The sequence below is a fragment of the Streptosporangiales bacterium genome (assembly GCA_009379955.1).
Classification (GTDB): domain Bacteria; phylum Actinomycetota; class Actinomycetes; order Streptosporangiales; family WHST01; genus WHST01.
In genome coordinates this window covers 1-56,779 of record WHST01000032.1, presented here as the reverse complement: position 1 = coordinate 56,779, position 56,779 = coordinate 1, and the positions used below count along the sequence as shown (strand labels likewise).

At 70.9% G+C, this 56,779-nt stretch carries 50 protein-coding genes; 24 read left to right on the top strand and 26 right to left on the bottom strand.

The annotated features are described in order from the left end of the window. Window positions 1–275 precede the first annotated feature (275 nt). Genes GEV10_12260 through GEV10_12245 form a run of 4 tightly spaced genes read left to right on the top strand, consistent with a single transcriptional unit; the run spans window position 276 to window position 5,583 of the window. Entirely contained in the window at window positions 276–1,835 is a 1,560-nt protein-coding gene (locus GEV10_12260) for an aminotransferase class V-fold PLP-dependent enzyme (protein MQA79229.1), read from the top strand. Window positions 1,836–1,865: 30 nt separating this feature from the next. Beyond that, on the top strand, window positions 1,866–3,188 hold the full coding sequence (locus GEV10_12255) for a SidA/IucD/PvdA family monooxygenase (GenBank protein ID MQA79228.1): 1,323 nt from the start codon (window positions 1,866–1,868) through the stop codon (window positions 3,186–3,188). Beyond that, complete coding sequence (locus tag GEV10_12250) at window positions 3,185–3,754, top strand: GNAT family N-acetyltransferase (GenBank protein ID MQA79227.1); 570 nt, start codon at window positions 3,185–3,187, stop codon at window positions 3,752–3,754. Before GEV10_12255 ends, GEV10_12250 begins: the two co-directional genes overlap by 4 nt. Next, window positions 3,751–5,583 (top strand): IucA/IucC family siderophore biosynthesis protein, encoded by a 1,833-nt coding sequence (locus tag GEV10_12245; GenBank protein ID MQA79226.1) that lies wholly within the window; start codon window positions 3,751–3,753, stop codon window positions 5,581–5,583. The genes GEV10_12250 and GEV10_12245 overlap by 4 nt, the downstream gene beginning before the upstream one ends. Before the next feature lie 577 nt (window positions 5,584–6,160). On the opposite strand, the gene GEV10_12240 is transcribed toward GEV10_12245, so the two are convergent. Genes GEV10_12240 through GEV10_12230 form a run of 3 tightly spaced genes read right to left on the bottom strand, consistent with a single transcriptional unit; the run spans window position 6,161 to window position 8,060 of the window. Then, a complete protein-coding gene (locus GEV10_12240) occupies window positions 6,161–6,760 on the bottom strand; it encodes a hypothetical protein (GenBank protein ID MQA79225.1) in 600 nt (199 codons plus the stop codon). 42 nt (window positions 6,761–6,802) lie between these two features. Further along, window positions 6,803–7,273 (bottom strand): GNAT family N-acetyltransferase, encoded by a 471-nt coding sequence (locus tag GEV10_12235; GenBank protein MQA79224.1) that lies wholly within the window; start codon window positions 7,271–7,273, stop codon window positions 6,803–6,805. 46 nt (window positions 7,274–7,319) lie between these two features. Continuing rightward, window positions 7,320–8,060, bottom strand: coding sequence for a DUF2087 domain-containing protein (locus GEV10_12230; protein MQA79223.1), 741 nt, complete (start codon window positions 8,058–8,060; stop codon window positions 7,320–7,322). Here GEV10_12230 and GEV10_12225 point away from each other — a divergent pair. Next, entirely contained in the window at window positions 8,054–8,599 is a 546-nt protein-coding gene (locus GEV10_12225; protein MQA79222.1) for a pyridoxamine 5'-phosphate oxidase family protein, read from the top strand. The genes GEV10_12230 and GEV10_12225 overlap by 7 nt on opposite strands. 10 nt (window positions 8,600–8,609) lie before the next feature. Here the strand turns inward: GEV10_12225 and GEV10_12220 are convergent, their stop codons facing one another. Then, the gene (locus GEV10_12220) at window positions 8,610–10,025 is read right to left on the bottom strand and encodes a DHA2 family efflux MFS transporter permease subunit (GenBank protein MQA79221.1); all 1,416 of its coding nucleotides are present in this window, start codon (window positions 10,023–10,025) and stop codon (window positions 8,610–8,612) included. A 279-nt stretch (window positions 10,026–10,304) separates the two neighbouring features. Further along, window positions 10,305–11,477: an alpha/beta hydrolase fold domain-containing protein gene (locus tag GEV10_12215; protein ID MQA79220.1), complete on the bottom strand. Its 1,173-nt coding sequence runs from the start codon at window positions 11,475–11,477 to the stop codon at window positions 10,305–10,307. Window positions 11,478–11,543: 66 nt separating this feature from the next. Between GEV10_12215 and GEV10_12210 the strand changes: the two genes are divergently transcribed. From GEV10_12210 to GEV10_12200, 3 genes are read left to right on the top strand one after another with little or no spacing between them, the layout of a single operon-like run. Beyond that, window positions 11,544–12,137: an alpha/beta hydrolase fold domain-containing protein gene (locus GEV10_12210; GenBank protein ID MQA79219.1), complete on the top strand. Its 594-nt coding sequence runs from the start codon at window positions 11,544–11,546 to the stop codon at window positions 12,135–12,137. Between the two features lie 33 nt (window positions 12,138–12,170). Further along, the gene (locus GEV10_12205; protein ID MQA79218.1) at window positions 12,171–13,649 is read left to right on the top strand and encodes an MFS transporter; all 1,479 of its coding nucleotides are present in this window, start codon (window positions 12,171–12,173) and stop codon (window positions 13,647–13,649) included. Between the two features lie 39 nt (window positions 13,650–13,688). Continuing rightward, window positions 13,689–14,246, top strand: a complete 558-nt coding sequence (locus GEV10_12200; GenBank protein ID MQA79217.1) for a hypothetical protein — start codon at window positions 13,689–13,691, stop codon at window positions 14,244–14,246. A gap of 52 nt (window positions 14,247–14,298) precedes the next feature. Here GEV10_12200 and GEV10_12195 read toward each other — a convergent pair whose 3' ends face one another. The 3 genes from GEV10_12195 to GEV10_12185 form a co-directional block, all read right to left on the bottom strand. Further along, a complete protein-coding gene (locus tag GEV10_12195) occupies window positions 14,299–14,547 on the bottom strand; it encodes a hydroxyurea phosphotransferase (GenBank protein MQA79216.1) in 249 nt (82 codons plus the stop codon). Window positions 14,548–14,574: 27 nt separating this feature from the next. Beyond that, window positions 14,575–14,931 (bottom strand): hypothetical protein, encoded by a 357-nt coding sequence (locus tag GEV10_12190; protein MQA79215.1) that lies wholly within the window; start codon window positions 14,929–14,931, stop codon window positions 14,575–14,577. A gap of 299 nt (window positions 14,932–15,230) precedes the next feature. Then, the gene (locus GEV10_12185; protein ID MQA79214.1) at window positions 15,231–16,397 is read right to left on the bottom strand and encodes an MFS transporter; all 1,167 of its coding nucleotides are present in this window, start codon (window positions 16,395–16,397) and stop codon (window positions 15,231–15,233) included. 193 nt (window positions 16,398–16,590) lie between these two features. On the opposite strand from GEV10_12185, the gene GEV10_12180 reads away from it, so the two are divergent. Further along, a complete protein-coding gene (locus GEV10_12180) occupies window positions 16,591–17,079 on the top strand; it encodes a DUF1059 domain-containing protein (GenBank protein MQA79213.1) in 489 nt (162 codons plus the stop codon). A gap of 3 nt (window positions 17,080–17,082) precedes the next feature. On the opposite strand, the gene GEV10_12175 is transcribed toward GEV10_12180, so the two are convergent. Beyond that, on the bottom strand, window positions 17,083–18,237 hold the full coding sequence (locus tag GEV10_12175; protein ID MQA79212.1) for a PucR family transcriptional regulator: 1,155 nt from the start codon (window positions 18,235–18,237) through the stop codon (window positions 17,083–17,085). 98 nt (window positions 18,238–18,335) lie between these two features. Between GEV10_12175 and GEV10_12170 the strand changes: the two genes are divergently transcribed. Genes GEV10_12170 through GEV10_12155 form a run of 4 tightly spaced genes read left to right on the top strand, consistent with a single transcriptional unit; the run spans window position 18,336 to window position 22,970 of the window. Then, window positions 18,336–19,628, top strand: a complete 1,293-nt coding sequence (locus tag GEV10_12170) for an MFS transporter (GenBank protein MQA79211.1) — start codon at window positions 18,336–18,338, stop codon at window positions 19,626–19,628. Further along, window positions 19,628–20,650 (top strand): amidinotransferase, encoded by a 1,023-nt coding sequence (locus tag GEV10_12165; GenBank protein MQA79210.1) that lies wholly within the window; start codon window positions 19,628–19,630, stop codon window positions 20,648–20,650. The genes GEV10_12170 and GEV10_12165 overlap by 1 nt, the downstream gene beginning before the upstream one ends. Window positions 20,651–20,659: 9 nt before the next feature. Continuing rightward, window positions 20,660–21,271 (top strand): urease subunit gamma, encoded by a 612-nt coding sequence (ureA, locus tag GEV10_12160; GenBank protein ID MQA79209.1) that lies wholly within the window; start codon window positions 20,660–20,662, stop codon window positions 21,269–21,271. 10 nt (window positions 21,272–21,281) lie between these two features. Next, on the top strand, window positions 21,282–22,970 hold the full coding sequence (locus GEV10_12155; GenBank protein MQA79208.1) for an urease subunit alpha: 1,689 nt from the start codon (window positions 21,282–21,284) through the stop codon (window positions 22,968–22,970). Between the two features lie 9 nt (window positions 22,971–22,979). Here GEV10_12155 and GEV10_12150 read toward each other — a convergent pair whose 3' ends face one another. Together GEV10_12150 and GEV10_12145 are read right to left on the bottom strand one after the other, a co-directional pair. Further along, window positions 22,980–23,918 carry a hypothetical protein gene (locus tag GEV10_12150; GenBank protein MQA79207.1) on the bottom strand — a complete coding sequence of 313 codons (939 nt, stop codon included), beginning with the start codon at window positions 23,916–23,918 and terminating at the stop codon, window positions 22,980–22,982. A 24-nt stretch (window positions 23,919–23,942) separates the two neighbouring features. Next, window positions 23,943–24,911 carry an SIS domain-containing protein gene (locus GEV10_12145; protein ID MQA79206.1) on the bottom strand — a complete coding sequence of 323 codons (969 nt, stop codon included), beginning with the start codon at window positions 24,909–24,911 and terminating at the stop codon, window positions 23,943–23,945. A 78-nt stretch (window positions 24,912–24,989) separates the two neighbouring features. Between GEV10_12145 and ehuB the strand changes: the two genes are divergently transcribed. The 7 genes from ehuB to GEV10_12110 are packed head-to-tail and all read left to right on the top strand — an operon-like array spanning window position 24,990 to window position 31,264. After that, the gene (gene ehuB, locus GEV10_12140; protein ID MQA79205.1) at window positions 24,990–25,883 is read left to right on the top strand and encodes an ectoine/hydroxyectoine ABC transporter substrate-binding protein EhuB; all 894 of its coding nucleotides are present in this window, start codon (window positions 24,990–24,992) and stop codon (window positions 25,881–25,883) included. A 22-nt stretch (window positions 25,884–25,905) separates the two neighbouring features. Further along, window positions 25,906–26,559 (top strand): ectoine/hydroxyectoine ABC transporter permease subunit EhuC, encoded by a 654-nt coding sequence (ehuC, locus tag GEV10_12135; GenBank protein MQA79204.1) that lies wholly within the window; start codon window positions 25,906–25,908, stop codon window positions 26,557–26,559. 1 nt (window position 26,560) lies between these two features. Then, entirely contained in the window at window positions 26,561–27,214 is a 654-nt protein-coding gene (gene ehuD / locus GEV10_12130) for an ectoine/hydroxyectoine ABC transporter permease subunit EhuD (protein ID MQA79203.1), read from the top strand. After that, complete coding sequence (locus GEV10_12125; GenBank protein MQA79202.1) at window positions 27,201–27,992, top strand: ATP-binding cassette domain-containing protein; 792 nt, start codon at window positions 27,201–27,203, stop codon at window positions 27,990–27,992. The genes ehuD and GEV10_12125 overlap by 14 nt, the downstream gene beginning before the upstream one ends. Next, window positions 27,962–29,299: an ArgE/DapE family deacylase gene (locus GEV10_12120; protein ID MQA79201.1), complete on the top strand. Its 1,338-nt coding sequence runs from the start codon at window positions 27,962–27,964 to the stop codon at window positions 29,297–29,299. Before GEV10_12125 ends, GEV10_12120 begins: the two co-directional genes overlap by 31 nt. Further along, entirely contained in the window at window positions 29,208–30,572 is a 1,365-nt protein-coding gene (locus tag GEV10_12115; protein MQA79200.1) for a cysteine desulfurase-like protein, read from the top strand. The genes GEV10_12120 and GEV10_12115 overlap by 92 nt, the downstream gene beginning before the upstream one ends. After that, the gene (locus GEV10_12110; GenBank protein ID MQA79199.1) at window positions 30,569–31,264 is read left to right on the top strand and encodes an SDR family NAD(P)-dependent oxidoreductase; all 696 of its coding nucleotides are present in this window, start codon (window positions 30,569–30,571) and stop codon (window positions 31,262–31,264) included. Before GEV10_12115 ends, GEV10_12110 begins: the two co-directional genes overlap by 4 nt. 235 nt (window positions 31,265–31,499) lie before the next feature. Here the strand turns inward: GEV10_12110 and GEV10_12105 are convergent, their stop codons facing one another. The 8 genes from GEV10_12105 to GEV10_12070 form a co-directional block, all read right to left on the bottom strand. Beyond that, window positions 31,500–33,128 (bottom strand): PTS sugar transporter, encoded by a 1,629-nt coding sequence (locus tag GEV10_12105; GenBank protein MQA79198.1) that lies wholly within the window; start codon window positions 33,126–33,128, stop codon window positions 31,500–31,502. 45 nt (window positions 33,129–33,173) lie between these two features. Next, window positions 33,174–36,257, bottom strand: a complete 3,084-nt coding sequence (locus GEV10_12100) for a glycosyl hydrolase (protein MQA79197.1) — start codon at window positions 36,255–36,257, stop codon at window positions 33,174–33,176. Between the two features lie 9 nt (window positions 36,258–36,266). Next, window positions 36,267–37,370, bottom strand: coding sequence for a 1,4-beta-xylanase (locus GEV10_12095; protein MQA79196.1), 1,104 nt, complete (start codon window positions 37,368–37,370; stop codon window positions 36,267–36,269). Then, entirely contained in the window at window positions 37,367–38,821 is a 1,455-nt protein-coding gene (locus tag GEV10_12090; GenBank protein ID MQA79195.1) for a cellulase family glycosylhydrolase, read from the bottom strand. The genes GEV10_12095 and GEV10_12090 overlap by 4 nt, the downstream gene beginning before the upstream one ends. Continuing rightward, window positions 38,818–39,717 (bottom strand): ABC transporter permease subunit, encoded by a 900-nt coding sequence (locus tag GEV10_12085; protein ID MQA79194.1) that lies wholly within the window; start codon window positions 39,715–39,717, stop codon window positions 38,818–38,820. The genes GEV10_12090 and GEV10_12085 overlap by 4 nt, the downstream gene beginning before the upstream one ends. After that, window positions 39,717–40,610, bottom strand: a complete 894-nt coding sequence (locus GEV10_12080) for an ABC transporter permease subunit (GenBank protein ID MQA79193.1) — start codon at window positions 40,608–40,610, stop codon at window positions 39,717–39,719. The genes GEV10_12085 and GEV10_12080 overlap by 1 nt, the downstream gene beginning before the upstream one ends. Next, complete coding sequence (locus GEV10_12075; GenBank protein ID MQA79192.1) at window positions 40,607–41,923, bottom strand: extracellular solute-binding protein; 1,317 nt, start codon at window positions 41,921–41,923, stop codon at window positions 40,607–40,609. Before GEV10_12075 ends, GEV10_12080 begins: the two co-directional genes overlap by 4 nt. A gap of 67 nt (window positions 41,924–41,990) precedes the next feature. Then, a complete protein-coding gene (locus tag GEV10_12070; GenBank protein ID MQA79191.1) occupies window positions 41,991–43,145 on the bottom strand; it encodes a xylose isomerase in 1,155 nt (384 codons plus the stop codon). A gap of 145 nt (window positions 43,146–43,290) precedes the next feature. Between GEV10_12070 and GEV10_12065 the strand changes: the two genes are divergently transcribed. Beyond that, entirely contained in the window at window positions 43,291–44,553 is a 1,263-nt protein-coding gene (locus GEV10_12065) for an ROK family protein (GenBank protein ID MQA79190.1), read from the top strand. A 103-nt stretch (window positions 44,554–44,656) separates the two neighbouring features. Here the strand turns inward: GEV10_12065 and GEV10_12060 are convergent, their stop codons facing one another. Further along, the gene (locus tag GEV10_12060; GenBank protein MQA79189.1) at window positions 44,657–45,751 is read right to left on the bottom strand and encodes an Ldh family oxidoreductase; all 1,095 of its coding nucleotides are present in this window, start codon (window positions 45,749–45,751) and stop codon (window positions 44,657–44,659) included. A gap of 95 nt (window positions 45,752–45,846) precedes the next feature. Here GEV10_12060 and GEV10_12055 point away from each other — a divergent pair, with 95 nt between their 5' ends. Continuing rightward, on the top strand, window positions 45,847–46,518 hold the full coding sequence (locus GEV10_12055) for an FCD domain-containing protein (protein MQA79188.1): 672 nt from the start codon (window positions 45,847–45,849) through the stop codon (window positions 46,516–46,518). 14 nt (window positions 46,519–46,532) lie between these two features. Here the strand turns inward: GEV10_12055 and GEV10_12050 are convergent, their stop codons facing one another. Genes GEV10_12050 through GEV10_12025 form a run of 6 tightly spaced genes read right to left on the bottom strand, consistent with a single transcriptional unit; the run spans window position 46,533 to window position 53,652 of the window. Next, a complete protein-coding gene (locus tag GEV10_12050; GenBank protein MQA79187.1) occupies window positions 46,533–47,414 on the bottom strand; it encodes a succinate--CoA ligase subunit alpha in 882 nt (293 codons plus the stop codon). Then, complete coding sequence (locus GEV10_12045) at window positions 47,411–48,532, bottom strand: hypothetical protein (protein ID MQA79186.1); 1,122 nt, start codon at window positions 48,530–48,532, stop codon at window positions 47,411–47,413. Before GEV10_12045 ends, GEV10_12050 begins: the two co-directional genes overlap by 4 nt. A 3-nt stretch (window positions 48,533–48,535) precedes the next feature. Then, window positions 48,536–49,669, bottom strand: coding sequence for an acyl-CoA dehydrogenase (locus tag GEV10_12040; protein MQA79185.1), 1,134 nt, complete (start codon window positions 49,667–49,669; stop codon window positions 48,536–48,538). A gap of 39 nt (window positions 49,670–49,708) precedes the next feature. Beyond that, the gene (locus GEV10_12035) at window positions 49,709–50,812 is read right to left on the bottom strand and encodes an extracellular solute-binding protein (protein ID MQA79184.1); all 1,104 of its coding nucleotides are present in this window, start codon (window positions 50,810–50,812) and stop codon (window positions 49,709–49,711) included. Between the two features lie 56 nt (window positions 50,813–50,868). Further along, the gene (locus GEV10_12030) at window positions 50,869–52,560 is read right to left on the bottom strand and encodes an ABC transporter permease subunit (protein MQA79183.1); all 1,692 of its coding nucleotides are present in this window, start codon (window positions 52,558–52,560) and stop codon (window positions 50,869–50,871) included. A 3-nt stretch (window positions 52,561–52,563) separates the two neighbouring features. Next, window positions 52,564–53,652: an ATP-binding cassette domain-containing protein gene (locus GEV10_12025; GenBank protein ID MQA79182.1), complete on the bottom strand. Its 1,089-nt coding sequence runs from the start codon at window positions 53,650–53,652 to the stop codon at window positions 52,564–52,566. A 175-nt stretch (window positions 53,653–53,827) separates the two neighbouring features. Here GEV10_12025 and GEV10_12020 point away from each other — a divergent pair, with 175 nt between their 5' ends. Both GEV10_12020 and GEV10_12015 read left to right on the top strand, forming a co-directional pair. Next, window positions 53,828–55,477, top strand: coding sequence for a hypothetical protein (locus tag GEV10_12020; protein ID MQA79181.1), 1,650 nt, complete (start codon window positions 53,828–53,830; stop codon window positions 55,475–55,477). Further along, complete coding sequence (locus tag GEV10_12015) at window positions 55,474–56,466, top strand: dehydrogenase (protein MQA79180.1); 993 nt, start codon at window positions 55,474–55,476, stop codon at window positions 56,464–56,466. The genes GEV10_12020 and GEV10_12015 overlap by 4 nt, the downstream gene beginning before the upstream one ends. Window positions 56,467–56,779 lie beyond the last annotated feature (313 nt).

Genomic DNA, 56,779 nt, shown 5'->3' with positions numbered 1-56,779 from the left:
GACTTCGCCCGCCGAGACCAGCCGATCAGTTGCTCCCGCTCGGCACCGGTCAACACCAACTCCGCCTTCGGACGCCCAGTTCTCGGCATGCCACCACCATACCGACTTAACCTACGAATTAACGACGGGACACACTAGTCGGAACCTTCCTTCCTCCACGCAGCGGCGACGCTCCGTGATCAAGGGCTTCCGTCTCGCGAGGTGGTTAGGTTAGCCTTACCTCATTCCTCCACTCTCTCGTCAGTCATGCACGTGTTGGAAGGGACGGGTTCTTGGTGAGCTTCCATTCCCCTCGCGGCGGGGCGGCGCCGGAAGAGGATGACGAGCCAGGTGAAACGGACGGGAGGGCGCACTGGTCGCACCTGCTGGATGGCGAGACGGTCGACCGCTACCGACGCTTGTTGGCCGCCGGCGTGGAACGCGTGGCCGAGAGGCTCGCGTGGACAGATCAGCCGTTCAGCGGCATCACCCCCGCCCAGCTCGCACCGGAGATCGAGGCGATCGACCTGGATCGGCCGTTGCGCGACTCGCACGCCGCGCTCGACGAGCTGGAAGACGTCTATCTCCGCGATGCGTTCTACTTCCACCACCCGCGGTACCTGGCGCACCTCAACTGTCCGGTGGCGATCCCGGCCGTGCTGGGTGAGGCCATCCTGTCGGCCGTCAACTCCTCACTCGACACCTGGGACCAGAGCGCCGGAGGGACGCTGATCGAGCGCCGCCTCATCGACTGGACGGCCGAGCGCGTGGGCCTCGGTGACGCGGCGGACGGCATCTTCACCAGCGGCGGCAGTCAGTCGAACCTGCAGGCCATGCTCCTCGCTCGCGACGAGGCCTGCCGGACCGCGCAGACGGCGGGCAGGGCCGCGGTCGTTCCGCGGCTGCGCATCCTCGCCTCCGCGGTCAGCCACTTCAGCATCGTCAAGGCCGCCGCGCTCCTGGGACTCGATACGGAGGCGGTCGTCGCGATCCCGTGCGACGACGACATGAGGATGCGGGCGAGTGCGCTGGCGGTCGAGCTCGAACGCTGCGAGCGGGAGGGGCTGGTGGTGATGGCCGTCGTCGCCACCGCCGGCACGACCGACTTCGGCAGCATCGACCCGCTGCCCGAGGTGGCCGACCTGTGTCGGCGACAGGGGGCATGGCTGCACGTCGATGCGGCGTACGGATGTGGCCTCCTCGTGTCGCGGCGGCGACGGCACCTGCTCGACGGCATCGAGCGCGCCGACTCCGTCACCGTCGACTATCACAAGTCGTTCTTCCAGCCGGTCAGCTCCAGCGCCCTCCTGGTGCGCGACCGTGCGGTCCTGCACCACGTCACCCACCATGCCGACTACCTCAATCCGGCGCGGATGGCCGAGGAACGCATCCCGAACCAGGTGGACAAGTCGATCCAGACCACGCGCCGCTTCGACGCCCTGAAGCTGTGGATGACACTGCGCATCATGGGAGCGGACGCGGTCGGTCAGCTCTTCGACGACGTGATCGACAGGGCCGCGGACGTGTGGAGGCTGCTCGACGGCGACGCCCGGTTCGAGGTCGTCACCCGGTCGCAGTTCAGCACCCTGGTGTTCCGCTACGTACCGCCGGGCGAGGTACCTCCCGCTGTCGTCGACCGGGTCAACCTGCACGCACGCGACGCGCTACGCGCGTCCGGTGCCGCCGTCGTGGGCGGGACGGTCGTCGGCGGCAGCCACTACCTGAAGTTCACGATGCTCAATCCCAAGGCCGGCATGCGGGACATCACCGACGTCCTCGACCTCATCGCCGAGCATGCCGGCCGGTACCTGTCCGAGTGTGCCGGCCCGGCGCTCAGCGCCGTGCGCGCCGGCTGAACGAACCCCGCGATCCCCTCGGGAGTCTCCTTGTCCACGTCCCGCGAACACGACTTCATCGCCGTCGGACTCGGCCCCTTCAACCTGGGGCTCGCGTGCCTCACCGAGCCGATCGACGAGCTCGACGGCGTCTTCCTCGAGAGCGACCCCGACTTCGAGTGGCACCCTGGCATGCTGCTCGAGAGCAGCACCCTGCAGACGCCGTTCATGTCCGACCTCGTCACCCTGGCCGACCCGACGTCTCCGTACTCGTTCCTGAACTTCCTCAAGGAGTCGCGGCGCCTGTACTCCTTCTACATCAGGGAGAGCTTCTATCCACTGCGCACCGAGTACGAGGAGTACTGCCGCTGGGCCGCGGGGAAGCTGAGCAGCGTCCGCTTCGGACATCGCGTCACCGCGGTGGAGTACGACGCGGGCGCTCAGGTCTACGTGGTCACCGCTGTGCACGTACCCACCGGTGACCTGCGGACGTACCGCGGTCGCACGCTCGTGCTCGGCACCGGTACGGTCCCGTACGTTCCCGAGGCGTGCCGGCATCTCGGTGGTGACCTGGTCCACAGCTCGGGGTATCTCGGTGCCAGGTCCTCGCTGCAGTCGAAGGAGAGCATCACCGTCCTGGGCAGCGGCCAGAGCGCCGCCGAGATCTACTACGACCTGCTGCAGGACATCGACAGGCACGCGTACGAGCTGAGCTGGGTGACCCGTTCGCCGCGCTTCTTCCCGCTCGAGTACACCAAGCTGACGCTGGAGATGACATCGCCCGAGTACGTGGACTACTTCCATGCGCTTCCCGAGGAAAGCCGCAATCGGCTGGTGAGCGAGCAGAAGCCGCTCTACAAGGGCATCGACTCCGATCTCATCAACGAGATCTTCGACCTGCTCTACGTCAAGCATCGCCGCGGACCGTGCCCGACCCGGCTGCTGACCAACACGGCGCTCACGACGGCGTCGTACGACTCGGCGCGTGGCGCCTACGTGCTGGGGTTGCGGCAGGAGGAGCTGGGTCGGGACTTCGGCCTCACGACACACGGGCTGATCCTCGCTACCGGCTACCGTGACCACGTTCCGGACTTCCTCGCCCCCATCGCCGACCGGATCTCCTGGGATGGGCAGGGCAGGTTCGCGGTGGGCCGCGACTACGGCATCGGCGCGGCGGCGAACGACATCTTCCTGCAGAACTCCGGCGTGCACGCGCACAGCGTCACCTCGCCCGACCTGGGCATGGGCGCGTACCGCAACTCGTGCATCATCCGCGAGATGCTCGGCCGCGAGGTCTACCCCGTCGAGAAGAGCATCGCGTTCCAGGAGTTCGGAGTTCCGTCCGGCGCACAGGTCACAGTGGAGGCGGTATGACGAACGTGGTCTTCTCCCACGCCGACGAGAAGCTCGGTGAGCTCTCCGTACGGCCGGTCGACCCCGCCGGCGATGCCGAGCTGCTGCACCGCTGGCTCACGCATCCCAAGAGCGCCTTCTGGCTCATGCAGCACCACGACCTCGCCGGCGTGGAGCGGGAGTTCGGTGCGATCGCGGACAGTCCGCACCATGACGCGTTCGTCGGCCTGCACGACGGCGCACCCACGTTCGTGATCGAGCGTTACGACCCGGCCCACGTCGAGCTGGTGGGCATGTACCCGCATCGGGACGGCGACGTCGGCATGCACTTCCTGTGCGCGCCGACGGACTCACCGGTCCACGGCTTCACGCTCGCCGTCATCACCACCGCCATGGAGCTGTGCTTCGCAGACCCGACGGTCCACCGTGTCGTCGTCGACCCCGACGTCCGCAACACGGCCGTCCACGTCCTCAACGAGGCGGTCGGCTTCGAGGTCGTCGGCACGGTCGCGAAGCCCGAGAAGGACGCCCTGCTCAGCACCTGCACCCGTGACCGGTTCCTGGCTGCCCGAGGAGGGAGCGCATGACCCCCGCCGACGCCGTATCGCACCTGACACCGGAGACCTGGGCGCACGCCGAGCGACTCCTCGTCCGCAAGGGTCTCGCGGAGTTCGCCCACGAGCGCCTGCTGGAGCCCGAGCCGCTCGCCGACGGTCGCTATGTCGTGCGGAGTGACGACGACAGCGTCGAGTACCGCTTCTCGGCGCGGGTGCTGAGCCTGGACCACTGGCACATCGACACGGCCAGCATCACCCGTCACCGGGACGGCGCGCACCTTCCGCTGGACGCCCTGGAGTTCTTCATCGAGCTGCGCCGCACCCTGGGCCTGAGCGACGAGGTGCTGCCGGTCTACCTGGAGGAGATCAGCTCCACGCTGGCGAGTGCCGCGTACAAGCTGGCGGCGAAGCCGGTCACCGCGGCCGAGCTGACTCGCTCCGGTTTCCAGGAGATCGAGACCGGCATGACCGAGGGTCATCCGTGCTTCGTCGCCAACAACGGACGACTCGGATACGACATCGCCGAGTTCCACTCCTACGCTCCCGAGGCGGCGGCTCCGGTCCGCCTGATCTGGCTGGCCGCCAGCCGCGACCGCTCGGTCTTCAGCGCCGGCGCCGGCGTCGACTACGACGGGCTGATGCGGTCCGAGCTGGGCGAGAAGACGCTGCGACGGTTCGGCGAGACCCTGAGCGGGCTCGGCCTGTCGCTCGACGACTACCACCTGTTCCCCGTCCATCCGTGGCAGTGGTGGAACACGCTGTCGGTCACGTTCGCGGCCGAGGTCGCGCGCCGCAACCTCGTGTGCCTGGGCTACGGCGACGACGCCTACCTGACCCAGCAGTCGATTCGCACGTTCTTCAACACGAGCGACCCGTCCAGGCACTACGTGAAGACGGCGTTGTCCGTGCTGAACATGGGATTCCTGCGCGGCCTCTCCGCCGCCTACATGGAGGGCACCCCCGCGATCAACGACTGGCTCGCCGAGCTCATCGCCGAGGACGAGGTGCTGACCGGCGTGGGCTTCTCGATCCTCCGTGAGCGCGCCACCATCGGCTACCGGCACGAGCAGTACGAGGCGGCGGCGTCCAAGGGCTCGCCATACCTCAAGATGCTCGCCGCACTGTGGCGGGAGAGCCCGGTGCCTCGGGTCGAGCCCGGGCACCGCCTGGCGACGATGGCGTCGCTGCTGCACATTGACCGCGACGGTGGCTCGTTCGCGGCGGCTCTCATCGCGGAGTCCGGCCTGACGCCGGTGGCATGGCTGCAGCGCTACCTCGACGCCTACCTGACGCCGGTGCTGCATTGCTTCTACGCGTACCAGATCGTCTACATGCCGCACGGCGAGAACGTGATCCTCGTGCTCGACGAGAGCGGCGCGCCGCAACGCGCCGTCTTCAAGGACATCGCCGAGGAGATCGGCGTCATGGATCCGGACGCGGTGCTCCCGCCCGAGGTCGAGCGGATCCGCCTGGACGTGACGGACGACCTGAAGCTGCTGTGCCTGTTCACGGACGTCTTCGACTGCTTCCTGCGCTTCCTCAACGGGATCCTGAGCACGGCCGGAGTCCTGGACGAGGACGCGTTCTGGTCGACCGTCGCCGCGTGTGTCGCCGACTACCAGCGATCTCGCCCCGACCTGGCGGCGCGGTTCGCGAGGTTCGACATCTTCACCGATGAGTTCGGATTGTCGTGCCTGAACCGGCTGCAGCTGCGCAACAACCGGCAGATGGTCGACCTGCAGGACCCGGTCGGCGCGCTGCAGATCGTCGGCACCCTGCAGAACCCGATCGCCCGCTTCCGCCCTGCGTCCGAGGACCACGGGAGCCGCTCGCGGCCCGCCGGCGGCGGTGCCCTCTAGGCCGATCGCGGTGATCGGCAGCGCAACGCTTCGAAGCGCGGCATGATCGGTCCTTATGCGATGGTCACGGCTGAGGGTGCTGGGCTGGGTCGCCGTCGTCGTGGCCTGGGTGGCGGTGGCCACTGCCCTGGTGGTCATGGTGGTGCGACTGGTGCGGCTCGGGAGCGCGGGGGCGGACATCGCCCAGGCCGCCGGACTGGCGGTGGCCGTGGCCGCGGTCCTGCTCCCGGCGACGGTCTGGTTGGTGCGATGGATGCGGTCTCGGACGGCACCCGACGTGCCGTCGATCGGCCCCGCGGTACCAGCGGACGCCGACTGGCGCGACGCGCTGGTCCCCATGGGCGATACGGACGGGGAGGCGCTCAGGTCCAGCGTCCACCGGGCTCCCGACCCGGTGGACGAGGACGGCCGCTCGGTCCGTCGGGTCGCGGGGTTCGTCGATCGCGACGTGAGCCCGCGGTTGCGGTCCTGGATGCGGGAGGCCCGCTCGACCGGCGGCTTCCTGCTGGTGGTGGGGAACTCATGTGTCGGAAAGACCCGGCTCCTCTACGAGACCGCTCGCAGCGAGCTAGGCGACCTAGAGGTACTGGCGCCCGAGGTCGGCAACGCCGCGCTGGTCAACAGGATCGGCCACGACGCCGACTCGCTGCCGACGTTCGTCGTGTGGCTCGACGAGCTGCAGCGCTTCCTCGCCGGCCCGTACCAGCGTGCCTCCGACACCCCGCTCGACCCGACGGTGGTCACCCGGCTGCTCCGGCCGCCGCACAAGGTGATCGTCGTCGCCGCGATCTGGCGGGAGAACCTCGCGCAACTGCGCTCCACTGAGCGCGACCCGGCCACCGGCCAGCACCGCCACCGGTTCCCCGAGGCCTTCGACGCCTTGGCGAACGTGTCCTGCGAGCTGCCTCTGGACTCCTTCTCCACGTCCGAGACGACCGCCGCGCGGGAGCTCGCCGAGGCCGATCCGGTACTGGCGGAGGCGCTCGGCGACCCCGACTACGGCGTCACCGAGCACCTCGCCGGTGCGCGCGAGCTCCTCGGCCGCTACGAGCGGGCCACCGACGACCAGCGTGCCGTCATCCACGCCGCCGCCGACGCCCGCCGGCTCGGCCTGCAGGCACCGCTGACCGCCGACCTGCTCAGGGAGGCGGCGCGCGGGCACCTCGCCGGCGCCCATCCAGACGACACCCCGCGGGCAACCCTTCCTGAGGGGTGCGGGTCAGTGCACCGGCTTGCTCAGCCGGACGCCTTCGGCCTCGTAGCCGAGGGCGGCGTAGAACTCGCGGGCAGTCGCGTTGTCCCACCCTGTATCGAGGGTGACGCGCCCGTGTCCCCGTTGCCTTGCCGAGTCCTCAGCCGCACCCATGAGCGCGCGTCCGACGCCCTGCCGCGCCGACGTCGACGAGACGACCAGCTCGCCGACGTAGCCCTCGGTCTCACCGGTGAAGTGGCGGCGCTCCGAGACTCCGATGAGGCCGATCACGGCGCCGGCGTCCTCGGGGAGGAACACCGCCACGGAGTCGCGGGCGGCGGTCTCCGGGTACGCACCGACCCAGCCGGTCACCGCGTCGAGGACCCGCTGCGGCTCGTGCCAGGCGGCGACTCCCTCGGTCAGTCGCGGGGCGATGCCCAGGACGGCCGTCAGGTCCGTGGGCCGGTACCGGCGGATCTCCATGTCGGCACGGTCCATGACCTCACCATCGCACGCCGCTGCGCGATCGAGAAGTGCACCGACGTCAGCCCGCGCGAACCCTGCGGTAGCCCGCGCTCGCGTGCCTGGTCACCAGTCGCTCGTCGACCAGGAGGCGGCGGAGCAGCGCGTGGTCGGGGTGCACCTGGCCCAGCAGGTCGTTGACCTCGGCCTCCGACATCTCCACGTCGAGCGGCAGCAGGCGGACGAGGACCTTCGCGATGCGCCGCTGCAGGTCCGCGTCGAACGGCACGGTCACGAGACGGCCGTGGCTGAAGAAGCGCGCAAGGTCGGGATCGATGGCCAGGTGCGGCGTGATCGGCAGGGTCTCGCCGACGGCGTCCGCGGCCGACCGCAGCACCGACAGGTCTGCGGAGACACCGCCGCTCTCGATCGTCAGCAGGCCGCATTCCTGCAGCCGCACCAGGTCCTTGGCCAGTGCCTGCTGGCTCGAGTCCATCGCCGTCGCGACGGCTCCCAGCGAGCAGTCCGCGCCGGACGCCTGCCGCCTGACGATCGTGGCCAACAGGTCGAGGCGCCGCGGCGTGCTGAGGACGCCGAGCAGCGCCGCGGCATGACCGAGGTCGTTGCTTCGCTGCGTCATGGTCCTCCTGTCGGCGCCGTACGGGCGAGCGCTCATCGTGGCAAGTGGTAGGTGCGCCGTCCACGCGATATGTACGGTGTCGACGCGGGGATCGTCGCTGTGGTCGCCACCGCCGCGTGGTGGATCGCGTCCCGACACGCTCCGGCGCTGCCGGCCCGATCGAGAGGAGTCGCACAATGACATCCGAGAGTCCCGCAGGTGAGGCCATGTCGCGGGAGGGCAAGGGCACCGCCGCGGAGAGCGAGCAGGGCAACTCGCGACCCGTGCCGTGGGCCGATGTCCAGGCACGGCTGGCGCAGGGTGGGTGGTACTGGCTCGCCACCGTCCGACCCGACGGCGCACCGCACGTCATGCCGGTGTTCGCCGCCTGGTCGGAGTCGGTGTTCTACGTCGCGTCGAAGGACACGGCGAGGAAGAGTCGCAACCTGGCGGCCGACGGGCGGTGCGTCGTGTCCTCCGACAAGGACGACGTGCATCTCGTCGTCGAGGGCGAGGCCCGGCAGGTGACCGACCAGGCCGGACTGCAGCGCGCGTCCGGGGCTTTCGACACGGTCTACGGCTGGCCGACGGTGGTCGTGGCCGGGAAGCTCGACTCCGAGTACGGCGCGCCCACCTCCGGCGGACCGCCCTACGACGTGTACAAGATCACCCCGACGAAGGCGTTCGCCTTCCCCACCGACGGCGAGTCGATCACGCCCACCCGCTGGCGCTTCACCGGCTGACCGCGCCGGCTCAGTGGGTGGCCGGGACGTCTTCGGCCGGTGGTGTGCGGACGAGGAACGCTCCCACGATCCCTACCAGCGACATGACCGCGGCGACGAGGAACGCGGCGTGCACACCCTTCGAGGTCTGCTCCATCACGGTCGCGCCCGCCGCGGCGAGGTCGGCCGAGCGCAGGCTCATCACCGTCACCAGCAGGGCCACGCCGGCCGCGCCGGCGAGTTGCTGGGTCGTGCCGATGATCGCGCTGCCGTAGGAGTAGAACCGCGGCTCGACGGCGCCGAGGCCCGCGGTGAACAGCGGCGTGAACACGAACGCCAGGCCGACGCTGAGCAGCAGATGGAAGCCCAGGATCTGCCAGATCGCGCTCGACTCGGTGAACAGCGTGGTCGACCAGAGCGCGAGGCTCACGAGGGCCATGCCGGGCACCAGCAGCGCGCGGGCGCCGAGGCGGTCGTACAGCCGCCCGACCACCGGACCGAGCAGACCCATGAGCAGGCCGCCGGGCAGCAGGATGAGCCCGGTGGTGAGCGGTTCGAGCCGTAGGACGTTCTGCAGGTAGATCGGCAGCAGGATGACCGTGCCGAGCAAGGTCATCATCATCAACGCCATCAGGCCCGCGGCCGCGGTGAAGTTGCGCGACCGGAACGTGCGCAGGTCGAGCAGCGCGCGGTCGGAGCGCTGCAGCACCACCTGGCGGACGATGAACAGCACCAGCCCCGCGCCGCCCACGACGAACGGCAGCCAGCTCGGGATGTACGCCTGGGCCGCCGACGCGTGACCGATGCTGCTGAGCCCGTACACCAGGCCGCCGAAGCCGAGCAAGGAGAGGACGACCGACAGCATGTCGATCGGGGCGTGGCTCGACTCGCCGATGTCGACCATGCGGCGCAGCCCGAGCAGCAGGGTGACCAGGGCGATCGGCAGGACGAGCCAGAACATCCACCGCCAACCGAGCAGGTCGAGCACGATGCCGGAGACCGTCGGGCCGATGGCGGGCGCCACCGAGATGACGATCGAGATGTTGCCCATCACGGCGCCCCGACGCGTCGGCGGCACGAGGGTCATCACCGTGGTCATGAGCAGCGGCAGCATGATCGCGGTGCCGCTCGCCTGGACGATGCGCGCGCCGAGCAGAACCGGGAAGCCGGGTGCGAGCGCCGCGGCGAGCGTGCCGGCGCTGAACAGGATCATGGCGGCGCCGTACAGCGCTCGGGTCGGCACCCGGCGGATGAGGAAGCCGGTGATCGGGATGATCACGGCCATCGTCAGCAGGAACCCCGAGGTCAGCCACTGCCCGACTCCCGCGTCGACCCGCAGGTCGGTCATGAGCACGGGCAGCGCGACGCTCATGATGGTCTCGTTGAGGATGACGACGAACGTCGACACCAGCAGCACCGCGATCACCGTGCGGTCGCGGGCGCTCATCTTCTCGGGCTGCGGGTCGAGGGGAGTCGGCTCGAGCTCACGCAGGCCAGTCTGGTCGGTCACACGGCTCCCAAGGGTTCGCAGCGTCGAAGAGAAATCACCCAGGGGTCGTGTGCCCCCGAACTGATCATCAGCGTACGAGGTGTAACCGACAGCCTGTCGACCGAATTTCCTCCGTCCCGCGTTCCTCACGCGCGGTTCATCGAGCTGTCGTCACACCGTCGCCCACCGTGGTGTGACCGCTGGGTCCCCGGATCCGCTCGTGGTCAACGTGAGCTGTCACCGACCTGCTCGCCCGAGGGTGCCGGGGGCAGTGGCCCTGGCCGTCCCGGCCTGGAGGAACCGCCCGGCACGCTGGACGGCGTCGGCGGCCTCGGGTAGGAACGGCCAGAAGATCTGGAAGATGTGCGTCTCGACCGGGTAGAGCTCGAGCTTCACCTCGACGCCGCAGTCCGTCGCGCGTTCGACGAGGCGGTGCGCGTCGTCGACGCTGGGGTCGCGGGTCGCCGCCTGCACGAGCAGCGGCGGCAGACCGGCGAGGTCGGCGGTCAGCGGGTTGACCAGCGGGTCGTCGGGGGAATGGCCGTCGAGGTAGAGCTCGGTGACCTTGCGTGCCTTCGCGAGATCCTCGCCGCTCAGGGTCTTCGCCAGCGCGGTCAGCCGCGGGTCTAGGCCGGGGCACAGGAACAGGGCGCCGCCGGGTAGCGGCAGATCACGTCGTCGCAGCGAGAGCAGCAGCCCGAGCGCCATGCTCCCGCCGAAGGAGTCGCCCGCGACGGTCACCTGCTCGGGCGCGACGCCCCGGTCGAGCAGCCACAGGTACGCACTCAGCGCGTCCTCGAGCGCTGCCGGGAACGGGTGCTCTGGCGCCAGCCGGTACTCGGCCGCCATGACGCCGGTGTCGGCCGCGGCGGCGAGAGCGCCCACGAGTGGCTGGTAGCCGAATGCTGAGCCCATCACGCCGCCACCACCGTGCAGGAAGAGCGTCGTCGCCCGGTGGTCCTCGCCAGGACCGAGCAGCAGGGAGGGCACCCCGCCGGCGTTGACCGAACGGACGCGGACCTCGGGCGGGGGCGCGAACTGCTGCTGCACGGACTCGTACGCGTCGCGCATCTGCTGCAGGTCCGCATCCGCGATGACGGACGCCTCCTGGACGGCTCCCCACAGCACGGCGGCGCGGCGCGTGTGCTCGCCGCCGACGGTCCGCGTCGCGGAGACGGCGTCGTCGAGGTCGCTCAGCAGGTCGCGGGTGCGGGCGAGCAGCGACTCGCCGGCGAGCGTGAGCTCCACCCGGTGGGTGGAACGGCGGAGCAGGTCGCAGCCGAGGAGGCGTTCCAGCGCCCGGATCTGGCGGCTCAGCGCGGGCTGCGACACGTACAGCCTGGTGGCCGCCCGGCCGAAGTTGAGCTCCTCCGCGACCGCCACGAACGCGCGCAGGTGCCGGAGCTCGATGGCGTCCGGCGCCGCTGGAATTGGCGACACGGTGCCGCCCGTCGCGTCCTCGGTCATGCGGTCATTATGCGTGCGGATGCGCTCGTGCGGTCATGTCACGTGCGCATGAGTGCCATACGCAGCCGGCATTTCCGTTCCCCGCTCGCCGACCCGACGCTGTGGGACATGACCGACGCCATCCACACCACCCCCGACGAGCTGCGGCTGCGCGGACGTGCGGGCGTCCTGCGGACCGATGTGTACCGCCCGGACCGCGGGAACCCCGGCGGGCCGACGGAGGTGGTGATCCTCTTCGCCGATCCCGGGACCGCGGATGCGTACGCCCGGTACCTCTGCCCGCGCGTGCGGTGCGTCGTCGTGGTCCCGGCGCTAGCGCTGTCCGCCGACGACGCGATGGCGGTCACCGGATGGGTCGCCGACCATGCCGCCGAGCTCGACGCCGACCCGCGTCGTCTCGTCGTGGTGGGCACCGGTACGGGCACGCGCCCGGCGGCTGCCGTCGTGCGCCGGGCCGGCGAGGACGGGTGGCCGCCGCTCGCAGCGCACGTGCTCGTCGACGCCGCGCTCGGCGAAGCCGACCTCGTGGCGCGCCTGCGCGAAGCGCTCGCCGCCGGTCTCGGCCGTTCGAAGCCAGTCGCATGGCACGGACGCACACGTTGACCTCACCCACCCACACGACGAAGGAGTGCCGAGATGTCCGAACCGACGACCACGACCGCGCGAGCGGGCCGCCGCGCCTGGGGCGGCCTCGCCGTCCTGGCGCTGACCAGCCTGCTGCTCTCCCTCGACGTGAGCGTGCTGTACCTGGCGCTCCCGCACCTGAGCGCCGACCTCGGCGCCGACGGCACCCAGCAGCTCTGGATCCTCGACATCTACTCGTTCCTGCTCGCCGGCTTCCTCGTCACGATGGGGTCGCTCGGCGACCGGATCGGCCGCCGGCGGCTGCTGCTGATCGGCGCGGCGGTGTTCGGTGTCTGCTCGGTCGTCGCGGCGTACGCGACGACGCCCGCGATGCTGATCGCCGCACGCGCCGCGCTCGGCGTCGCCGGCGCGACGCTCATGCCGTCGAGCATGGCGCTGATCCGCGCGATGTTCCCCGACCCGAAGCAGATGGGCACCGCGATCGGTGCGTGGTACGCGTGCTTCATGGGCGGCATGGCGCTCGGCCCGCTCGTCGGTGGCGCGCTGCTCCAGCACTTCTGGTGGGGCTCGGCGTTCCTGCTCGGCGTGCCGTTCATGGTCCTGCTCCTCGTGGCCGGCCGCGCGCTCCTGCCCGAGTCGCGCATCCCGTCGGGCGGACGGCTCGACGTCGCCAGCGTCGTCCTGTCGCTCGCCGCGATCCTGCCCGTCGTCCACGGGCTGAAGGGCCTCTCCCGGGGCGGTGACCCGGTGACGTCCGTTGTCACCGTCCTCGTGGGCGTGGCGCTCGCGGTCGTGTTCGTCCGGCGCCAGCGCCGGCTCGCCGACCCGCTGCTCGACCTGTCGCTGTTCGCCAACCGGACGGCGGGCACCGCGCTCGCGGTCAGCGTGCTGGGCGGCGTCGTCATGGCGGGAATCAGCCTGGTCACGAGCCAGTACCTGCAGATCGTCGCCGGGCTGACGCCGTTGCACGCCGGGCTGTGGCTGATCCCCCAGAACCTCGGCCTGCTCGCCGGGGCGCTCCTCGGACCGGCGCTCGCCCGCAGGATCTCGACGGTGCGGGTGGTCGTGACCGGCCTGGTGGTCTGCGGGATCGGCCTGCTGCTGCAGGCCCGCGTCGGCGCCGTGGACGGCCTGCCGTTGCTCGCGACCGGCATGGTCCTCGCCTCGTTCGGCGTCATGCTGGCGTGCACGCTGGTCGTCACCGTCCTGTTCGGCGCCACGCCACCGGAGAAGGCCGGCGCCGCCGCGTCGGTGTCGGAGACCAGCGGCGAGTTCGGCGTGGCGATGGGCATCGCGACCCTCGGCACGCTCAGCGGCTGGATCTATCGCGCGCAGCTCGCCGACGGCCTCACGTCCGACGCCGCGTACACCGCCGGCCTCAACGTCGTCGGTGGCGTGGGCGCCGCGATCCTGCTCGCCCTCGCGGTCGTCACGGCGCTCGCGATGCGGTCCTCGGGTCCGCCGGCACAGCCCGTCGCCGCCGACGACGCCTCGGTGTCCGAGGCCCCACCCGTGCCCGCCGGCCGATAGCCGGTGGACGAGACCCTCCACACGGAAAGAGAGAAAGCGATGCGTCGCATCATCACCTCCGCCAACCTCAGCCTCGACGGCGCGATCGACGAGATGGAGCGCTGGCACTTCATGTACTTCGACGACGAGGCCGGCGCTGTCGCCGACGAGCAGCTGTTCGCCAGCGACGCGCTGCTGATGGGCCGGGCCACGTACGAGGGCTTCTCGACCGCCTGGCCGGACCAGACCGGGGAGTTCGCCGACCACTTCAACGCCATGCCGAAGTACGTCGTCTCGGACAGCCTCCAGGAGGCGGGCTGGAACAACGTGACGATCATCAGGCGCGCCCACCTGGTCGACGAGATAGCCCGGCTGAAGAAGCAGGACGGCAAGGACATCCTGATGTACGGCTTCGGTCCGGTCGCACGCACGCTCGTCGAGCATGGACTGCTCGACGAGGCGAGGTTCTGGCTGCACCCGGCGTTCGCCGGCACCACGAAGTCCGAGCACCTGCTGGCGTCCGAGGGCTTCGAGCCGCACCTCACGCTCGCCGGAAGCCAGGTGCTCACATCGGGGATCGTCGTCCTCCGCTACCGGGCCACCCCGCGGGAGGCTTGAGCGCGGCAGGCCGCACGGCGTGGGCCGGACCCGGATACGGGTCCGGCCCGCATCACGCCGGGGCGAGCGCGACCGCCGCGTCGCGCAGCGCCGGCCGTGCAGGTGACTCCTGGACGCACCGGGCGAACAGCCACAGCCGCAGCCGCTCGGGGTCGAGGTCGAGGAGGCCGGCCATCCGCTCGGCGAACCCCGCCGGGTCGGCGGTGAGCCGGTCGTCGTGGTTGAGCATGTGTTGCAGCGCGTCGTACGTCGGGTCGCCGACGTACGGCTTCGGGTCGATCACTAGCCTGGGCGTCGGCAGGGGGGCACGTACTTCTGACTCAGGACACTAGCCCTCGTCGTCCTTGCGCGGGCTGAAGTAGCCGCGGGAGGAGCGCGCGCGCTCACCGCGCTTTGCGCCGATCTGGATCCAGTGCTCGAGCCGCGAGACGTCGGCACCGGCGTCGATGACGAGCTGCGCGGCGATGCGGTGGTGCTCGTACGCGATGTGGTCGGATGGGTAGAAGCCGAGCAGGAGGCCGGCGGCCTGTGCCATCAGATCGCCGCGGTCACCGCCGACCTGCCGCAGCTCGGTCAGTGCGTCCGCCCGTCTGTCGCCCTGCGGCTCCGTCCATCCGGCGTGCCTCTTCGCGATCCCCTGCAACCGGGCGACGACGATGCCGTCGAGGTGTTCCTGCCGTGCCATGACTCGAACATACATTCGAATGGATGCCCGCGAAACCCCTGGGACGGACAGCCCGCACCGGATCACCCTGCGCGCCGGTGCGACCGCGTCACCGACGGTTCGACATGTCTTGACAATTCGGCGGGGAGGGATCGGGGGCGTCGGTCGAGCCGGGCGCGTGGGACGCGGTGCGGCCTGCCCTCGCGCGAATGATCATGTTCAGTTGGTCAAGCCGTACCGAACATGGCGCATGCGCCGTGGGAAGTGCGTACTCACCCACTTAACATGATCACTCGTCCGGGGCTTCGCGCTGGTGCGGGTCAGCCGACCTGGCGGGCGCCGGCGGACCAGGGGGACGTCGCGGCCATCACCGCGACGGCGAGGCCGAGCGCGACGAACGGGGCGGTCCAGCCGCCGGTGACGTCGCGAAGGGCGCCGACGACGAGCGGGCCGGTGGCCGCCATGAGGTAGCCGATGCCCTGCACCGTGCCGGAGAGACTGCGTGCGACCTCGGGTGTCCTGGCCCGCAGCACGATGAGCGTCAGGGCGAGGCTGATGCCCGCTCCCTGCGCGACTCCGGAGACGACCGACCACACCAGGTACAGGGAGGGGGCGACGTACAGGCCGGCGTACGCGACCGCCCACGTGACGCAGAGCGCGAGCACCGCGGGCACCTGGCTGGGCCGGCGCGAGACCAGGCTGGGGACGACCAGCGAGCTCCCGACGCCGACCAGGTTGAAGACGGCGAGCGCGATGCCGGCCTTGGCGACCGAGACGCCCGCGTCGTGCAGCAGTGTCGGCAGCCAGGTCAGGGTGGCGAAGAACATCAGTGACTGCATGCCCATGAACGCCGCGAGCGCCCAGGTGATCTTGTCGCGGAGCACGCGGACGGCGCCGACGGTGGGCGGCAGGTGCCGCCGCCGCAGCTGCGGCGCCCAGACCAGCGCGGCGAGCAGCGCGGGCACGCCCATGACCAGGAGCACGCCCTGCCACCCGAGCGCCGTGTCGTGCGCGAGCGGCGCGCTGATGCCGGACGTCAGTGCCGCGCCGCCGACGAGCGCGGCGGTGTAGAGACCGGTGACCACCGACGCGTCCCGCGGGAAGTACTGCTTGACGACGACGGGCACGAGCACGTTGCCCGCGGTGATCGCGGCACCGATGACCACCGTGCCGAGCAGCAGCCACAGTGCCGCAGGGACGGCACGGAGGGCGCTGCCGGCCGCCACACCGACCATGGCGAGGAGGAGGACGCGTTCGCTGCCGAGGTGGAGCCCGGCCGCGACCGCCGCGGTGGCGAGGACGCCGAAGCAGAGCAGTGGCAGGGTAGTGAGCAGGCTCGCGACGCTGGCGCTGAGTCCGAGGTCGTCGCGGATGTCCGGGAGCAGCGGACTCGACGCGGCGAGCGAGGCCCGCATGTTGAGCGCGATGACGACGATTCCGGCGACGCTGAGCCACGCGCGCGGCTCGCGGCGTGGAGTCGTGGTCACCGTTCGGACGTTACGGGTCGGCGACCGTGTGTCGTCGCTCGGGCCCCCGCCGCTATCCGCCGCGCGCGCCGGGAACGTGCTGCGACCGGCGGGAACGCCGCGCCGGTACCCGACCGCTCCGCCCTCGACTCACCGCGGGTGTGCGCGTTCGATGGAGCTTCGCCGGGGGACGCGATCGACGGTGGGGGACCACATGACGCGGATGAGATTGGACTGCCGGATCATGCCGAGCGAGTCGAACTGCTCGCTCACCATCACGGGGACGGCCGACGAGGTGGTCGACACCGCCGCGATGCACACGGCGACCGTGCACGGGCACGAGGACACCCCGCAGCTCCGTGAGGAGCTCAGGAAGAACCTGACCAGCGACGAGGCGCCGACGGAGGAGGGGGCGTTCGTCCAGCTGATCGAGCTCCGCACGGACCGCATCGACGACTTCACCGGGCTCGTGGACAAGTGGCAGGCAGAGATCGGTTCGGCACGCACGGCGAGGTGGGCGGTCACCGGCGCGGACAGGGACCGCCCGGGTACGTACGTGCAGATCGTCGAGTTCCCGAACTACGAGCAGGCGATGGCCAACTCCGAGCACGCGGCCACCAAGGCGCTGGCCGAGCAGATGGCCAAGCTGGCCGACGGGGAGGCGACCTTCCGCAACCTCGACGTCTCAGCCACCAGCGCCTGATCGCTACGGTCGCGGTCGGGCGTGCAGCGCCAGGGTGACCACGGCGGCGTCGGTCGACGACGTGACGTCGCGGCCCGTCGCGCCGGCGAAGCGGTGCAGCCGGTTGAGCACGGTGTTGCGGTGACAGTAGAGGTCGCGTGCCGTGCGTGCGACCGATCCCGTGCGCAGGTACGTCCGCACCGCCTCCAGCACCCGGGGCACGTCGCCATCCGGTAGGTCGGCGAGACCGCCGAGGATGTCGCGCTCGAGGTCGGCCCGGTACTCGCCCAGCTCGCCGGCCGCGATCGCCAGCCACAGGTCGCGCGCGTGGGTCGGTCCCTTCGCGTCCTCGTGCAGGGCGTACAGGGCGAGCTCGGCGAGGCGGACCGCGCGCGGCAGGTCGGCGAGACCCTCGACGACCGGGCTCACCGCGCAGCGGATGCCACGGAACCACTGTTCGGGATGTCCCCGGCCGCGCGCTGGCAGCTGCAGGGCGACGGCGCTGCTCGCCGACCGCTCGTGCATGTGCAGCGGCACACCTCGGGTGGTGAGCCGGTCCGCGGCGGTACGCAGGGCCGTGAGCTGGTCGGGTGGGAACGCCACCACCGTGAACGAGGCGTGTTCGTCGAAGCCCAGCACGGTGGCCACCTGGCGGCGGATGTCGGAGTGCCGGCCGTCGCACTCCAGCAGCCGCGCGAACCACCGAACGCGTTCGTCCTGCTCGGCCCTGGCCATCTCGAGCACGCGCTGCTGGTACGCGGCGAGCACGCCCATGGAGTGCTGCTCCACCGCCTCCCAGACGCGGGGACCCTCGACGACGAGGCTCGCCAGGTCGGCCTCGTCGGCGGCGGCGTGCAACGCCTGCCACACCACGCGGAAGTCGAGGCGGACGGCATGGAGCAGAGCCTCCAGGGGCACGCCGTCCTCGGCACGCGCCCGACCGACGTCGGCGGACACGCTCGCGATCCGGTCCGGCACCGGCAGGCGTGCGACGAGCCGCAGGACCAGCTCGAGGCTGCGCCTGGCGTCGGCGCGCACGGTGTCCGCGGCGACGGCGCCGTGCGCGTAGGGCTCGACGGACCGCAGCTCGGCGAGGAACGAGTCGGTGAGCCCGGTGACGTCGCGCAGCAGCGTGCGGGCCAGGCGCACCAGGGTGTCGCCGGCCGTGGACGATGGCATCGCGCCTCCCTTCGGTTGTGCAGCTGCACATCCTAGGCCCGCGAGACGAGTGTCGACAGGTGCTTGTCCGCCGCGGTCGCGGCGGCCACAGTGGCGTGATGTCATCGACGGCTCGGAACACGCGGCGCGAGACCTCGAACCCTCGTACCGTCGCTGCCGGCGCGTTCGCCGGCACTGCTCTGGAGTGGTACGACTACTACGTCTACGGAGCGGCGGCGGCGCTGGTCTTCGACAGCCAGTTCTTCCCCTCGCTCAGCCCGGTGGCCGGCACGATGGCGTCGTTCGCCACCTTCGCGGTCGGCTTCGTCGCCCGCCCCGTCGGTGCGCTCATCTTCGGTCACCTCGGCGACAGGTACGGCAGGCGGCGGATGCTGCTGATCACCGTCGTGCTCATCGGACTCGTCACCGGGTGCATCGGGCTGCTCCCGACGTATGCGCAGATCGGCGTGGCCGCACCGATCCTGCTGGCCGTACTGCGCGTGCTCCAGGGAATCTCCGTCGGTGGTGAGTGGAGCGGTGCGGCGACGCTGGCCGTCGAGCACGCGCCGCCGGACAAGCGCGGCAGGTACGGCGTCATGCCGCAGCTCGGCTCGCCCGTGGGCTCGCTGACGGCGACGGGGGTCTTCGCGGTCGTGAGCCTGCTGCCCGACCCGCAGTTCGAGTCGTGGGGCTGGCGGCTGCCGTTCCTCCTCGCTTTCCCGCTGTTGCTGCTCGCGCTGTGGGTGCGCAGCAAGGTGGACGAGTCGCCGGTGTTCCGCGAGCTCCTCGCCGAGCAGGGCGCGCACAAGCTGCCCGTGGTCGAGCTGCTCAGGTCGAGTGGGCCGCGGCTGGTCGTCGGCATCGCGGTGTCGCTGCTCGGCATCGGCGGGTACTACCTGTGCGGCACGTTCCTCATCAGCTACGGCTCCGAGACCGCGGGCATCGACCGCACGCTGCTGCTGAACGCGGCGATCGTGGCGTCGGTGATCAACCTGCTCGCATACCCGGTGTTCGGGCGGATCGCGGACCGTACGGGCGCCGCGCCGATCGCGATCGGCGGCGCCATCGCGTCGGCGGTCGCGGCGTACCCGATCTTCCTGCTCGTCGGGCTCGAGAGCCCGTACGGCGTCGCGGCCGGGATCGTGGCGGGCGTCGTGCTCGTGTCGGTGAGCTACGCGGCCTGCGGTCAGCTGCTCAGCGAGACGTTCACCGGAGCGGTGCGGTACTCCGGGGTCGGCCTCTCGTACAACGTGTCTGGCACGATCAGCGGCTTCGCCCCGCTGGCGGCGACGGCGCTCATCGCGGCGACCGGCGGGAGCCTGTGGGCCGTCGCCAGCCTGCTGTTCGTGCTCTCGCTCGTGACGCTCGCCGCCGCGGTGGCCGCACGCCGGCTGAAGGTCGTGGAACTCTGATGGAAGGACCTGAGGGGGAGACCGTGACCGCATCGCCCACCGACGACGGTGCGCAGCCCGAGCACTACTACCACCGTCTCGTCGGACCCGAGCCGACGCCGGAGTTCCACGATGAGGTCGAACGCTACTGGGGTCGCCGGTGGGGCGCGGCCGACGAGGTGAGCCCGCTGCGCACCGTGCTCGTCCGTCGGCCGAGCCGCGGCCTGGCCGCGATCACGGCGGACGCGTGGGACCCTCGCGCCGGCGCACTCGTCGACCCGGGTCGGCGCTGGTACTGGCGCAGCGACACGGCACCGGATCTCGACCTCGTCGACGAGCAGCACGCCGGGCTGCTCGACGCGTTGCGCGCCGAAGGCGTCGAGGTGATCGAGGCGCCCGACCTTCCGGACTCGTACACCAAGGCGGTGTTCACCCGCGACCCGTTGGTGACCGTTCCCGGTGGCGCCGTGATCACCAGGCTCGCCCCGCGGATGCGTCGCGGCGAGGAGGCGTCGGTCACCGCGACGGTCGCGGGCCTCGGGATGCCGATCCTCGGCACCGTGACGGGCCACGGTCTCGCGGAGGGTGGGACGTTCGTGAAGCTGCGCCGCGATCTCGCGGTGTACGGCCTGTCGATCCGCTGTAACCGCGAGGGGGCGCGGCAGCTCGCCGGGTTCCTCGAACCGCTCGGCATCGACCTGGTCACCCTGCCGCTGCCCGGCTACACGATCCACACCGACGGGCAGTTCCACATGATCGCGGACGACCTCGCGCTCGCCAACACCCACCGGCTGCCGTACGAGTTCCTCGACCGGCTGGAGGCCATGGGCATCACGGTGGTCTCGCCGCACCCCGACGAGCAGTACGCCTGCAACTCGCTCACCGTACGGCCGCGGCGCCTGCTGTTCCCCGCGCACTGCGTGCGGACCGCCGACCGGCTCGCCGCCGAGGGCGTCGAGATCGTGCCGGTGCCGTACGACGAGGTGCTGAAGAACGGCGGCGGTATCCACTGTTCCACCATGGAGCTGGTGCGTGACTGGTAAGGGTGGTCCATGCACCTGACACCGGCCGAGCAGGACAGGCTCACCGTCTTCACCGTGGCGGAGTTGGCGCGCAGGCGTCGTGACCGCGGCGCGCTGCTGTCCGCACCCGAGGTCGTCGCGTTGGTCACCGACGCGGTCCACGAGGCAGCGTGGGACGGCCTCGACCTCGACGCGGTGGTCGAGGCGGGACGAGGTGCCGTCGCGGCCGACCAGGCCCTGCCGGGTGTCGCGGCGCTCGTCCGGCACGTCGAGGTCGACGCCCTCTTCCCCAGCGGCACCTCGCTCGTCGCCGTCGACGAGCCTCTCGGTGGCGCGTACGGCGACGACCAGCCGGGTGCGGTGGTGGCACGCGACGCCGAGCTGCGGCTGAGTCCCGGCCGCGACAGGCGCGAGCTCGACGTCACCAACACTGCCGACGTCGATGTGCACGTGTCGTCGCACTATCCCTTCTGGCAGACCAACCCCGTGCTGTCGTTCGACCGGGACGCCGCGCGCGGATACCACCTCGACGTGCCGGCGGGGAGCAGCCTGTGCCTGCCGGCGGGCGCGACCGTGCGGGTGCGGCTGGTGGCGCTCGGCGGCGACGCGACCGCGCCAGACCTCGGTCTCGGTGAGCGGTGAGGAGCCCGACATGACGTTCGATCGCACGACCTACGCGCAGGTCTACGGCCCGACGACCGGTGACCGCGTACGCCTCGCCGACACGGGGCTCGTCGTCGAGGTCGAGCGTGACGACACCGAGGCGGGCGACGAGCTGCTCGGCGGATGTGGCAAGACGGTGCGTGAGGGACTGCTGTCGACGAGCGGCGGCCGGGCGTCCGAGCTCGACCTGATCGTGACCAACGCGCTGATCCTCGACCCGCTGCTCGGCGTGCGGAAGTCGAACATCGGCGTCAAGGACGGCCGCATCGTCGGCGTCGGACGGGCTGGGTCACCCGATGCCGTCGACGACGTCGTGCTCGCGGTGGGTCCGCACACGGCGATCGTGCCGGCGGAGGGCATGATCGTCACGCCCGGCGTCGTCGACTCGCACGTCCACCTGTCGAGCCCCGCGCTGCTCGACGTGGCGCTCTCGTCCGGCGTGACCACGGTCGTGGGCATGGGCATCGGCGGCGTGTGGGACGTCGGCGTGAATCCGAAGCGCAACCTCGACCTGATGATCGAGGCGTGGCGGCAGGTGCCGGTCAACGTCGCGTTCCTCGCGCGTGGCTCGTCCGTCCGCCGCGGCCCGCTGGAGGCGGCGGTGCTCGCGGGCGCCGGCGGGTTCAAGGTGCACGAGGACTTCGGCGCGCAGCCGGCCGTCGTCGACACCTGCCTGTCAGTCGCCGACGCCGCCGACCTCCCCGTCGCGCTGCACACCGACTCGCTCAACGAGTCCGGCCTGCTGCACGACACCCTCGACGCGACCCGCGGCCGCACGGTGCACGCGTACCACGTCGAGGGCGGCGGCGGCCATCCCGACCTGCTGGAGATCCTCGCGCACCCGCACGTGCTCGCGTCGTCGACGACGCCGACGCTGCCGTACACGGTGAACACCGCGGCCGAGCTGTTCCCGATGACGATGACGGTGCACCGGCAGAACGCCCTGCTGCCCGGCGACGTCGAGGTGACCAGGTCCCGCGTACGCGCGCACGCGATCGCGGCGGAGAACGCGTTGCAGGACCTCGGCGCCGTGAGCATCGTCAACTCCGACTCGATGGGCATGGGACGCGTCGGCGAGACCGTACGGCGCACGTGGCAGGTCGCGTCCCACGCGAAGGCGACCGAGGTCGTTAACGGCGCCGGCGCGGACGGCCACGACAACGCACGCGTGCTGCGCTACCTGGCGAAGATCACGCTCAACCCGGCGATCGCGCACGGCATGGCGCACGAGATCGGCAGCATCGCGCCGGGCAAGGTCGCCGACCTCGTGCTCTGGCAGCCCGGATGGTTCGGCGCGAAACCGGAGCTGGTGCTGAAGTCGGGGTCCGTCGCGTGGGGCGTGAGCGCGCCGGGCTCGGCGTCGACGAGGTTCGGCCAGCCGCGCACCTACCGCCCGTACTTCGGTGCGATGGGTGGCGCGCCGCGACAGCTGGCGCACGTGTTCGTCGCGCGCGAGGCGCTCGACGACGCGGCCGCGCTGCGGCGGCTGCCGGCCGGTGTGAGCTACCTGCCCGTCACGGCGTCACGCGACCTGACCCGCGCCGACATGCTCCACAACGACTACGTGCCGCGGGTGACGGTGCCGAGGGACGGCAGTGCCGTGCTCGTCGACGACCGCCCGACCGGACTGCCGCCCGCGACGGTGCTGCCGCTGACGCGCCTACACCACCTCGCGTGACGGCTAGGGTCAGACCTCCAGCACGCCGCCACGCATGACGACGACGCCGTCGAGGGTCAGCGTGGGGTGCCAGTACACGAGGTCGAGGTGGATCGGCGCCCGCGTGTGCCCGCCGAACGACTCGTTGCTGCCGAACGCCACGTGTCCGGTGCCGTACGTCGCCTCGTCCTCGATGATCTTGCCGATGACCTTGGCGCACGGGTTGAGGCCGAAGCCGAACTCGGCGAACGTCCGCGCGTCCGGCCCGTTGGCGTCGAGGAAGTCGCGCAGCAGGTCGGCATGCTCGCCACCCTTGACGTCGGTCGCGCGCCCACCGGCGACCGTGATCGTCACCGGCTCGTCGAGGAGCCCGTACGGCGTGCTGCTGCCGTCGACGACGACGGTGCCCTCGACCGAGTCCTCGACCGCGGCGATGTACGCCTCGATGTCGGGGCAGCCCGACCGCGACCCCGGCGTGGTGGCACGACCCGTGCACGAGTAGCCCTCACGTCCGGAGATGTCGGCGGTGAGGTGGAAGCCGCGGGGTGTCGTGACCTCGATCGCGTCGGCGCGGCCGAGGCGGTCGGACAGGTCGAGCGCGCGTGGCTCGAGCGCCGCGAAGTCGGCCTCGATGGCGCCCCCGCTGAACGTGCCCTCGTCGCACGCCGTCAGGGCGAGCACCCTGGTGCCCCGCGCGGCGGCGGCGCGGCCGAGATCGCTGTGGTACAGGCTCGAACCGGTCAGCCCCAGCATGACGTCGTGGCCGAGCAGGTCGTCGTCGTACGCCTCCGCCAGGTCGATCCGGTGCAGGACCGGCTGCGCGCCGACCGCGCTGACCGCGTCGGCCAGCGCGCCGGCCACACCCTCGCGCACGTCGTCGTCGAGCAGCACCGCCACGCGCTCGCCCGGCTGCACGCCGGCGCAGACCGTGACGATGCGCCGCGCACCGTCGGCCACCGTCATCGCCATGAGCGGTTCCTCGTGTCCATGCCGTCAGCTCCTTCTCCTCGGCCGCGGGTCCACCCGCGGAGATGCGGTTCCCTCGTCCTCCTCGGTCGTCACGCCCCACCTCGGGTCGAGCCGATCGGCCACCGCGTTGAACCGCTCGAACCGGGACGTGACCCGGTCGCCGCCGCTGTTGATGATCCCGACCGCGAGGACCTCGACGATCGCTATCGCGGGCGTCAGCGTGACGAACGGCGAGTAGGTCTCGCCCGCCGTGGGGAGGACCACGTCGGCTATGTCGGAGATGGGGGAGAGCCAGCGGTCCGTGAGCAGGACGAGGGTCGCGCCGGCGTCGTGCTGGGCGTGGGCGAACTCGACCGTCACCTCGTCGTACCTGCGGTAGTCGAAGACGACGGCGACATCCTTGGCCCTGGCCTCCATGATCGCCACCGTGCGCTCGCGGGAGGTGTGGCCGACATAGCGCACGCCGGACCGCATCTCCTGGAGCATCGCCGCGAGGTACTGGCCGAGGATGCTGCTGAACCATCCCCCGAAGACGGTGACCGTACGGCGCTGGTCACCGAGCAGGGACACCGCGCGACGCAGCTCGTCGGGAGGCAGGTCACGCAGCGAGTCCGCGACGACCGTGCTCAGCGTGTCGCCGACCGACGGTGACGTCCCCTGCTCCGCCGGCCGCGACCTGCCGGACTGCTCCGCGTAGCGCGCGACCGGGGAGAGTAGGCGCGCGCCGAGCTCGCCGCGCAGGGCGTCCTGGAAATCCCCGTACCTGGCGAAGCCGAGCCGGTTCGCGAAGCGGATCACGGTGGGACCGCTGACGCCGGCCTGGCTCGCCAGTCGCGCGGACGGTTCGAGCCCGATCGTCGGCGGCCCGGCCAGGAGTGCCCTGGCCACCTTCCGCTCGCCGGGCGAGAAGCCGGCCATCTCCGCCCTGATCGTCTCCAGGACCTCGCGGGCCGCGACTGAATCCTTCGATTCAGTCTGCTCGATTGACCGCATTCATGAACCGTGTCATTCTCGGGTGGTCGAGTCAAGGCCCGCCGGGCTCCCGGCGGTTGCAGCGGAAGGTCGTGCCCCATGACCGAGATGTCGAGACGGCGGTTCCTCGGAACGGCGGTCGTCCTCGCGGGCGGTGTCGGTGCGTTCGCGACCGGCTGCGGATCGGGCTCCGGCGGCGGCAGCGACGCGCTGGCGAAGATCAAGAAGAGCAAGAGCATCCGCATCGGCACGGCGAACTTCAAGCCGTACTCGTACTCGACGACGGACGGCAAGCTCGAGGGCTTCGTCATCGACATGATCTCCGCGGCGATGAAGCCGCTGGGCGTCGACAAGGTGGTGCCGACGTGGGTCGGCGACACGAGCGCCTACATCCCCGGCCTCAACGCGGACAAGTACGACGTCATCGCGAACGGCATGTACATCAAGCCGGAGCGGTGCGCGCAGGTCGGCTTCACGAACCCGTTCTACCGCGCCGGCATGGCGATGGTCGTGCACAAGGGCAACCCCAAGGGCATCGGGAGCGTCGCCGGCATCGCGAAGGACGACAAGGTCAAGGTGGCGACCCTCGTCGGCACGACGCAGGTGACGGACCTGAAGACCGCGAAGGTGCCCGAGAACAGGACCGTCCTGTTCCCCGCTCCTGAGACGGCCGTCCGTGCGTTGGAGAGCAAGCGCGTCGACGCTGTCTACCTGCCGCAGCCCGAGGCCGCCGGTGTGGTCAAGGGCCGGCCGGAGCTCGCGATCGCCACCCCGTACGAGCAGATCCACGACGACGCGGGCAAGCCGATGTTCAACCACGGCGCGCTCGCCATCAGGTCGAAGGACACCTCGCTGCGGGAGGCGCTCGACGAGCGCCTCGCGGCGATGCGCGAGGACGGCACGGTGCTGAAGATCCTCGAACGCTACGGCCTCACGGAGGAGAACCTCTCCGAGGACGGGCTGACCAGCAAGAGTCTCCGCCAGGCGAAGTGACGGCGCGAGACGTCTGATCACGATGTCCTCGTGGATCGAGCTCCTGCCCGCGCTGCTCCGCGGTGCGTGGGTCACCGTCCAGATCACGGTGGTGTCCGGCGCGTGCTCGCTCGTGGCGTCGTTCCTCGTCGGCTTCGCGCGGGTGGCGCCGTGGTGGCCCGTGCGCGCGGTCGCCCGCGTCTACTGCGACCTGTTCCGCGGCACCTCGTTGCTCGTGCAGCTCTTCTACTTCTACTACGTCCTGCCCCTGGTCGTCCCCGGCCTCGGGCCGTTCACCACGGCGGTCCTCGCGCTGACCGCGAACACCGCGGCGTACGGCGCCGAGATCGTGCGCTCGCGGATCCTCGCGGTCGACCCCGGCCTGCGGGAGGCGGCCACCGCGCTCAACATGTCGCCGGCGCTGACGTTCCGCCGCATCGTCGTGCCGACGGCGCTGCTGCCGATGGTGCCGCTGTTCGGCAACCGGGCGATCATCCTCGTCAAGGAGAGCTCGCTGGTGTCGCTCATCACGGTGGCCGACCTGGCGTTCCAGGGACAGCAGCTGTTCGTGCTCACCGACGACGCCGGCCGCGTCTACGCCCTCGTCCTGCTCATGTACTTCTGCATCTGCTTCCCGCTGAGCCTCGGCGTCCGGTGGCTCGAGCGGCGCGTCGGCGTACGAGCGGCAGGGGCCTGACATGTTCGATCTCGAGTTCGCCAGGGAGAGCCTGCCGTACCTGATCCGCGGTGCGTGGGTCACGGTGTACGCCACCTGCACGGCGTTCGCGCTGGCGCTGCTCGGCGGGCTGGTGCTCGCGGCGCTGGCGAGGTCGCGGCAGGCGGTCGTCCGCGGCCTGGTGCGCGCGTACGTCGAGGTGGTGCGCAACACACCGTTCCTCATCCAGCTGTTCGTGCTCTTCTACATCCTCCCGACCTACGGCATCAAGCTGCCCGCGGTGCTGACCGGCATCATCGCGCTCGGCCTCAACTTCAGTCCGTACCTGGCAGAGGTCTACCGATCCGGCATCGATGCCGTGCCGCGCGGCCAGTGGGACGCCGCGGCCGCGTTGAACCTGCCGACGCGGGTGACGTGGCGCAGGATCACGCTCCCGTACGCCGCGCCGCCGCTGGTCCCCGAGTTCGGCAGCTACCTGATCGCCATGTTCAAGGAGAGCTCGCTGCTCGCCACGATCAGCGTCGTGGAGCTGGTCAACGCGGCACGCAACGTCGGCGGGCTCTCGTACAAGTACCTGGAACCGTTCACGCTCGTCGCGTTGATCTACCTGGTCATCTGCATCCCGGTGTCCCTGCTCGTCGGCCGGCTGGAGGCAAGGCTCGATGTCCGAACCTGACGCACCCGAGGTGCCGTCGATCCGGCTGAGCGGCGTCACGAAGTCGTTCGGCGACCTGCGCGTGCTGGACGAGATCGACCTCGCCGTCCGGCCGGGAGAACGCATCGCCGTCATCGGCCCGAGCGGGTCGGGCAAGTCGACGCTGCTGCGGCTGCTCATGACGCTGGAGGAGTGCACGGCCGGCGTGATCGAGATCGACGGCGAGCCGCTCGTGCTGTCCGACAAGCGGGCGACCCGGCGCATCCGTGGGAAGATCGGCATGGTCTTCCAGCAGTTCAACCTGTTCCCCCGGCTGACCGCCGTCGAGAACGTCGCCGAGGCGCCGACCCAGGTGCTGCGCGTGCCGCGGCGCACCGCCCTGGCGCAGGCCATGGAGCTGCTCACCCGGGTGGGACTGCGCGAACGGGCGCACGCGTACCCGCGGCAGATGTCGGGCGGGGAGCAGCAGCGCGTGGCCATCGCGCGGGCGCTCGCCATGCAGCCGCAGATCATGATGTTCGACGAGGTGACCTCGGCCCTCGACCCCGAACGAGTGGAGGAGGTGCTGCAGGTGATCAAGGAGCTCGCCGAGCACTCCGGCATGACCATGGTGCTCGTCACGCACGAGATGTCGTTCGCCTACGACATCGCCGACCGCGTCGTGTTCATGGACGCGGGCCGTATCGTCGAGGAGGGCACGCCGGACAAGGTCTTCAAGTCGCCGGACAGCGAACGGACGCGGGCGTTCCTCAGGAACGTCCTCGCCCGGTGGGGCTGGCAGGAGGCCGACACCCTGTGACCGAGGTCGAGGCGGTGGTCGCCGAGCTGCACGCCCTGAGCGAGCGGCTGGAGACGACGTTGCGGGCGGCCGTCCGCATCCCGAGCGTGAGCCCGGCGTACCCGGGTGTCGAGCGCACCGACTGGCTCGGTCGCGAGACCGAGGTCGCCGAGCTGCTCGCCGGTGTCTACGCCGAAGCCGGTGCGACGACCGAGATCGTCGAGGTCGAGCCGGGTCGCGGCAACGCCCTCGGCACGCTGCGTGGCACCGGTGGCGGGCGTTCGCTCGTCCTCAACGGGCACGTCGACGTCGTGCCGCCGGGAGACGCCGCCGGCTGGACGCACCCGCCGTTCGACGCCCACGTCGAGGGCGGACGGCTGTACGGCCGCGGCACCGCCGACATGAAGGCGGGGCTCGTGGCGCAGGCGTTCGCGGTGCTCGCGTTGCGGCGTGCCGGCATCACGCTCGCGGGTGACCTGCAGCTGCAGGCCGTGGTCGGCGAGGAGACCGGCGAGCACGACGCGGGCATCAGGGCTGCGATCGGGCGCGGCTTCGCGGCCGACCTGGCGATCGTCGCGGAGCCCTCGGGCCTCGTCGACGGCACCAGGACGCTGCAGATCGCGTCGCCCGGACTGCGCCGGTTCACCGTGACCGTGCGGGGCAGGCGGGCGCACGGCTGCCTGCGTGGAGAGACCGTGCACCCCACCAACCAGGGCTCCGCGGCCGGGGTGAATGCGATCGACAAAGGGTTCTACGTCTACTCCGCGCTGCGCCAGCTCGAACAGGAGTGGGCCGAGACCAAGCGCCATCCGCTCTTCCGCAACGGGCACTTCGCCCTGTCTCCCGCGGTCGTGCGCGCGCAGGCCGACGACACCCCCGTCCCCGCGATCCTGCCCAACTGGATGTCGACGCACTACAGCGTCATCCACCATCCGGACGAGGCGCCGGAGGACGTCGAGCGCGAGATCGAGACCCACGTGGCGCGCGCGGCGCGGCTCGACCCGTGGCTGCGCGAGCACCCGCCGGAGATCGAGTGGTGGGAGTTCCGCTGGCCGCCGCTGTCGACCCCGTCCGACCACCCGGGCGTGACCTGCATGCGGGAGAGCTTCGCGCGCGCGGCGTCCGGTGACGCGCGACTGGAGCTCGCGGCGAGCCAGGGGGTCTCCGACGCGGCCCACCTGCAGGCGGCGGGCACGCCGGCCGTCGTGTTCGGGCCCGGCGCGCTCGCCGCGGCCCATGCCGACGACGAGTCGGTGGCGCTCGACGAGGTCCATCTCGCCGCCCGCACGTACGCGCTCGCCGTGCTGGACTGGTGCGGTGTGGCGTGACAGAACCGACGGAGTGCACAGCGAAGGAGACAGCGTGACGATCGACGTCGATGCGACGAGCCTGCGACCCCTGGACCAGCGACGGTCGCTGTATCCGGCGCTCGGTGACGGTCATGCGTACTTCGACGGTCCCGGGGGCAGCCAGGCGCCGCTCCCGGTGATCCACGCGGTCGATCGCGCGATGCACGAGGCCATGTCGAACGAGCACGGGGCGTTCGCGGCGAGTCGACGCTCCGACGCCACGGTCGAGGCCGCCAGGCGCGCGGTCGCGGACCTCGTCGGCGCCGATCCTGCCGGTGTCGTCCTCGGGTCGAGCATGACGGCGCTGACGTTCCGGCTCGCCGACGCGTTCGCGCAGTCCTGGCAGCCCGGCGACGAGATCGTCGTGAGCAGGCTCGACCACGACGCCAACGTCCGGCCGTGGGTGATCCACGCCGAGCGCGCCGGTGCGACCGTACGTTGGGCCGACGTCGACCCGGTCACCTGCGAGCTCCCGGTCGAGCAGTACGACGACCTGATCGGCGAGCGCACGAGGCTCGTCGCGGTGACCGCCGCGTCCAACGCGGTCGGCACGCGTCCCGACGTGCGCGGCGTCGCCGACCGCGCGCACGCCGCCGGTGCGGTCGTCTACGTCGACGGCGTCCACGCGACACCGCACGGCCCGGTCGACATGGCCGAGCTGGGCGCCGACCTGTACGCGTGCTCGTCGTACAAGTTCTTCGGGCCGCACCTCGGGTGCGTCGCGGCCGATCCCGCCGTGCTGGAGGCTCTGCGGCCGGCGAAGCTCGTGCCCGCCTCCGACGACGTGCCCGCGCGCTTCGAGTGGGGCACGCCGCCGTTCGAGCTGTACGCCGGGCTCGACGCGGCGGTCGACCACCTCGCCGACCTGACCGCCGCGCGGGGCACGCGTCGTGCCCGCCTGCTCGTGGCGGCGCACGCGATCGAGGCGTACTGCGGCGAGCTCTTCGCCACCCTGCTCGAGGGCTTGCGGTCGATGCCCGGCGTCACCGTGTACGGCGCGGCCGCCAGGCGCACGCCGACGCTCGCGTTCCGCATCGACGGCTGGACGGCGCGCCCGGTCGCCGAGGCCCTCGCCGACGAGCGGATCTGTGTCTGGAGCGGCAACTACTACGCGTACGAGCTGATGCGCCTCCTCGACCTCGACGACACCGGCGGCGCGGTGCGCATCGGCCTACTGCACTACAACACGGCAGCGGAGGTCGACCGCGCTCTCACCGCGATCGAGCAGCTGACGACGCGTTCGCCCGCATGACGCCGACCGGTGACCCGGTGCTGCTCGTCACGGGAGCGAGCAGCGGGATCGGCGCGGCGACGGTGCGCCGTGCGGCGGCGGCCGGTTACCGCGTCGTCGCCGCGGCCCGGTCGTCCGAACGGTTGGCGGAGCTGCGTGACGAGCTCGGCGGTCCTGAGCGCGTGCTCGCCGTGACCTGCGACGTCGCGGAGTGGGACGACCAGCGGCGGATGGTCGACGAAGCGCTGGCGGCGTTCGGGCGTATCGACGTGGCCGTCGCGAACGCCGGCGTCACGGTGACCCCCGGCTTCCGCGCCGACACCGCGGACCGCTGGCGCACGATGGTGCTGACCAACGTCTACGGCACCGCGCTGACGATCAGGGCGACCCTCGACGCGCTCGAGGCGTCGCGCGGCCACCTCGTCCTCACCAGCTCGGCCGCGGGCCGCCGCGCGCTGGCGGGCAGCCTGTACGGCGCCACCAAGTGCGCCGTCACCGGCATGGGCGAGGCGGCGCGGCTGGAGCTGAACGGCACCGGTGTCCGCGTCACCGTGATCGAGCCCGGCCTGGTCGACACGCCGCTGCTCGGCGAGCCGGCGGCCGGCCGCCTCGCTCCCGACGCCGTCGCGTCCGCCGTGCTGTACGCCGTGTCGCAGCCGCCGGATGTGGACGTCAACGAGATCTTCCTCCGCCCCACGGCCCAGGACACCTGACCGCTCCGTGGGTCGACTTCCGCAACGTTGTCAATCAGTGCCAGGCGTGGCTATGGCGACGCCTGACACTGAATCGTCACTAGGCTCGCGCCCGCACTGTTTGATCACGTGCACGTGATCAACGTGGACTTCACCTCGTGCCGGGACGAGGTGAAGTCCATGTCGGTGAGGTGAAGCTCCGCCGATGACCCTCGGAGCGCACCTGTGAACGGCACCCGACGATCGACTTACACCATCAAGAAAGGGGTGAGGCGGCGGACCCGACGCGAGCGGCCCGAGCGGCGCGGCGTCGCGCATGCAGGTTGGCCAGCAAGGTCAGGACGAACGCGCTGCCTCCGCTGACGAGCATCGCGGCGACGAGGCCGAGCGCGGACGTCGACACGAACGGCGCGACGACCGTCGGGACGTATGCGGTGGCCTCGACGCCGAAGACGCCGGCGACGGCGCCGCCGGCCGTCGCGCTGACGATCGCTGCGGCGAACACGCGCTTGTCGCCGAACATGAACGGGTACGCGGCCTCGACGAACGTGCCGAAGCCGAAGTTCACCAGTGCGCCGGACGCCGCGAGCGGGCGTTCGCCCTTGTCGCGGGGCGCGAGGGTGTTGGCCAGGGTGATGCCGAACGAGACCATGACCAGGCCCACCATGTCGATGCCGCCGAAGAAGCTGTGGCCCTTCTGCGACATCTCCAGCAGCACCAGCGGCAGCACCACCGAGTGGTAGATGCCGGCGATGATCGCCGGCCACATCACCAGGCCCGCGACGGCGCCCGCGAGGAGCGGGTTGAAGTCGACGAGCGCCTCGATGCCGGCCTTGATGCCGCGTCCCGCGGCGCTGGTGACGGGCGCGAGCGCGAAGTGGACGAGCAGGCCGGCCGCGAGTCCGGACAGGCCGCCGGACACGATGTTCGCCGTCGTGGCCGGGAAGCGCCAGCGGACCGTCGCCGTCAGCAGGTAGTGCGCCAGGGCGCCGGCGAGGATGCCGCCGACGAGGCCGCCGAGGATGCCGCCGGATACGGAGAGCAGGCCCGCGACGATGCCCGCGATCACGCCGACCTCGCCGAGGCCGGACACCCGGCGCGCCGCCATCGCCGCGACGACGACGGGGATGCCGGCGATCAGCAGCTCGAAGACCTTGGTGAGCACGTCGAGCCCGGGGATCTTGCTGAGCGCGAGGGTCAGCGCCATCGCGATGAACGCGGGCAGGCAGCTCACCATGATCCCGCGGATGCTCACCCGCCGCCACGGGTCGCGCCAGTCGCCCCCGTGCCGCGCGTCGGTCCCGCCGATGATCGGGCGGTACGGCAGGTCCCAGTGCCTGGCCAGGCCGGCGGCGTACGACACCGCGCGCGTCCTGCTCGTCGTACCCGTGGTGCCGGACGCCGCGACGAGGTCGAGGCCGGAGGCCTGGGCGCGGGCGAGTGACGTGCCGCCGGTGCCCGCGGCGGGGAGGCCGGCCTCGACCGCTGCCGCGACGACCGCGCTGTTGGTGTCATCGGGGTCGGCGCTGACGAGCACGAGCCCGTGCAGCTCGCCGGCGCGTACCGCCGCCGCGAGATCCTGGTCGGCCGAGCGTGCGGCGTCGTTGACCGTCGCGAGGTCGCCCTCGTGGGTCGGCGCCGGCACACCCGACACGAGCTGCCACAGGGCGGCGGACGTGTCGTCGCGCGCGGTGTCCATCGACCCGGACGCCGCGACGAACTGCACGGCCGCGAGCTCGATGCCCGCGGCGTCGAGCTGCCGACGTATCTCCTCCAGCAGCGCGGCCGGGTCGTCGCCCCCATGGCTGCGCAGGTTGCCGCCGCTGCTCCCGACGACCGCTACCCGGTACGTCCGCTGGTCCTGGTGTTCGGTGGGGTGAGTCACGGAGAGGACGCTATCGGTCCCGTCCGTGCGCGACGGAAGGTGCGCTCAGGGGAGCCGGAGGCTCTCCGGAGGGCCGAGGTAGCTGGTGCGCAGGCCACCGGTGTCGACGACGAGCCGCTGCAGGACGACGGTCGGGTCGACCATCCAGAACGTCAGCCGGTGGACGCCGGGCTCGGCGATCGTGTGCGTCGTGCTCGTCCTGTTGACGTTGTCGGAGGTGTTGCGCTCCCACTGCCGGTTCATCGCGGTGTCGTCCGAGCCGGTCGCCGCCACGATGTCGACCACCTGTGGCTGCGCGTCGTCGAACGACACGGCGTAGCGCAGCCCGTCGGTGTAGAGCACGTTGTTCCTCGGCGAGAGGTACGCCCAGACGGTTACCTCACCGGTCGTGAACAGCGTCGTCGTGAAATCCAGTCGCGGGCCGTCGCCGCCGGGCGTGCGGCTCGCGGCGGTGACCGGGAACGGCTCCATGCCCGAGCCGGTCCTGCCGATGTCCGGGATGCGCGTCCACGTGACGCCACCGGCGTCCACGGCGTGGGTGTGGTTCTCGGCGTCGATCGAGACGTACCCGTCGGCCTCGACGAAGCCGCGTGGACGCCGCAGGCTCGGGCGGTCGACGACCGCGGTCACCTCCACCGTGCCACCTCCCGGACCGTGCACCGTGATCGGCACCTCGGTACGTCCCTTCGGCGCACGCGACCAGTCGACGCGCACGACGGCGCGCCGCTGCCGGTGCACCCGGCCGCGCGCGGGCGTGACCGTCAGCCACCGTTCCGCCGACTCGATCCGGTAGTCGAACGCGACGGAGCCGCGGTTGAACACCTCGACGTACGGCAGCGGGCCGTTGCGGTACGGGCTGAGCACCGGCAGGACGGCCGGCTGCTCCTCCGCCGGCCACCATGCCGCCGAGCCCTCGACGGCGACGCCGAGCTCGGCCCGACGGGGGAGCCGGATCCTGCGCACCGCGGGGAAGATCTCGTCCGGCAGGGCCTCGTCGTTCAGCTCGGGCTGCTGCCACGGCGCGTTGGGGCCGTACCGTTCGACGTCCCCGTATCCGATCTTCGGCTGCGTCTGGAAGCCCTTCCATTTGCCGCCCGCGAGCCGTTCGTCGTAGTACGCCGACATCGCCTGGTCGTCGTCGAACCGTGCCTCGGCGACGGCCGCGTGGTGGTTGGTGGCAGCACGGCGCTGCGCCGCGTAGTGCAGATTGGTGAACTCGGCGAGGCGCAGGTCGTACAGGTTCGCGGTGGCCTGCACCTGGTAGCTCACCAGCTGGTAGTACGCGTCCTGCAGCTCGGCGGGCAGCGCTCGCCCGATCCGTCGCGCGCGCTCCGCCAGCCGTCGCCACTCCTGCGTCACCGACTCGATCTCGTGGTACGACACCAGGCTGTACGGAGTCGCCTCGTCGTCGTACACCACCGCAGAGGAGTCCGTGGCGAGGTCCTTGTCAGGATCGAGGCTGATCCTGCGGTTCAGCAGCTCCGGCTTGCGCCGGGCCTGGAGCTGCGCGTACGTGTGCAGCACCTCGGCGATCTCGGCGGCGTGCTCGTGGCCGAAGTTCTCCGCCGCGTACCCGTGCTCCCACTCGCCGAGTCGTTCGACGGGCCAGCGCTCAGGCTCCCAGGCGTAGTCGAGGAAGAACTGCAGCGGCAGCTCGTTGTTCTTCAGGTCGCCGACGTTGACGACCCACAGCCGGTCGACGCCGTACTCGTACGCCTGGTGCAGCTGGTCCCAGATGTTCGGCAGCAGGTTGGTGTCGACCCACTTGTAGTTGCGCCCGCCGCCGACGTAGTCGAAGTGGTAGTAGATGCCGTAGCCGCCCGCGCGCTCTGGCAGGCTCTGGTCGGGGAGCTTGCGCATGTTCCCCCAGTTGTCGTCGCAGAAGACGACCGTGACGTCGTCGGGTGCCCGCAGTCCCTTGTCCCAGTAGCGCTGCACCTCCTTGTAGAGGGTCCACACCTGCGGCACCTCGGTGACGTCCCCTCCGGAGACGTCACCGAGGATGCTGCGCTCGCTCGCGAGGATCTCGCGCATCAGGTCGATGCCGTCGCCGTCGGGCAGGCTGACGTCGCCGTTGCCGCGCATGCCGAGGGTGACCACGCCCTCGAAGTCGTCGCGCACCATGCGCTCGATGCCGTCGGTCCAGTACGCCTCGATCGCCTCGCGGTTCCGGCGGAAGCTCCACTCGCCGGTGCCGCCGTACGGGTCGCTGCCGGGTTCGGTGATGTTGCCCTCCTCGTCCCGCACGGCAGGGACGGCGTGCCGGTTCCACTCCTCGATCCCGCGCATCATCGGCGCCTCGTGCGACGTACCCATCACCACGCCGTACCTCGTCGCGGTCGCGTGGTTCTCCGGGTCGTCCTCGGCGAACGCCCGGCCCCACACGGCGGGCCACAGGTAGTTGGCGCGCAGCCGGAGCATCGTCTCGAAGACCCGCGCGAAGAACCTGCTGTTGAACCCGTTCGGGTGGTCGGGTGCGAGTCCCGGTCCGAACTGTCCTGGCACCCACCTGTCGAGCGCGGGGTTCTCGTCGTTGATGAAGAAGCCGCGGTACTTCACCGCCGGTGGTCCCAGCGTGCGACGTCCGGCCGGTACGTGCAACGCGTCGCGGTGCCGCGGCGGCACGTCGTCCCACCAGTACCAGGGCGAGACGCCGATATGCCTGGACAGCTCGTAGATCCCGTAGATGGTGCCGCGCTGGTCGCTGCCCGCGACCACGAGCGCGCGGTGCACGCCAGGCAACGGGTCCTCGACCACCTGGAGGAGCGTCGTCTCCCACTTCCCGCGGATCCCGGCGACGTCGAGCCGGCCGGAGTCGACCAGCCCGTCGACGAGCGGGCTCCTGCCGACCGTGCCGACGAGCACCACGTCGCGTCCGCGCGGTGCCGTGCCGGTGACGTCGGGGCGTACGCCGGTCACCCGCTCCACGTCGTCGCGCAGGTCGTCGACCGCGCGGACGACGCCGGGATGGTCCTGCGCACCGACCACCAGCGGCGCGGCCCGGCGTCCGGCGACGAGCGGGAAGCGGTCAGGCGCGGCGTCGCCGGACGCGAACCACCGGGCGGCGGGGGCGGCGACGGCGGCACCGAGGCCGCCCTGCAGGAACGTGCGGCGGGCAAGACCGTCCATGGCGGTCTCCTAACTGGGGAGGGCGGATCGCGGGTGGTCGGTGAGCGCGTCGCGCAGCGCGAGGTACGCCGGCTTGCGCCGGTAGTCCGCGTCGAACGGTGTCGCGGCGCCCTCGCCGGGGAACGTGCCGGGCACCCAGGAGTAGCGGTCGGTGAAGCCCCACACGGTGTACGAGACGGCGCGCCGCTCGGCGAGGCACGCGCGGAGGAGCCGGTCGAAGTAGTCGGCCTGGACCGCGAGCTTCTCCTCGGTGACCGGCAGCGGCATGCGGACGTCGACCTCCGTGAGGGCGACCTCGAGACCGAGGTCGGTGAAGCGCCGGACGTTCTCGACGACCCCGGCGGGGAAGTCGTACGCGATCGACAGGTGTCCCTGGATGCCGACGCCGTGGACGGGGACACCGCGACGCCGCAGCCTCGTCACGAGCGCGTACATCGCGTCGCTCTTGGGTCCCAGCCCTTCGACGTTGTAGTCGTTGACGTAGAGCCTGGCGCGCGGGTCGGCGTGACTCGCCCAGCGGAGTGCGTCCTCGACGTACTCAGGACCGAGCGCGCGCAGCCAGATCGTGTCGCGCATCGAGCCGTCCTCCTCGAACGGCTCGTTCACGACGTCCCACGCGGTGAGCCGGCCGCGGAAGTGGCCGGCCTCCTGGTGGACGTGCCGGCGCAGGATCGAGCGGAGCTCCGCGTCGCCGAACCCGCCATCCGTCAGCCACGACGGCAGCTGGTTGTGCCACACCAGGGTGTGGCCGCGCACGACCTGCCGGTGCCGCCGAGCGAAGCGGACGAGCGCGTCCGCGGCGGCGAAGTCGAGCCGACCGCGCTCGGGCTCGACCGCCTCCCACTTCATGACGTTCTCGGCGGTGACGCTGTCGAACTCGCGGACGACGACGTCGCGGTAGCGCGCGTCGTCGACCAGTGCGGCCATGTCGACGGCCGTGCCGACGGCCAGGCCGCGGCGTGCGGCGAGGTCACGGAGTCCGCGCCGGCGTCCGCCCGCCCGCTCGTCCACCGTCGCCGTCGCCGTCGCCGGCAGCGTGCTGCCGAGCGCGGCTGTCGCCGTCAGGCCACCGGCCAGGCGGAGCAGCGCACGCCGGTCGAGTGCGGCGCTCATCGTCCTGCCGCCTCTGCCAGGATCCGGCAGAGCCGCTCGCGGCGTACGCACGCGGCGAGCGCGAACGAGCCGGCGGCCTCGTCCAACTCGTCCGTCGACGCCCCGTCGAAGCAGCGTGCGAAGTCCCGCACCAGCGGCTCGGCGAGCAGGATGTGCCGGACGAGCACGTTGAACCACTGCTGCTGCCCGAACGGGAACGGGTCGAAGTCGGGGAACTCCTTGGCGAACGTCTCCTCGACCGGACCGAGGATGTGCCGCACCCCGTCGTCCACGCTGCCCCAGGCGTCGACGCCGAGCCGGGCCTTCTTGTCCAGCACCGGCGCGATGCGGCGCAGGTACGCCGAGTCGGGTGCCGCGTGCACGAGGCCCTGGAGCCCGATGTCCTTGTAGGTCCAGATCGACCAGCTTGCGCCGTGCCGCGCGTAGATCTCCAGCTGGTCCTCGAGCAACCGGTAGCGCTGCTCGTCCCGGTCGGCGTCGCCCGTGTACACCGGGCCGAACTCGCCGATCCAGACCGGGGTGTCCGTCTCGCGCATGTACGCGGTGCGCGCGAGGAAGGTGGCCTCCACCTGGTCGCGGTCGACGTACTGGCCGCGAGAGGTGCCCGGGTACGGTCCGCCGTCGACGAAGCCGGGCAGCGCGTAGTCGTGCGCGGTGTAGACCGTGTTCGGCCACGGGTCGCCGAACATCTGGAACTCGGTCGAGTACCTGTTGCCGTCGAGGAAGAGGATGTGGTCGGGATCGATCGCGCGCACGGCGGTCACGAGCCGTTCGTAGAACGGGCCGATCACCTCGCCGGAGACGTCGGCCGGCTCGTTGACCGGGTTGTAGCCGGCCACCCAGGGGTTGTCGCGGTAGCGCGCCGCGAACGCCTCCCACAGGTGCACGACCCGGTCCTGGAAGTGCCGGTGGGTCCAGAAGAACGACCAGTGTGTGGGGTTGTCGCTGTGCCAGTGCTGGTTCTGGAAGCCGGGCAGGGCATGGAGGTCGATGATCGTGTAGACGCCCTCCGCGGCGCACGCGTCGACGACGCGGTCGAGCCGCGCGAAGCCCTCCTCCTTCAGCTCGAACGGCTCGGCGTCGTCCTCGAAGTGCCGGTAGTTCACCGGGATCCGCACGCAGTTCATGCCGAGCGACGCGAGGAACGCGGCGTCGTCGCGGGTGAAGAACGCGTCGAGCAGGCGGTCGAGGAAGTGCCGGGCGCCGTCCTCCCCGAGGACCGTGCGCAACGCCCGCCGCTGCTGCGACTCGGTGGCCGGGTAGCCGGTGATGAAGTTCTCCATGTTCATCCAGCCACCGAGGCCGACACCGCGCAGGACGACGGGCGTGCCGTCGCGGGTGACGAGGCGGGAACCGCTCGTCCGCAGCTGCACCTGGTCGTTCACGAGACCTCCACTGTCGTCGGACCGCCGAAGGCAGTTGGCACTGTCGGCGTCGGGTCGGGATGTCATCGGCTGAACCCCGCCGTCAGACCACTGATCAGCTGCCGCCTGCCGACGACGTACAGGACCAGCAACGGGATCGTGGACAGCACGACGGCGGCGAGGACGGCGGGCACGTTGATGGTGAACTCCCCCTGGAAGCTCCAGAGCGCGAGCGGGAGTACGCGGGCCTCCGCGCTCTGGGTGAGGATCAGCGGGAAGAGGAACCCGTTCCACACCTGGAGCGCGTTGTAGATCGTCACCGTGATGAGCGCGGGCCTGCTCAGCGGCGCGGCGAGTCGCCAGAGCACCTGCCACTCGGTCGCCCCGTCGATGCGCATGGAGTCGAACAGCTCGGTCGGCACGTCCCGCAGGAAGCCGGTGAGGATCAGCACGGTCAGGGGGATGCCGAACGCCGCGGACGGGAGCACGAGCGCGAGCAGGGTGTCGTACAGGTGCAGTCGGGTGATCACGAAGTAGACGGGGATGATCGTCGCCTGCGCGGGGATCGCGAGTCCCAGCAGGAAGATCTTGAACGCGGTGCGGACGAACCGGCTCGGCGACCGCACGATGGTGTGCGCGGCCATCAGCGACGTGAGCACCACGATCGCGACGGTTCCGAACGCGACGACGACGCTGTTGGCCAGGTACCTGACGAAGCCCGCGGCGAGCACGTCGCGGTAGTTGTCGAGCGTCAGGCCCTCGCCGGGCAGTAGCGGGTTGCCGCCGAGGAACCCCGCCTGGTCCTTCAGGCTGGTGACGACCAGCCAGTACACGGGGACGACGACGATGACCAGCCAGAGCAGGCCGGCGAGCCCGCCGAGCACGTTCGGCGCCGTGCGGGTGCCGCGCCCGGCGGCGACGGACGTCCGTGCCGCCTGCCCGTCACGAGGCGGGGAGTCGGGCCTGTGCGCCGTGTCGACCATCAGTCGCCCTCCAGCCTGCTGCGCATCCGGGCGAAGCCGCTGAACCTGACCAGGGCGAGAGACATGAGGACCCCGACGAGCACCAGCACGACCGCGATCGCGCTCGCGTACCCCATCTGGTACTTGGCGAACCCGGTGACGTACATGTCGAGCGGGAGGATGCGCGTGGCGTACCCCGGACCTCCGCCGGTGAGCACGAACACCAGGTCGAAGTAGGTGAGCGAGCCGACGAGCACCAGCGTGGACGAGGTCACCACCGTGTAGCGCAACTGGGGGAGCGTGACGTGACGGAACTGCGCCCACCGACCCGCGCCGTCGAGCGACGCCGCCTCGTACAGCGACGCCGGCACCTGGCGGGCGGCAGCCTGGTACAGCAGCGTGTGGAACGGGATGTGCTGCCAGCTGACGACCAGGATCACCACGTACAGCGCGAGGTCGGGGTTGCCGAGCCAGTTCTCCGAGAATGCCTCCCACCGCCTGCCCAGCGGGCCGAGCAGGCCGAAGTTGGGGTCGAGGACGTTCTTCCAGGTGATCGCGATCGCCGCGGACGACAGCAGCAGCGGCAGGAAGTAGAGCGTGCCGAAGACCGCCCGGTAGCGCTGCCGGCCGGCGAGGAACACGCCGAGCAGCAGGCTCACCGGCGTCTGCACCAGCCAGCTGAGCGCCATCACCTGGAGGCTCCGGCCGATCGCCTGGTGGGTGACGGAGTCCTGCGCGAACCGCGTCCAGTTGCCGAAGCCGATCAGGCGCGGCGTGTTCAGACCGTCCCAGGAGAAGAAGCTGAGCACCGCCACGATCGCCATGGGTGCGAGAGCGAAGACCGCGAAGAAGCCGAGGGCGGGCAGGACGAGGACCGGGCTGGGCCCGGCCCTCGTCGCGCCGCCCGTGCTCATGCCAGCGTCTTGTTCATGTTGGCCGAGAACTGCCGCGGCGTGATCTTCTTCAGGAAGAGCTGGTCGAGGTTGGTGAGCAGCGCCTCGGCCTGCTCGGGCGGCAGCGCCTGGTCCCACGACATCTGGAAGCTCGGCGCGGACTCCGTCGTGTCGTACACGTAGTTCAGCCACTCGCCGTTGTCGGCGTCGGCGAACCTCTCGTCGATGCCCGTCACCAGCGGCACCTGGCCGACACCGATCAGCGCGTCGATGTACGTGTCGTCCATGGTGCCGTTGCGCAGGTAGTCGACCGCAGCCTCCTTGTGGGTGGACTTCTGCGAGACCGAGTAGAAGTTCGCCGGGTTGCCGACGATGTTCGCGGGGTCACCCTTGCCACCGGGCACCGTCGGGAACGACGCCCAGCCGAGCTTTCCCTTCTTGATGAAGTCGGGCTGCGCGTCGAGGATGCTGCCGAACTCCCAGGTGCCCATGACCTCCATCGCGGCCTTGCCGGTGTAGAGGAGGGCACTCTGCTGGCCGATGTCGTAGTCGACCGACGCGAAGCCCTTGCCGAACGCACCCTGGTCGACGAGCTCCTGGATCATCGTGTTCGCCTTCAGGAACGCGGGATGCGACCAGGCGTCGGGCTTGCCGGCGAGCACGTCCTCGAAGACCTGCGGGCCGCCGATGCGGTCGACGAGGTACTCCTCGTACATCAGGTTGGGCCACTTGCTGGCGCCGCCGAGCGCGACCGGCTGCACGCCTGCCTGCTTGAACTTCTTCACCAGGGCGAGGAACTCGGGCCACGTCTTCGGCGGCTGTGCGTCGTGCTCGCGGAAGACGTCCTTGTTGTAGAACATGACGACCGGCTGCACGCCGTTCATCGGCACGCCGTAGACCTTGTCGTCGAACGTGACGGCGTCCATGACGTTGGGGAAGAACCGCTGCTGCCAGTCGTCGGTCTTCATCTCCGCGGACAGGTCGTGCACGTCACCGGCCTGCACGTACGAGTCGAGGATGCCGCCGCCCCAGCCGAAGAAGACGTCGGGCGGCCGGTCCGCCCCCATCGCTACCCGGAGCTTCTGCTTGAACGGGTCGTTCTGGAACAGCTGCATCCGCAGCTGCGCGCCGTCGTTCGCCTTGTTGTAGCGCGTGACGGACTGCTTGTAGATGGCGTCGGCCGCGCCGGAGACGGCCCAGACGAGCGGGGCGTCGGAGTCACCTCCCGCACCGCCCCGGCTGGGTCCTGTCGACCCGCAGGCGACGAGTCCGGCGACGGCGAGGAGCCCGATCGCGGCTGCCCATGGTCTCTTTCTCATCGAGGTGATCCGCATTGGCGATCAGCCTTCTCTCGTTCGGTGCCGTCACGGCGTTGTGACCTGGAACCGGTGCCGACCGCGGTCAGCGCAGTCCGAGGATGGTGTCGACGACGAGCTGGTCGAGGCGTTCGTTCTCGTACCCGCGGGCGGCGAGCGCGTCGGTGTCGGCCGCCGCGTCGCGCAGCTGCGCCGCGGTCTCGGCCGAGTACGGTCCTGCGGTGGGGACGGCGAGCTCGGGCACGTACGCCGCCTCGGCGGCCGCCTTCACGTCGGGGTCGGCGTCGAAGCGCCTGGCCGCGGCGGCGAGCGCGAGGTAGGTGCGCATGCAGCCGGCGGCGAAGTCCCAGACGCCCTCACCGGTCTCCGTGCGGTAGGGCCGGGCGTCGAAGTGGCGCGGGCCGTCGTACCCGGACGACTCGAGCAGGCGCACCAGGAAGAACGCGTCCTTGATGCCCTCGGACCCGAAGCGCAGGTCCTGGTCGTAACGGCCGATCTTCTGGCCGTTGAGGTCGATGTGGAAGAGCTTGTCCGCCCACAGGGCCTGCGCCACTCCCTGGTGGAACGACAGCCCGGCCATGGTCTCGTGCGCGACCTCGGGGTTGACGCCCACCATCGCGGGGTCGTCGAGGCGCTCGATGAACGCGAGCATGTGCCCGACGGTCGGCAGGAGCGCGTCGCCTCGCGGCTCGTTGGGCTTCGGCTCGAGGGCGAAGCGCATCGGGTACGCGTGGTCGCGCACGTAGCCGCAGAGGAAGTCGATGGCCTCCTTGTACCTGTCGAGGGCATCGCCTCCGGGCTTGGCGGCCATGGCCTCGGCGCCCTCGCGGCCGCCCCAGAAGACGTACGTTGCCGCGCCGAACTCCGCGCCCAGGTCGATCGCCCGCATCGTCTTCGTCAGGGCGAGACGCCTGACCTCGCGGCTGTTCGCCGTGAACGCGCCCTCCTTGAAGACGGGGTTCCAGAACAGGTTCGTGGTCGCCATCGACACGACCATGCCGGTGTCGTCGAGCGCGCGACGGAACCGCTTCAGGCGCTCCGCGCGCTCGCCGGCGTCGAGGTCGGGTGGCACGAGGTCGTCGTCGTGGAACGAGACGCCCCACGCGCCGAGGTCGGCGAGCCGGCGGACCACCTCCGCCGGGTCGAGCGGCGGTCGTACGGCTGCGCCGAAGGGGTCGTGCCCCGGGTGTCCGACGGTCCAGAGACCGAAGGCGAACCGGTGCTCGGCGGTGGGAACCAACTCGTCGGTCGTGGCCACGGCTGCTCCTCGGACGACTTCGTCTAGGAGCCAAACTAAACGCGCGGCCGACTGGTCCTGTCAAGAGTGAATGCCTTCGGTGACAATGGCCGAGGCGATGATCCGGTAGGTGTACGATCCTGGCCACATGACATCCGAGATCGACTACTCCGATGCGCGAGCGCGAGCCGCGCCGGCGCGGCCGTACGGCGTCCGGCGGCACAACCTCGGTCTGGTGCTGCGCCACCTCGCTTCGACGGGACCGCGCAGTCGGGCGCAGCTCGCCGCCGCGACGGGCCTCACGAAGGCGACGGTATCGAGCATCGTCGCCGAGCTGCTCGACGCGGGGCTGGTGGCGGAGCTGGGTGTGCGTGCGCAGGGTGAGATCGGCCGTCCTGGCAGCGTGTTGACGATCGACGCCGCCGGCAGCGCCGGTCTCGGCCTCGAGATCAACGTCGACTACCTGGCAGTGTGCGTCATCGACCTCGGTCGGCAGACGCGGTTCCACCGCGTCGACTGCGTCGACAACCGGGACTCACCCGGGCGAGCGATCGACCGCCTCGCGCACATGGCGCGTACGGCGCTCGACGCCGCGGCTGCCCAGGGCCTCGTGGTGAGCGGGCTCGCCGTGGCACTGCCCGGCGTGGTCGACGCCGACGGCGTCCTGCTGCACGCGCCCAACCTCGGTTGGCGTGACGTGCCGGTGGCGGACCTGCTCGGCGCGCGCCTGGGGATCGAGCCCGCGCAGGTGATGCTCGACAACGAGGCGAACCTCGCGGCGCTGGCCGAGCTCTGGTTCGGCGAGGGGGCGACCTGGGGCGACTACCTGCACGTGTCGGGCGAGATCGGCGTCGGTGCGGGCATCGTGTCCGGCGGGCGCGTCTCGCGCGGGGCACGCGGCTTCGCCGGCGAGGTCGGCCACCTCTCGCTCGACATGAGCGGGCCTGCCTGCCCGTGCGGTGGCCGCGGATGCCTGGAACGCTACTGCGGGCAGGAGGCGATCCTCCAGGCCGCGGGCCTCGATCCCACGCCCACCACCGCCACCGGCCGGCCGGACGGCTCGCTGGCGGGACTCCTCGCCGCCCTGGAGGCGGGTCGCGCCCGCCCGGTGCGTGCCGTGCGCAAGGCGGGCACGGCCCTCGGTCGGGGAGTGGCGGGTGCGGTCAACCTGCTCGACGTCGAGACGGTCGTCCTCGGCGGCATCTACTCACCGCTGGCGCCCTGGCTGGCGGAACCGTTCACCGAGGCGCTCAGGCAGCACACGATCGCGTCGTCCTGGGAGCCGATCCGCATCGAGATCTCCCGCCTCGGCCCCGACGCCGCCGTCCGCGGAGCCGCCGGCACGGTCACCCAGCGCGTCCTCGCCGACCCGACGTCCCACACGCCCCTGGCGGTGCCGGGAGGCGGGTAGCCACGGCCGCCGGGCGACCGGGAGCCCGTGAGGGGCACCCTCACCGTGTTCCCACGCCCGTGAGGGGCACCCTCACCGCGCTGGGCCACGGTGAGGGTGCCCCTCACGGATCCAGCGGGGTCGGGGACGTGCGCAGCGGTGGGACGCCGAGGGTCTCGGCCAGGTCCTGTAGGGGGCGCAGGTCCTCCGCCACGTATGGGATGCCGGTACTGAGTCGCTGGTCCTCGGTCCGCTGCTCCGGCTCGCCGGGGGTCAGGATCTCGTCGAAGCCCTCCGCCGGCTCGACCCCGGTGACGCGGGTCAACAGCGTCGCCATCCGGTCGTCGAAGTCGGAGACGAACAGGTCGGGACGCACGGCGACGAACGTGTGGCCGACGTTCTGCGGCCGGTCGTAGTCCTTGTACTGGTCGCCGACGTCACCACCGAACGCCGCGCCGGTGAGGACGCCGCCGAGGACGTCCATCAGCAGGGCGAGTCCCGACCCCTTCGGGCCGGCGGCGGGGAGGACGACGCCGCCGGCGAGTGCCGCGGCCGGGTCGGTGGTCTCGCGACCCTGGGCGTCGAGCGCGTAGCCGGCGGGGATCGAGTGGCCGAGCTTGAGTGCCCGCCTGATCTTCCCTCGCGCGGCGACCGCCGGCGACATGTCGAGGACGAACGGGTGCTCCGATCCCGACGGTGCGCCGGCAGCGATCGGACTCGTGCCGAGCAGCGCCTCGCGACCACCCCACGGCGGCATCGCGCGGGACGCGTTGGTGAACACGAGCGCGACGTAGCCGGCGTCGACGGCCTGCAGGACGTAGTTGGCGGCCATGCCGAAGTGGGTGCTGCGGCGCACGCCGACGATGCCGATGCCGATGTCGGAGGCCATGCGGACCGCCTCGCCGGTCGCCCGGGTGGCGACGACGAAACCGAGACCGTCGTCACCGTCGAGCCGTGCGGCGGCGGCGGTGACTTGTTCGACCTGGAGATTTGGCTTGGCTTTGACCAGACCTCGTTCCAGTCGGTCCAGGTAGCCCGCCATGCGGGTAATGCCATGGCTTTCGACACCGCGAAGATCGGCTCGTACCAAGCATCGCGCCGTCGTCTCGGCGTCGTCAGGAGGCACGCCATATGCCATGAATAAACCGCCGGTGTACGAAATCACTTCATCGGATGCCGCGTAGACCGTCGTCTTGTCAATTGGCCGATCTTGGTTCATGATGAGTTTCAGTTTCCATCGCGCGTCAGTGGGAGGTGGTACGCATTTCTGGTGCGAGCGGGCGTGGACCCGTACCGCAGTCGGCGCGGCACGAGGTGTTGCGGGCGTATCTTGCCACCGTGCCGAAGCATGGCTCGACCACGGACGTCGTGACCGACGCGCTGCGCGAGGCGGTGCTCGACGGCGTGCTGCCGCCGTCGACCTGGCTGCGCGAGGGCGAGCTCGCCGACGAGCTGTCGGTGAGCCGCACTCCCGTGCGCGAGGCGTTGCGCCGGCTCTCCGACGAGGGTCTCGTCGTCCGCAACGTGCACCGCGGCAGCCTGGTGGCACCGATGACGGTCGACGACATCCTCGCGGTCTACGCGGTGCGCGAGATGCTCGAGGGCATGGCTACCGCGCAGGCGACCAGGCGCCGGCCCGCCGGTCTCGTCGACGACCTGTCGCGGGTGCACAGGGAGATGACCGAGCACATCGACGACGACGAGCCCGTCGCCCTGATCAAGCTCGAGCTCGAGTTCCACCGGGTGTTGCGCGACGCGTGCGGCAACCCGTACCTCGAACGCTTCCTGACCCAGATCGAGCACGCGGTGCGCCGCTTCGGCCGCAGCAACCTGCTGGTGCCCGGCCGCATCCGCGACATGCTCGCGGAGCACCGCGCGATCATCGAGGCCGTCGCGTCCGGCGACGCCGACGCTGCCAGCAGCAACGCGGCCGAGCACATGCGCAGTGCCAGGGACGTCCGCATTCGCAGCATGTTCTCGACGTAGCCACACGATGTCGATCATGCCGCCGTCCCCGCCAGGGCGTCGCGCACGGCGTCCGCCGCCGCCCGCGGGCTCGTGACGACGGTCGCACCCGCGGCGCGCAGGGTGTCCACCTTCGACTCCCAGCTGCCGCCTCCAGGTCCACCGACGAACGCGCCCGCGTGCCCCATCGCGACGCCGCGCGGCGCGCTCCTGCCGGCGATCAGCGCGACGACGGGCACGGCGGAGCGCGCGACGAGAGGTGCGACGTCCTCCTCGTCCCTGGTGCCGATCTCCCCGACGAGGACGAGCGCGCCGGTGCCGTCGTGCGCGACGAGCTCGGGGAACAGGTCGGCGAACGCCGCGCCCTTGAGACCGTCGCCGCCGACGCCGATCCACGCGGACAGTCCGATGCCGGTGCGCGCACACTCGTAGGCGACCTCGTACGACAGGGTGCCGCTGCGGGAGAGGAGCGCACAGCGTCCCGGCTCGGCGAAGTCGGTGGGCAGGAAGCCGAGGGTGACCCGGCCGGGCACCAGGAGACCCGCGGTGTTCGGCCCGACGATCCGCATGCCGTGGTCCGCCGCCACCTGCAGCGCGAGCAGCAGGTCGTGCTGGCCGATCCCCTCGGTCACGCACACCGCTACCCGGACGCCCGCGTACGCGCACTCCAGCAGCCCGGCCGCCGCGCGCGCCGGCGGCAGCATGGCCACGACCACGCGTGCGCCCGTCGCGTCGACGGCGCGCTCGACCGTGTCGAAGACCGGCAGGCCGTCGACGGTCTCGCCGCCGTGGCCGGGCGCCACACCGCCGACGACGTCCGTGCCGTACGCGCGCATGTGCGGCGCGAACCTGCGGCCGGCACGGCCGGTGATGCCGTGCACGAGCACGGGTCCCTGCACCTCGTCCAGGAGGCTCATGCCGCCGGCTCGTTCCGTACGGTCGCCGCGACGGCGTCGACGAGGTCCTCGAGCGAGCGGACGTAGGTGAGGCCGGCCGCGTCGAGCAGGCGCCTGGCGTCCTCCGCGCCGTTGCCCTCGACGCGCACGATCAGGGGGACGGTCGGTGGTTCGATCTCCACCGCGCGGACGAGCAGGCGGGTGAACTCGGTGATGTCGGTGATGCCGGCGAACACGTTCACCGCGAGGCAGGCGAGGTGGTCGAAGCGGCGCAGCTCGCGGAGTACGCAGACGAGCCGATCGGTGCTGCCGCGCATGCCACCGCTGCGGATGTCGCAGAAGTTGATCGGCGGCGCGCCCGCCCCGGTCAGCAGGTCGACGAGCAGCAGGGAGCCGCCGGCACCGGTGCTGACGAGGCCGACCCTCGCCGCCGGGTCGAGCGTGACGAAGTCGAAGCCGTACTCCTTGGCGGCCCGCGCCGACGGGTCGTCGGCAGCCGGTGCGGTGAGCGCGTCCTCGGGCACGACGCGGACGTCGGCGGCGACCACGTCGCCGGCCTCGGTCACGAGCACGGGGTTCAGCTCGACGAGCACGGCGCGTCGCTCGGTGAAGAGCCGGTACGCGGCCTCGGCGACGGGCACGAGGCGCTCCACGAGCGAGGCGGGGAGGTCGGGCTGGTCGTGCGCGGCGTTCCAGACATGCCACGGCCGCAGGCCACTGGCGACCGGTACGGGCACCACCGAGATGCGGGACGGGTCGTCCTCGACGTCGACGCCGCCGTGCGCGCCGAGCAGCAACGCGGCACTGCGTGCCCTGCCGTCGACGGTGACCGCGACGTACACCTCGCGCACGTGGGGGACGTGACGCTCGACGAGCACGGACGTGGGCACGTGCCGGCCGACGCGGCGACCGAGCAGCTCCGCCGCGGCGGCCGAGGCCTGCGTGGGGTCGTCGGCGGTACACACGCCGCCGGCCTTGCCGCGCTCTCCCGCCGGCACCTGCGCCTTCACCACGACGCGACCACCGAGCTCACGGGCGACGTGCTCGGCCTCGGCGGGATCGCCCGCCACGCGACCGTCGGGTACGGGCAGACCGACCGCGGCGGCGAGTGACTTGGCCTCGTGCTCCAGCAGCTGCATCCGCTATGCCCGCAGCAGGTGACGGGCGATGCCGTTGCGCTGGATCTGTGGCGTGCCGCCGCCGAGCGGTCCGTACCGCGCCCATCGCAGGTAGCGCTCGACCGGCATCTCCTTGGTCCAGCCGTGCCCGCCGAAGACCTGCAGTGCCGTGTCCGTGACGCGCAGGGCCATCTCGTTCGCGAAGAGCTTGGCCATGCTCGCCTCGTGGCGTTCGGGGAAGCCCTGGCCGGCCTTGGCGGTGGCTCGCCAGATCAGCAGCCGCGCCGCCTCGATCGCCACCTCGTTGTCGGCGAGCAGCCAGCCGAGCCCCTGGTGCTCGCCGATGGGACGTCCGCCCTGCCTGCGGTTCTTCGCCTGGTCGACCGCGAGGTCCTGCGCGCCCTGCGCGATGCCGAGCGACACCGACGCGTTGAGGCAGCGCTGCCCGTTGAACATGCTCAGCATGCGGCGCAGCCCGTCGTCCCTGGCGAGCACGTGGTCGGCGGGCACGCGGCACTCGTCGAAGCTCACCTCGTGCAGCGTGTCGCCGCCGAGGGTCTGGAACGTCTGGCCGACGGACAGCCCGGGGGTGTCGCGGCCGACGACGACCGCGCCGACCTCGTCCGCGCCCGAGGCACCCTTGATCTTGCAGAAGACGACGAACACGGCCGCCACGTCGGCGCGCGAGATGAGCGTCTTGTGCCCGCTGACGATGACATGGTCGCCGTCGTCGCGCGCTGTCGTCCGCATCGCCTTGAGGTCGGAACCGGTGTCGGGCTCGGTGATGCAGATCGCGCAGATCGCCTCGCCGCGCGCCACCTCGGGCAGGTGCCGCTCCCGAACGGACTCGCTGCCGTACGCGGCGATCACCCGGGTCTGCACACCCAGCTCGCCGAGTGCGGCCATCGCCGTGACGTAGCAGCACCGGCCGATCTCCTCGAGGATGAGCGCGGCGTCGAGCCAGGTGCCCCCGCCGCCGCCGTACTGCTCGGGCACGCTGGCCCCGAGCAGTCCCGTCTCGGCGAGCCGCGACATGTTCTGCCAGGGGAACTCACCCGACGTCTCCCAGGTCGTCGAGCGGTCCCTGAACTCCTCCGACACCTCACGCGCGAGGGCGCGCATCTGCTGCTGCTCGGGTGTCAGCTCGAACTGACCCAACCGGCCCGCCTCCTCGTCTCTTCGGCTACGACCTATGTCCTAGCCGCGGTAGCCGAACACCTTGTTCCACTCCGCGATCCACTCCTCGCGCAGCCCGATGGCCTTCTCCGTCGTCGGCGTGTACGGCTTGATCTCGTCGATGGGCGGCATCGGCTTGCCGCCCGTCTCCGGCTTGGCGGCCTTCGGGTTCACCGAGTAGTCGCCACCCTCCTTCGCGGCCACCGACTGTCCGCGCTTGGACATCGCCCAGTTCATGTACACCTGCGCGGCGTTGGGATGCTCGCTCTTCGCGACCTGCCCGATGAAGAAGTTGAACATCGGGACGCCGTCGCTCGCCCAGACGTAGCCCACCGGCGCGCCCTGGTCGGCGAGGTCACCCGCGACACCCGGCCTCGCCGCGGCGACCGCGACCTCGCCGCGCCCGAGCTTCTCGCCGAGCGAGCCGACCGACGACTCCAGCAGCGGCTTCTGGTCCGCGAGCTTCTGCCAGTAGTCGTCACCGAGCTTGTCGCGCATGAACAGTGCGAGGTTCCAGCCACCCGCGCCCTGCGAGGCGTGGACGATGCCGACCTTCTCGCCCTTCAGTTTCGGGTCGAGCAGGTCTTGCCAGCTCTTCGGCTCCGCGACACCGGCCTTCTTCAGCTCCTCCTTGTTGAAGGCGATCGTGGTCGGCGCGGAGATGAACGCGTAGTACACCGAGTCCGCGCCCTTGTACTCGTCCGGGATGTCCGCGTCGTTCGGTACCTTGTGCGCGACGAACATCTTCTTGTCGACGAGGTCCTTCCACAGGGCGTCGTCGGGCATGGCGATGATGTCGGCGGGCAGCGACTTCGCACCGTGCTCGCTCAGGATCCGCTCGTTCAGCCGCCCGGTGGGACTGCGGACGCCGGAGACCTTGATGCCGGTGTCCTCGGTGAACGCGTCCTGCATCGCCTTGGTCGCGACCTCGTTGACCGAGGTGTAGATATTGACGGTGCCTTCCTTCTTGGCCGCGTCGTACAGCTTCTGCGAGGCGACCGTCTCGCCGTCGAGCTCCAGCGCCTTGCCTCCGCCCTCGTCGGACAGCGACCCCGCACTGCACGCGGACGCCGCGAGCATCGCGATCGCACAGGCCCCCGCGACCAGTGTCGACTTCCTTCGCATGACAACCCCTTTGTTGCGGTGATCTGTCGTGTGCCTTCGTACGGACGTTGCATTGCTCAGCCCGCGCGGATCCCGAGGAACCTCCTGCCGATCAGCGTCAGGACGAGCATCAGTGCGACGTAGAGCAGGCTCATCGCCGCGACGGGCGGCAGCCGGCCGCCCTCCCACTCGCTGTAGATGGCGATCGAGAGCACCTGCGTCTCCGAGGTGAACAGGAAGATCGCGACGCTCAGCTCGCGCATCGAGAGGATGAAGATCAGCATCAGCGTCGACGCGACGCCAGTGCGGATGAGGGGAAGGAGGATCTCCCACACCGTGCGCAGCCGGCTCGCGCCGGAGATGAAGGCGCTCTCCTCCAGATCCTTGTGCACCTGGATCATGCTCGACGAGACGCCCTGGAACCCCTGCGGCATCAGGCGGCTGATGTAGGCGAGGATCAGCACCGCGAGCGTGCCGTACACGAGCGGGAACCTGATCCAGGTCCAGAGGAAGCCCAGGCTGATCACGAGCGCGGGCACGGCGATCGGCCACATCGCGATGTACTGCAGGTACCGGCGCCCAGGCGTGTCCGTGCGGTGCACGATGTACGCGAGCAGCAGGTACAACGCGCCGCCGAAGAGCGCGGTGCCGATGCCGACGAGGATGCTGTTGATCAGCCCGAACTGGAACGACTGCGAGTCGAGCGCCTCGCGCATGATGTCGAGGTTGAACTGGTCGAGGTCGAACAGCGAGGCGAAGTTCGGCGTGTACGGGTTGGGTCGCAGCGCGCTCTGTGCCAGTGCCCAGATCGGCAGTACGACGGCCAGCAGGATGTAGCCGACGGCGAACGCGAAACCGACCCAGCGCCACGGACCGAGGTTGCGGACCCGCGGGTGCAGACCCTTGCCCGTGACGGTGACGTACTGTCTCGTGGCGAGCAGCCGGCGCTGGATGATCACCATGGCGATGGTGATGACGAGGAGCACGGTGCCCGCGACGCTCGCGACGTTGGGCTGCGACGGCGACGTCGCCATCAGCCGATAGATCTGCGTGGGGATGGTCTGGATGCCGCGCGGTGAGCCGAGCACCTGGGGAACGGTGAAGTTCTCCATGATGAGCATCAGTGTCAGGGTGGCCGCGCCGAGCAGGGCGGGCGTGACGAGCTTGAGCGTGACGTGTCGCAGCACGCGCCAGGAGTTGGCGCCGTGCACCTGCGCCGCGTCCTCGAGCTCGGGGTTGAGCAGCGTGAGCGCGCTGTTGACGAACAGGAAGACGTACGGCGCGTAGTAGAGCCCGAAGACGAAGATGAGCCCGGGCCGCGAGTAGATGTTGACGAACTCGGGCAGGCCGAGGTCGCGCATCAGGATGTTCACGTAGCCCTGGCGGGGCGACGCGATCACCGCCCACGCGATCGACCCGACGAGCGACGAGACGAACAGCGGCATGATGCCGGCCATCTGCACGAGCGGCTTGGCCGGGACGTTCGTGCGCGCCGCGAGCCAGGCGAGCACGCAGCCGATGACCACGGCGATGACCGTGCCGCCGACGCCGACGGCGAGAGTGTTGGTGAGCGCGGTGATGTTGTCGGGCGACAGCAGCTGCGCGTAGTTGTCCAGGGTGAACTTCGCGGGAGGCGCACCCGGTCGGGGCGGGGTGTCGACGAACGTCGCGTACAGCAGGATGCCCATCGGCACGACGACGAGGAAGAACAGCACGACGAAGAGGAACGCCATCGGCAGATAGCGCAGTACCCGTCGGGTCCGGTTCATGGACTAGTCCACCAGCAGCTGGACCTGGTCGGGTGCGACCCGGGCCAGGATCCTGGTCTCGGGCGCGAACTGCGTGCGCTTGTCGGTCGAGGTGGCGTACATGTCCTGGCCGTCGGCGAGGGCGATGTGGTACCTGGTCTGGTCGCCGAGGAAGCTCGACGACAGCACGGTCGCGGGCAGCGTGTTGGAGGTCCCGCCGGCGCCTTCGGTGCCGTCGGCGGTGAGCGTCACGTCCTCGGGGCGGACGCAGACGTGCACCTGGCTGCCCGTCGCGTGGTCACCGGGAGGCGCGACGACGCGGTGCTCGCCGACCCGTACCGTGGTGCCGTCCTGGTCGGACGCGTCGACGGTGCCAGGCAGGATGTTGTCGACGCCGAGGAAGTCGGCGACGAACACGCTGTTGGGCTCGCGGTAGAGCTCGGTGGGCGTGCCGAGCTGGACGATGACGCCGTCGCGCATCACGGCGATGCGGTCGGCGAGTGCGAGGGCCTCGTGCTGGTCGTGCGTCACGTACACGGTCGTGATGCCGAGGGTCTGCTGGATCTCGCGCAGCTCGAACCTGAGCTTCTCGCGCAGCTTGGCGTCGAGGTTGGACAGCGGCTCGTCGAGCAGCAGCATGCTGGGGCGCATGACCAGGCTCCGCGCGAGGGCGACGCGCTGCATCTGGCCGCCGCTCAGCAGGCTGGCGCCGCGGTCACCGAAGCCCTCGAGCCCCACGGTCGCGAGCGCCTCGGCGACGCGTTCGCGGATCTCCGGCTTGCGCACCTTCTGCATCCGCAGCGGGAACGACACATTCTCCGCGACGGTCATGTGCGGCCAGATCGCGTACGACTGGAAGACCATGCCGACGTTGCGCTTGTTCGCGGGGACGTTGACGCCCTTGGCCGCGTCGAAGACGACCCTGTCGCCGATCTCGATCGTGCCCTCGCCCGCGGTCTCCAGGCCGACGATGCAGCGCATCGTCGTGGTCTTGCCGCAGCCCGAGGGGCCGAGCAGGACGAGCAGTTCGCCGTCGGCGATGTCGACGTCGAGGTCGCGCACGGCGACGGTGTCGCCGTACCTGACCGTCAACGCGCGGATCGCGATGTCCATGGGTTCACCGTTCTGGTACGCCTCAGTGCGTACAACTTGGATACAGGCCGGACGCGGCAAAGGTCAAGAGGAGGAGGTGATTCCCACGTGAGAACGCCTCCTGGGGGGACTTGAGGTTGTCGAGCGGACATGATTGCATGCAATCCCTGAGCGGCGGAAGAAGGCAGGTGCGGACGTGGGTGGGATGACGGTCGCCGAGCGCGTGGCGACGGTGCTGGCCGAGCTCGGCGTCGAGCGGGTGTACGGGTTGCCCGGCGAGGACCACATGACGCTGCTCGACGCGTTCGCCGGCGCCGGCATCGGCTACCGCGCGGCGTACAACGAGTCCTCTGCCGTCATCATGGCCGCCACCGACACCCGGCTCACCGGCCGGCCGGGCGTCGCGCTGCTGTCGCTGGCTCCCGGCGTGAGCAACGGGATGAACGGGCTCGTGCACGCGTACCTCGACGGACTGCCGGTGCTCGTGCTGTCCGGGCAGCACGCGGCCAAGCGGCTGCCGTTCGTCGTCCGGCAGGGGTTCGACGTCGAGCAGATGGTGCGCCCGGCGACGAAGTGGACGACCCGGCTGCCCGCGGGAGTCGATCCCGCGCAGCTGCTGTGCAAGGCGGTCGACCTCGCGGTGACGGGCCCGCCGGGACCGGTGTACGTCGAGCTGCCCGATGAGGTGCTCACGCTCGAGCTGCCCGACCGCGCGGGTCAGCCTGCGCTCGAGCTGCTCGCCGCCGAGCTGCGCGACGGCGGGTCGGGCACGCGCGGGACGCTCGTGCCGTCCGCGGAGACCCTCGCCGACCTCGCACGCCGCCTGACCGAGTCGCGCCGACCCGCGCTCGTCGTCGGGGGCAGGCACGCGGGCGTCGCCTCCGACACCCTCGCGCGGTTCGCCGACGCGGTCCGCTGCCCGGTCTTCGTGACGTCGGCACAGAAGGGCGTGCTCGACTCGCAGCACCCGTACTTCGCCGGCACGTTCCTCGGCGGCAACGTCGAGGCGAGGATCCTCGGTGAGGCCGACCTGATCGTGACCGTCGACCTCGAGGGGTACGACGTCTACAACAAGCCGTGGCCGTACGACGCGCCGACGGTCTCGGTCACCGGCACGCCGCTGACCGAGTGGCGCATCCCGTTCGCGCTACGCGTCACGGCCGATCCCGAGACGTGCCTGCGGGAGCTGACCCGGCGGGTCATCGACCCCTCCTCGCAGTGGCGACCCGAGGACGTCACGACGTACCGCGACAACCTCCGGCGTGACCTCCTCGCACCAGTGCAGGGCGGCCTGTCGGTGGCCGCCGCCGTCGACGCGGCACTCGGCGCGTGCGACGAGGACACGGTCGTGGCCGCCGACGCGGGCTTCAGCAAGCCGCTCGTGGCGCTGCTCTCCGACACCGCCAGACCCGGGCACTTCCTCTCCTCGAACGGCCTGTCGACGATGGGCTTCACGGTGCCGGCGGCGATCGGGGCGGCGTACGCGACAGGGCGCCGGGTCGTCGGGTTCCTCGGCGACGGCTCGCTGCTGATGCGGGCGTCGGAGCTGGCGATCGCGCGCGACCTCGACGTGCCACCGGTGTTCGTCGCCCTCATGGACCGTTCGCTGTCGCAGATCGAGATCAAGCAGGCGCGGCGCAGCCTCACGACGGTGGGCGTCGGCCTGCCGGAGCTCTCGTGCGCCGACCTCGGGACAGCGCTCGGCATCCGTGGCGCCGACGTCGACACCGCCGACGCGATCGCCCCGCTGATGCGAGACGCCTGGGCCGCAGGTGAGGCGTTGCTGATCGGCGTGCACGTCGACGCCGCGACGTCGCCGCCGACGTTCGAGCTGCTCCGGGGATGAACGCGTCGCGGCCCGTACTCGCGGTCCTCGACGTGCTGCCGGACACGTCGCGTACGGCACTCGCCGAGAGCTTCCCGGGTCACGACCTCGTCCACGTGACCGAGAGCACCGAGGACGAGCGTCGTCGGGTCATCGCCGACGCCGAGGCCGCGCTGGTCATGTGGTCGGCCGTCGAGGCGTCCGTCTTCGAGGCCGCGCGGCACTGTCGTGTCGTGCAGAAGCTCGGCGTCGGCGTGGACAAGATCGACCTCGACGCCGCGTCGCGGTGCGGGATCCCCGTGCTGCGCGCGGCCGGTATCAACGCCGACGCAGTCGCGGAGATGACCCTGCTGCTGATCCTCGCGGTGGCGCGCGACCTCGGTCGTGCCGTCGACGAGACGCGGCGCGGCGGCTTCCCGAAGGAGGAGGTGCGGGCCCGTGCGTTCCAGCTCACCGGCAAGACCGCGGGACTCGTCGGCTTCGGCCACATCGGCCGCGCCGTCGCGCGCCGCCTCGCCGCCTTCGGGGTGACGGTCCTGTACCACGACGTCGTACGGGCATCGGCCGACGACGAGCGCGCCTGCGGGGTGACGTACGCGGAGCTCGGCGACCTGACTGCCCGCTCGGACATCGTGTCGCTCCACCTGCCCGCCACGGCGGACAACCGGGGTCTCGTCGGGCCTGCGTTCCTGGCCGGCATGAAGCAGGGGGCGATGCTGGTCAACACTGCGCGCGGGACGCTCGTGGACGACGAGGCGCTCGCGGCGGCGATCGCTTCCGGGCACCTGCTCGGTGCGGGGCTAGACGTCACCTCGGTGGAGCCATTGCCGCGCACGTCGCCGTTGTGGGACCTCGAACGCGTCGTCGTCACGCCGCACATCGGCGGGGCGGTGGCGAACAACTTCCCTCGGGTTGCTGAGCGGGCGGCGCGGAACGTGTCAGCCGTGCTTGCCGGTCGGCGGGCTGATGTCGCTCCGGCTGATGTGGCTTCTTGGCCACTCCCTTCCTGACCGCTGGCTTGGGGTCCGCTGCCTCGCCCCTTTCTTGATTGTGGGGGTCGGGTGCCGGGTGTCAAGAAACCGCGTGGCGTTTGTTTGTTGTGTTTGTGGTCTGGCGGTTTCTTGACACCCGGCACCCGACCCCGAAAAGCGCGCATCTACGGGGTGAGGCAGCTCTCTGGGCGCTGTTTTGCGCCTGACTTCGTGACGCAGATCGGCGTGTCTATCAGACAACATCCGACGGGTTCTCCGACCTCTCCCGGAGGATCTGATCATGTCCGAACTCGACCGTGGTACCGACCGTGCTGGCCGGCGTTCGAAGCGG

What these genes read in the sequence shown, in the direction of transcription:
- GEV10_12145 (MQA79206.1), bottom strand. Translation starts at nt 24,911, where the DNA reads ATGCGGTCAATCGAGCAGACTGAATCGAAGGATTCAGTCGCGGCCCGC.
- GEV10_12205 (MQA79218.1), top strand. Translation starts at nt 12,171, where the DNA reads ATGTCCGAACCGACGACCACGACCGCGCGAGCGGGCCGCCGCGCCTGG.
- GEV10_12250 (MQA79227.1), top strand. Translation starts at nt 3,185, where the DNA reads ATGACGAACGTGGTCTTCTCCCACGCCGACGAGAAGCTCGGTGAGCTC.
- ehuB (MQA79205.1), top strand. Translation starts at nt 24,990, where the DNA reads ATGACCGAGATGTCGAGACGGCGGTTCCTCGGAACGGCGGTCGTCCTC.
- GEV10_12075 (MQA79192.1), bottom strand. Translation starts at nt 41,923, where the DNA reads ATGCGGATCACCTCGATGAGAAAGAGACCATGGGCAGCCGCGATCGGG.
- GEV10_12220 (MQA79221.1), bottom strand. Translation starts at nt 10,025, where the DNA reads ATGAGCGCCCGCGACCGCACGGTGATCGCGGTGCTGCTGGTGTCGACG.
- GEV10_12245 (MQA79226.1), top strand. Translation starts at nt 3,751, where the DNA reads ATGACCCCCGCCGACGCCGTATCGCACCTGACACCGGAGACCTGGGCG.
- GEV10_12025 (MQA79182.1), bottom strand. Translation starts at nt 53,652, where the DNA reads ATGGACATCGCGATCCGCGCGTTGACGGTCAGGTACGGCGACACCGTC.
- ehuD (MQA79203.1), top strand. Translation starts at nt 26,561, where the DNA reads ATGTTCGATCTCGAGTTCGCCAGGGAGAGCCTGCCGTACCTGATCCGC.
- GEV10_12065 (MQA79190.1), top strand. Translation starts at nt 43,291, where the DNA reads ATGACATCCGAGATCGACTACTCCGATGCGCGAGCGCGAGCCGCGCCG.
- GEV10_12125 (MQA79202.1), top strand. Translation starts at nt 27,201, where the DNA reads ATGTCCGAACCTGACGCACCCGAGGTGCCGTCGATCCGGCTGAGCGGC.
- GEV10_12210 (MQA79219.1), top strand. Translation starts at nt 11,544, where the DNA reads ATGCGTGCGGATGCGCTCGTGCGGTCATGTCACGTGCGCATGAGTGCC.
- GEV10_12240 (MQA79225.1), bottom strand. Translation starts at nt 6,760, where the DNA reads ATGGGCGCCGGCGAGGTGCCCGCGCGCCGCCTCCCTGAGCAGGTCGGC.
- GEV10_12230 (MQA79223.1), bottom strand. Translation starts at nt 8,060, where the DNA reads ATGTCATTGTGCGACTCCTCTCGATCGGGCCGGCAGCGCCGGAGCGTG.
- GEV10_12180 (MQA79213.1), top strand. Translation starts at nt 16,591, where the DNA reads ATGACGCGGATGAGATTGGACTGCCGGATCATGCCGAGCGAGTCGAAC.
- GEV10_12150 (MQA79207.1), bottom strand. Translation starts at nt 23,918, where the DNA reads ATGGCGATGACGGTGGCCGACGGTGCGCGGCGCATCGTCACGGTCTGC.
- GEV10_12095 (MQA79196.1), bottom strand. Translation starts at nt 37,370, where the DNA reads ATGAGCGCCGCACTCGACCGGCGTGCGCTGCTCCGCCTGGCCGGTGGC.
- GEV10_12155 (MQA79208.1), top strand. Translation starts at nt 21,282, where the DNA reads ATGACGTTCGATCGCACGACCTACGCGCAGGTCTACGGCCCGACGACC.
- GEV10_12035 (MQA79184.1), bottom strand. Translation starts at nt 50,812, where the DNA reads ATGCGAAGGAAGTCGACACTGGTCGCGGGGGCCTGTGCGATCGCGATG.
- GEV10_12225 (MQA79222.1), top strand. Translation starts at nt 8,054, where the DNA reads ATGACATCCGAGAGTCCCGCAGGTGAGGCCATGTCGCGGGAGGGCAAG.
- GEV10_12060 (MQA79189.1), bottom strand. Translation starts at nt 45,751, where the DNA reads ATGAACCAAGATCGGCCAATTGACAAGACGACGGTCTACGCGGCATCC.
- GEV10_12050 (MQA79187.1), bottom strand. Translation starts at nt 47,414, where the DNA reads ATGAGCCTCCTGGACGAGGTGCAGGGACCCGTGCTCGTGCACGGCATC.
- GEV10_12085 (MQA79194.1), bottom strand. Translation starts at nt 39,717, where the DNA reads ATGGTCGACACGGCGCACAGGCCCGACTCCCCGCCTCGTGACGGGCAG.
- GEV10_12175 (MQA79212.1), bottom strand. Translation starts at nt 18,237, where the DNA reads ATGCCATCGTCCACGGCCGGCGACACCCTGGTGCGCCTGGCCCGCACG.
- GEV10_12115 (MQA79200.1), top strand. Translation starts at nt 29,208, where the DNA reads ATGCCGACGACGAGTCGGTGGCGCTCGACGAGGTCCATCTCGCCGCCC.
- GEV10_12110 (MQA79199.1), top strand. Translation starts at nt 30,569, where the DNA reads ATGACGCCGACCGGTGACCCGGTGCTGCTCGTCACGGGAGCGAGCAGC.
- ehuC (MQA79204.1), top strand. Translation starts at nt 25,906, where the DNA reads ATGTCCTCGTGGATCGAGCTCCTGCCCGCGCTGCTCCGCGGTGCGTGG.
- GEV10_12100 (MQA79197.1), bottom strand. Translation starts at nt 36,257, where the DNA reads ATGGACGGTCTTGCCCGCCGCACGTTCCTGCAGGGCGGCCTCGGTGCC.
- GEV10_12170 (MQA79211.1), top strand. Translation starts at nt 18,336, where the DNA reads ATGTCATCGACGGCTCGGAACACGCGGCGCGAGACCTCGAACCCTCGT.
- GEV10_12030 (MQA79183.1), bottom strand. Translation starts at nt 52,560, where the DNA reads ATGAACCGGACCCGACGGGTACTGCGCTATCTGCCGATGGCGTTCCTC.
- GEV10_12080 (MQA79193.1), bottom strand. Translation starts at nt 40,610, where the DNA reads ATGAGCACGGGCGGCGCGACGAGGGCCGGGCCCAGCCCGGTCCTCGTC.
- GEV10_12015 (MQA79180.1), top strand. Translation starts at nt 55,474, where the DNA reads ATGAACGCGTCGCGGCCCGTACTCGCGGTCCTCGACGTGCTGCCGGAC.
- GEV10_12200 (MQA79217.1), top strand. Translation starts at nt 13,689, where the DNA reads ATGCGTCGCATCATCACCTCCGCCAACCTCAGCCTCGACGGCGCGATC.
- GEV10_12090 (MQA79195.1), bottom strand. Translation starts at nt 38,821, where the DNA reads ATGACATCCCGACCCGACGCCGACAGTGCCAACTGCCTTCGGCGGTCC.
- GEV10_12190 (MQA79215.1), bottom strand. Translation starts at nt 14,931, where the DNA reads ATGGCACGGCAGGAACACCTCGACGGCATCGTCGTCGCCCGGTTGCAG.
- ureA (MQA79209.1), top strand. Translation starts at nt 20,660, where the DNA reads ATGCACCTGACACCGGCCGAGCAGGACAGGCTCACCGTCTTCACCGTG.
- GEV10_12235 (MQA79224.1), bottom strand. Translation starts at nt 7,273, where the DNA reads ATGGACCGTGCCGACATGGAGATCCGCCGGTACCGGCCCACGGACCTG.
- GEV10_12165 (MQA79210.1), top strand. Translation starts at nt 19,628, where the DNA reads ATGGAAGGACCTGAGGGGGAGACCGTGACCGCATCGCCCACCGACGAC.
- GEV10_12045 (MQA79186.1), bottom strand. Translation starts at nt 48,532, where the DNA reads ATGCAGCTGCTGGAGCACGAGGCCAAGTCACTCGCCGCCGCGGTCGGT.